Origin of the sequence: Pedobacter psychrodurus (assembly GCF_004331735.1) — a bacterium.
Lineage (GTDB): Bacteria > Bacteroidota > Bacteroidia > Sphingobacteriales > Sphingobacteriaceae > Pedobacter > Pedobacter psychrodurus.
The window spans coordinates 1-52,407 of the sequence record NZ_SJSO01000031.1; the positions used below are offsets into that span (position 1 = coordinate 1).

A 52,407-nucleotide genomic window follows, 5' to 3' on the forward strand; every position below is an offset into this window, starting at 1 on the left:
TGGTGGAGTTCAGAATAGCAACCATTTACTAGGACATTTTTTTAGAAAAATGAAAAGTAAAGGCGGCTATAAATATGCCATAGTAGCCACAGCACGAAAACTAGCATGCATCTATTATAAAATGGTTACTGAGAAGCAGTCATTCAATCCATTAAACAATGAAGAACATCTACAAAAGCAGAAAAAAGTACGGATTGCAGCACTGGAAAAAGCACTCAATGCATTAAAGTTACAGGTGGCTTGATCTTTTTGTTATATAGTAAAAGAAACAAAAAACACCGGCTGAAAATTTTTCTTTCGAAGTTAGGGGGATGGCTGGGGCAGTAAAGCCCGAAAAATTTGTTAGGCCGGATTTAAGTAGAACGGAGATACGGTGCTATGGCCTAGCTGAGCGAAGTACATATTTAATACAAGTCACTCATTAATAGATAATTAAAAATAACGTCAATGGTAGCGTAGTCGAAGGATCTTTAAGGATGTAAAATGTAAAATGGAAAAGGCTAGTCCCATGCCCTTAGTCTTAAGTCAATTAATCCTACGCGTTCGTCCTCCTGGACTTGTTTCAGGATCTATGAGAAGGAACTAATCTCTAAATCTTCTAGTTAACCAATTTATACCATTAACCATACTAATGAACTATTGAACAAATAACCCCTTCGAATGTCATTTTAACAATCTTTATCAAATAGAATAATAATTTAACAATGTCGTAACATTTGTTTGATATACAGAGTCTTACCTTTGTAATGTAAATCAGATGATATGTTAGAATCATTCTTTGCCGTATGCTTATTAATTGTTGTACTTTATTTCTTTAGCCCCTTTGAGGTAAAACTCGATGAGGAAGAGGAGTGGTAACACAACTAATTTATCTCTGAACTGCTTTATTCGAGCGGTAATAAAATCCTTCCCCCTAAAATTTCTCGTTTATGGATAAAAGAAATGTCGATGTAGTCGTTATATCCGATGTACATTTAGGCACCTATGGTTGCCATGCAAAAGAACTTCTAAAATACCTTAAGAGCATAAAACCCAAAACATTAATTCTAAACGGTGATATTATCGATATCTGGCAGTTTAGCAAAAGTTATTGGCCCGAATCGCATATGAAAGTAATTCGTAAACTGATGAAATTCGTATCTGAGGGTGTTCAGGTTCACTACCTAACCGGAAATCATGACGAGATGCTCCGCAAATTTGATGGTATGGAAATGGGGACTTTCCATCTCCAGAATAAGTTAATTTTAGAGCTGGATGGTAAAAAAGCATGGTTCTTTCATGGTGATATTTTTGATGTAACCATGCAGCATTCTAAATGGCTGGCTAAACTTGGCGCAGTTGGTTACGATACACTAATCCTCATTAATAGTTTTGTAAACTGGGTACTTACAGCATTTGGAAGGGAAAAGATGAGCTTTTCGAAAAAAATCAAAGCTAAATTTAAAGATGCTGTCAAGTTCATCAATAGTTTTGAGCAAACTGCAGCAGAACTGGCTATCGAAAAAGGTTATCAGTATGTAGTTTGTGGTCACATCCACCAGGCTGAGCAGCGCGAAATTGCCACCGAAGATGGTAAAGTGCTTTATTTGAACAGTGGAGATTGGGTAGAAAGTTTAACTGCTTTAGAATATGAAAATAAAAACTGGACGGTTTTTAAATATGAGCACCAACATTTTATGAAGGATGAATTGGACGAAGGAATCCTTTCTGATGCTGAGGATTTAAAAAGTAAACTAGACATAAATATTCTTTTACAGAATATAAAATATGAAATTGCCCAATAATTTTAGATATTCGGGCATAAATGAAGATACTTTACGCAATACAGGGAACAGGTAATGGTCATATCAGCAGGGCGAGGGAAATTATTCCTTTGCTTCAGCAGTATGGCGAATTGGATATTTTAGTAAGTGGAACACAGGCCGATGTAAAACTCAGTCAGCCCGTAAAATACCAATTGCATGGCTTCAGTTTTATCTTTGGGAAAAAAGGTGGTGTAGACCATTTTAAAACATGGCTAAACATGAATCTTTTCCGCTTTAGGAAAGACATGAAGCAACTACCGCTAAAAGAGTACAATTTAATTGTTAACGATTTTGAACCTGTAAGCGCCTGGGCCTGTAAGCTACAGGGCATAGAATGTGTGTCATTGAGCCATCAGGCGGCATTTAAATCTAAAAAAGTACCCCGTCCAAGAACTTTAGATTGGGGGAAGCTTATTTTGAGCCGCTATGCGCCAACCAAATACCACATTGGCTTTCATTTCGACCGCTACGACACTTTTATCCATACCCCGGTAATCAGGGCGGAGATTCGAAATCTGAAGAGTGAAAATTTAGGACATTATACCGTCTATCTTCCAGCCATTGACGATAAACGTTTAGTAAAGCTTTTTACACAGCTGCCTGAGGTTACATGGCAGGTTTTCTCTAAACACAGTAAAGTTGCCTACCAGGAAGGTAATGTTTTTGTGGAGCCTGTTAACAATGAAAAATTTAATAAAAGCCTGGCCACCTGCGAAGGTTTGTTTACTGGCGGTGGTTTCGAAGGCCCCGCAGAAGCACTTTATTTAAAGAAAAAGCTGTTGGTTGCGCCTATGCGTTTCCAGTTTGAACAGCAATGTAATGCCTACGCCTTAAAACAGTTTGGTTTGCCTGTAATTTGGGGAAGTACCAGAAACTGGTTGCCTATTATTAAAAACTGGGTAGAAAATCCTCAAAAGCACGAGTTCGATTTTCCGGATGAAACGGCCCAGATCATTGATGATATGGTGAAGAAGTATGCTAGAGTTTAGTCTTGAGTCTTAAGTAGATCGCCCTCGGATTGTCATCCTGAGAGGTTAGTTTTAAACTAAAAAACATTGGAGTTGCAATGACAGGTTTTAGCGGTTCGTCATTCCCAAATGATTGGGAATCGTAATGCCTTGATAGGGGTTTGTAGGTTGCATTAAGATTCCCGCCTGCGCGGGAAAGACGACGATTTTCAGAATCTGTCATTGGTAGGGATATTTATTTGTATAAAATCAATATAAATAACAGATGATTTTAAGGAGATAAACGGTCTCGAAGTATCGTCATTTCGACCGTAGTGGAGAAATCTTTTAAATTTCATTTCAATACTTGCTTCAAGGATCTCTCCATTCCGTTGCACTCCAGTCGAGATGACGCGGATTTTTGGAATCTGTCAATGCTAGTGTAGTCCAAGGATCTCTGCGATGAATTTAGTCATTACAGTTATTTGGTTCATTTGGAAATGAATGCCGGTAGCTTTTGGCTTATACAGCCCCGTTATTCGATATAGCCCGATGCTAGTTTAGTGCCGATTCTTCGGTAAAGGATTGGGTCTGCCGCTATTCCCGGGTTTATTTTAACGTATAGCAGCACTTTTGGGGATGGTTAGCTATGCATCGTCCGCTGCTACTTATCCGCTTTGGTCTTAGGCTTATTCTAATCCGTGGCACAGTACCACGTAATTTAAACCTGACAGGAGCGGGCACCGAACGCAGTGAGGTAAAGCGGATGGCAGGACTATCGGAACCGATACAAACAGGAACCTGCTTTTCTAAAAATAACAGAACTCCCTTTTCTGCTTTTTTCATTAGCCAAACGGTCTTCGACTCCGCTCAGACTGACAAATCTTTATGAGATAGATAACTAATACGTCCCTGCTTTAGTCTTTAAGCGCTTTGGTTTTTCTGCTTAGACTTAGTCGGTAGCATTGTACTGCGTAATCTAAACCTGACAGGAGCGGGCAGCGAACGTAGTGAGGTAAAGCGGATGGCAGGACTATCGGAACCGATACAAACAGTAACCTCCTTTTCTAAAAATAACAGAACTCCCCTCATCAGCTTTTCTACTTTTTTATTTACCAAATGGTCTTCGACTCCGCTCAGACTGACAAATCTTTATGAGATAGATAACTAATGCGTCCCTGCTTTAGTCTTTAAGCTTTGGTTTTTCTGGGTAGGCTTAGTTGGTAGCATTGTACTGCGTAATCTAAACCTGACAGTAGCGGGCACCGAACGCAGAGAGGTAAAGCGGATGGCAGGACTATCGGAACCGATACAAACAGGACCCTGCTTTTCTAAAAAAGAACAGAACTCCCCTCATCAGCTTTTCTACTTTTTATTTACCAAACGGTCTTCGACTACGTCCGATAGCTATCGGACCAGACTGACCAATATTTGGCAATATGAATTCTACCTTTAGTCTTTTCTCCTTTGGACTTTGGTCTTTCTCCTTTGGTCTTTAGTCTTTAAGCTTTGGTCTTTCTTCTGCTACTGTTAAATTATTTTCTTTACTTTGCCTACTCTTAAAAAAGGCATGATTAATCAGTTCAGAAAGCTAAATCCTATTAACCTCGTATTCTTGCTGGCGTACACTTTCTTTTTGCGTATTGCCATTTTTCATGAAACGCACGATAAGCTGAATTTCGATTTTTTGGAACCCTTTGCGCGATTGCTGATCAATATAGATTTAGATAATGCCTTTACTCCCTATACCAATATTTTTATCGCGGCACTTTTGGTTTATGTACAGGCTTTAACTTTCAATCGGGTTGTAAACAATCATAATTTATTGGCCAAACCCAGTTTCCTTCCAGGGCTGATGTTTATAACAGGAACAAGCTTGTTTATGCCTTTTATGATCCTAAGTCCGGCATTATTATGCAACTTCCTGCTGATTTGGATTATAGATAAGTTTTTAAAACTGGGTAAAAGTGCGAATTCCATTACCACTGTTTTCGATATTGGGATGATTATAGGAGTTGGAACATTAATCTATTTTCCATTTATGACCATGTTGCTCATGATCTTTTTAGCGCTGTTGCTTTTTAGGTCGTTTAACTGGCGCGAATGGGTGGCTGGCCTAATTGGCTTTATTACGGTTTTCTTTTTTCTGGCCGTATTTTATTATTGGAATGATAATTTAAGCTCATTTTATCAGATATGGAAACCATTGGGCAATAAGTTCCCTTCGGTTTTTAAAATCAACTATAACGATTATCTGGTGTTGATCCCGGTAACTGTAATTATCATACTGGCATCACTACAACTCCGCGAAAATTTCTTTAGGAGTTTTATCAGTACGAGGAAAAGTTTTCAGCTGTTGTTTTTCATGTTTATTGTTTCAGCAGCTAGTTTTTACCTTAAACCCGATTTCAGGACCTGGCATTTTTTGCTCTGCGTACCACCAGGATCGGTGCTGTTAGCGTACTATTTTAGCAATGCCAAAAAACGTTGGTTTTACGAAACATTGTTCGTTTTATTTGTGCTTTCGATACAGTATTTTCTGTTTGTTTAACCTTTTTTAACAAATAACTAGACCGAAACTTGACAAAGATTAATAGCTTTGTGCATGATTTTAGAATTAAAGCTTTTTTAGTTTTAATCAAGATGGATAAAAAATGGAGTCATTGGAATTTCTAAGAACATATTATTTGCAGTGGGAGATTTTAAATGCGTAGGCTAAGCATTGATATTGGAAATTCTGCTGTTAAGGTTGCTGTTTTTGCAAATCAGGAAATTGTTCATCATCAGCGTTTCAATAAACTTGGAATACTTGATTTGGCTCAATTAATTGAGAAGTTTTCACCCGCGAAATCCATCATCAGTAGCGTTAACCAGGAAGTTGGACCATTAGAAGTATTTTTAAAAAAGCATACCGAGTATATCCGTTTTTCAACCCTGTTGACGAATGGCGTACAGAATAGATATAAAACGCCAGTTACTTTAGGATTAGATAGATGGGCTGCTATTTTGGGTGCAAATGGCTTACATCCAACAAATGCAAGTTTAGTGGTAGATGCTGGAACCTGTATTACATATGATGTTTTAAGCGGATCGAAAGAATATTTTGGCGGAAGTATAAGCCCGGGTATTAACATGCGTTTTAAGGCTGTGCACGAATTTACTGGCCGTTTGCCCTTTGTAGAGTGGGATGCGAATGAAGATATAGTAGAGGGGACTGATACACAATCGGCAATCAAGAACGGCGTTTTACAAGGAATAATAAATGAAATTGAAGGCTTTATTGCCCTAAATAATAAAAAAGAAAGTGCTCTGAAGGTAATTATAACGGGGGGTGATGCTAATTTTTTGTATAAACAATTACAAAACAGCATCTTTGCGCCTCAAATTATAAAAGATCCTTACTTAGTATTAAAAGGATTAAATGAAGCTATTGCAGATTAAAATGTACAAAAGAATAAATTATATTGCAGCCATACTCGTTCTAGTTTGTGGTTTAAGTGCTCAGGCACAGGTTACCACTTCATCACCATATTCAAGATATGGACTTGGAAATATAAAGGGATCTTTGTTGCCCCAGTTGAGAGCGATGGGTGGAATTTCTACCGCAGTAGGTAAAGTAACAGGGTTCAATTATATTAATATGCAAAACCCTGCATCTTATGCTGGAATAACTTTAACCACCATTGATGTAGGAATGAGTGCTGGTTTAACCAGTCTTTCTCGAAACAATTTAAAGGAAACGAGTTTCAATTCTACTTTTAGTCATTTGGCATTCGCGGCTCCTGTTACCAGAAGATCGGCCTTGAGTTTTGGTATTTTACCTTATTCAGATTTAGGTTATTCTTACAGAAACACAGCTAAAGTTGATACAACCACTGTTGATCAACTTTATGAAGGCGAAGGTGGCCTATCAAAGGCTTATTTGGGTTACGGCTATCGTTTTGGCGATCATTTAAGAATTGGTGGTAACTTAGAATATATTTTTGGTAACCTCCAAACTACCCGGGCTACCGAATTTCAATCGGTAGGCGCCTATAACGCTAAACTTCAAAACAAAAACAGTGTTGGCGGTATAAATTACTCTTATGGCATCCAGTACGATTTTAATATTGGTAAAAAAACAATTATGACCCTGGGTTATTCTGGAAGTACATCTGGTAAAATAAATTCAACACAAACTTCTTTTGCTACTTTATACACAAGAGATCAGAGTGGTAACGAAAACCCTGCCGCCGATACATTAAATATCGTGAATAACGGAAAATCTAACCTTACTTTACCATTAACCCACAATTTTGGGATCTCTATCCAGCAAAATGATAAGTGGTTGATCGGTGCCGATTTTAGAATGGGTAAATGGTCTGCAACAAGTATCAATAATGTAAACCAAGGCCTGCAAGATAGCTGGGGAGCTTCTTTGGGTGGCCAGTGGACACCAGATGCATTTTCTTATAATAGTTATATGAAACGTGTAGATTATCGCATTGGTTTTAATTATGATAAAACTTATATCAAAATCGGTAATCAGGATATTAAACAAATGGGTGCATCATTAGGTTTTGGCTTCCCATTGCCTACTGGTAGCGGTGGTACAGCATTCTATAAAATCAACTTTACAACCGAGCTCGGACAAAGAGGAACGTTAAACAATAATCTTGTTCAGGAGAAGTATATTAATTTCCACTTAGGTTTTACCTTGAACGATACCTGGTTCCGTAAGTACCGTGTAGACTAATGAATTTGAAGACATTTTTATATGGTCTGTTTCTGGTGTTGCCTTTTTTTCTGGCTTCCTGTGGAGATGACGATCTAAAAAATGCCAATTCAGTTTCATCAAATAAAGTAATCTTAACCAGAGACCGGACCATCGGTGTCGATATTACTTATAGCGATTCGGCCAGAATTAAGGCAAAGGGCTATGCGCCAATAATGGATAAGGTTACGCCTAACAATGGAAGCGCCTACCAGGAAATGATTAAAGGTGTAAATATCGATTTCTATAATCCGAACGGGACCATTGACGGAAACCTGGTATGTGATTACGCGATCAGGAAAGATACCGAGCTTAAAACCGAATTCAGAAAAAACGTAGTTGTAAAAAATAGCAAGGGTGATACTTTTTCTTCGCAGGAATTAATTTGGGATGAGTCGAAGAAGATTTTTTATTCCAATCAACGGGTATATGTTAAAGGTGTAGATGGTAGTATTGGCGAAGGCATCAACTTTAAAGCCCCGCAGGATTTTAGTACATATGAAATGGACAGCGGAAACGGCGAACTGAATATGAAGGAAGGTGTAGCGCCGTAGCCGACGAAATGAGTGAATGATAGCGTTTTGAATGAGAGAATGTTTAAATGGGTTTATTCATCATTATTCATGGTATACTCATTCAATCATCCACTAACTCTCTAATTCAATCACTCAAAATTCTATCATTCTATCATTAAAATAGGACTTCTATTACCTTAAAAATTAAACACTTGATAAATAAAATTTTGTGTTTTCTTTTTTGAGGCAAATTTGTATCTTGCGCCCTCTTAAAAAAGAACTAAATAAATTTATAATTACAATATGGGATTAATGACATTTTTGCGTAACCGTGCAGGCTATATTCTGGTTTTTGCCATCGGTTTTGCAATTGTTGCATTTTTAGTAGGTGATGCAATTAACGTGGGTAAACCTTTTTGGGCAGCAGATCAAAAAGTTGTAGGGTCTATTGATGGTAACGATATCAGTATTGATGAATTCGGACCGAAGGTTGATCAAGGTGTAAACCAAATGAAACAACAATATGGCGGCAGCGCAAATGCACAAATGACTGCTATGGCTGTTGATCAGGCATGGAATGCAGAGTTGGCAAAAGTTTTGTTAACTAAAGAATATGATCGTTTAGGTTTAACCATTTCTGAAGATGAACTGGTAGATTTATTACAAGGTCAAAACCCTAGTCCACTAATTAAACAGTATTTCTCTAACCCGCAAACAGGACAGTTAGACCGTGCTACCTTGATGAACTTTCTAAAATCGAAAGAACCTCAGGCTTTGCAACAATCTAATATGTTACAGGAAGAGATTAAAAACCAGGCATTGCAAACAAAATACTCTAACTTAATCCGTAATTCGGTTTATGTAACTTCTTTAGAAGCTACAGATGAGTATACCAACCGCAATAAACTGGCTAACTTTAAATATGTAAGTTTAGATTATACTTCTATTCCTGATGCTTCTGTTAAATTAACAGACGGCGATTATTCGGAATATTATGATCAGAACAAAGCACGTTTCAACAATCTACAAGAAACACGTGCTTTCGAATACGTTACTTTCAGCATCAGCCCAACCAAAGCCGATTCATTGGCCATTAAAACTCAGGTTGATAAAATTGCTGCTGATTTCCAGGTAGCTAAAAACGACTCACTTTTCGCAGCAATCAATTCAGACGTAAAAGTTCCGTTTACGTATATCACAAAAGGTAAATTAGATCCAGCCATTGATTCAGCAGTATTTGCTTTACCAGCAGGCAGTTTTTATGGTCCTAAATTAAGTGGTAACTCTTACAAAATTGTAAAGGTAGTTTCTACCCGCATTTCTCCTGATTCGGTAAAAGCAAGCCACATCTTAATCGATCCGGCTAAAGTTGGTGGCGAAGATAAAGCACTCAAGTTAGCAGATTCATTAAAAGCATTAATTTTAAAAGGCGCAAACTTTGCTGAACTGGCTAAAAACTACAGTGTAGATGGTTCGAAAGATAAAGGCGGTGAAATGCCAGCTTTTGCCCGCGGTGCTATGGTACCTGAGTTTGAGAATGCTGCATTTGATGGTAAAACAGGAGATCTTAAAGTCGTAAAATCTCAGTTTGGCTACCATGTGCTTAAAATCGAAAAACAGATCGGTTCATCTAAAGTGGCTAAATTAGCTTACGTAGAAAAAGCATTAAACGCAAGTAGCAAAACCCAGGCAGCTGCTTACAAGGCAGCAAGCAATTTCTTAACTGAAGTAAAAGGTAACGACTTTAGCAAATTTGCTGCACAAAAAGGATTAAAAGTTGCTGTTGCTGATAAGGTGGCATCAACACAGGGATTTGCAGCTGGATTAGATAATCCACGTAAATTAATCCAAGATGCTTACGTAGCAGATAAAGGTGATGTATTACCTGAAATTTATACCATGAGCAATGCTTATGTTGTGGCCCGTTTAACTACAATCAGTCCAAAAGGTATTTTATCTTTAGCTGATGTGAAGAAAGAAATTGAGCCAATGGTAATTAATGCAGTTAAAGCAAAACAATTAAAAGAAAAATTAGCTAACGCAGGTAAAGGAAATATCGATCAGGTTGCAGCTAAAGTTGCACGTCCGGTTAACCCAGTGCAGAATGTTGTTTTTGCTAATCCGGTAATTCCAGGTGTAGCACAAGAAAATGCGCTAGTAGGAAGCGTTTTCGGTTCACAGCCAGGTAAAGTATCTGCTCCTGTTCAAGGTGAGCGTGGTGTTTATGTATTTTCAGTTGATGGATTTACAAGTCCTGCACCAATTGCCAATATGTTTAAACAAAAAGAAAGTATGATGTTAAGTTTAGGCCAGCGTTCATTAGGATCGGCTTTCCAGGCTTTACAGGAAAATGCGAAGATAAAAGACAATCGTGTGAAATTCTATTAAATAGAAATTCCGTAATTTTGTAACCGTTCCGATGATTAGTCGGAACGGTTTTTTTATTTAAGGCCATGGAAATTCAGGAAAACATCATTAATAAAGTAGCCAACAGCGGTTTAATAACCTTAAACCTGGAGGATTTTTATCATAAAGGCGAAAGAGTAGTTTATGACATTGTAGATAATCTATTTCATGGGTTGATGCTAAGAGAGAAGGATTTTAGAGAATTTATTAAAAATCACGATTGGGCGCAATATCAGGATAAGAATGTAGCCATTATTTGTTCGGCCGATGCAATTGTTCCTACCTGGGCTTATATGCTGTTGGCGAATAAACTAAAACCATATGCTAATGAAGTGGTATTTGGCGACTTAAACACCTTAGAGGCTGTTTTATTTACCAAGGCACTGGCTAAAATTAATCCACAAGATTATGCCAACGAGCGGGTGGTGGTAAAAGGATGTGGGGATATTGATGTTCCGGTTTCAGCCTATGTTGAGGTAACCAATCTGCTTACACCAGTAGTTAAAAGTATTATGTTTGGCGAACCTTGTTCTACCGTTCCTGTATATAAAAGAAAAGATTAAATTTTGGTTTGCTTTTTGTATATCTTCATAAATAATTGAAAAATCTATTTTTCTTTAAAGTATTTATTGGTGTCCTGGCCGGACGGGCCTATCTTCTTTTGACAACAAAAGAAGCAAAATTGCCGGCTTAAAATTTTCGTTTTAAAGTTTGTGCAATGGCTAGTTAGTACAAACCCGAAAATTTGTCAGGCCGATTTTAAGTGAAACGGTGATGCAATGCTTGAGCCTTTCATGGTGCAGGAATTAAACTATTAAAAAGAAAGATTTAGATTTCAGCTGTTAGCAAAATTGAAACACACATAAACAAATGAAGCATATACTTTTAACAATATTAGGCATCTTTGGATGTATTATGATAATGGCTCAGGAACTTCCCCTGAAGAAAGAAGCAGTATTTCAGGACGGTGAAGTTTTACAGTATAAATTAAGGTACGGGTTTATCACCGCGGCAGAGGCTACCATTAAAGTAAGCAATTCTGATTTAAAGTTTGATAACCGATCTACCTATAAACTTACGGTAGATGCGCAGACCTCGGGAACCTTTGATGTGTTTTATAAGATCAGAGATCATTACGATTCGTATATTGATAAAACCAGCCTCTTGCCCTACTTTTATCAGGAGAATATACGAGAGGCCAGTTACAAGCGCCAGGATAAGGCACGTTTTACCCAGAGTGCAAAAAAAGTAGTGTCGAACAGGGGAACTTTTACCACACCAACCGATCAGACTTTTGATCTGGTTTCGGCTTATTACTTTGCCCGAAGCCTGGATATCGGTAAAATCAAAGTTGGCGATAAGTTTAAACTGAACTATTTTTTAGGAGATGAGATCTCCGCGTTAGAGGTTGAATATGTTGGTAAGGAAACGATTAAAAGCAAGTTAGGTAACATACGCTGTTTAAAGTTTAGTCCATCCATTAAACCGGGCAGGATTTTTAAAAAAGATAGCAGGTTATACCTTTGGGTTACTGATGATGGAAACCGTGTGCCGGTAAAGGCCCAGGTAGAGATATTGGTTGGTGCGGTAACCATGGAATTAAAGTCGGCCAGTGGGCTGAAATATGCTTTAGCAAAAGAATAATGATGATAGAAGTTGAACAGGTGCTGGTGCACGAAGATGTGTTGAAAGAAAACTTTGTTTGCAATTTAAGCAAATGTAAGGGGATCTGCTGTGTGGAAGGCGATTCGGGCGCACCATTGGATAATGAAGAAAAAGCCATTTTAGAAGATATTTATCCAAAAATTAAACACCTGTTAAATGAAAAAGGCATTAAGGCTATAGAAGAACAGGGTGTGTATGTCGTTGATGAAGATGGCGATTTAACAACCCCCTGTGTAGATAAAAATAAAGAATGCGCTTATGTGCTGTTCGAAGGTGGTATTACCAAATGCGCGATTGAAAAGGCTTATGAGCAAGGTATTGTAGATTGGCAGAAACCGATTTCCTGTCACCTCTATCCTATCCGGATAACCAAATATCCAGAATTCGAGGTGCTAAATTACGACCGCTGGCACATCTGCCACGATGCCTGTACTTTTGGGCGTGAGCTTAAAGTACCCGTATACAGCTTTTTAAAAGGACCACTGATCCGTAAATACGGCGAAGAATGGTATAAGGAGTTAGAAAGTTCGGTAGCGGCGATGTAATTTTATTTCTTTCTTGAATTTTGTAGAAGTTGAGACCCGATTATTAACTCAAACTTTTTTACCACAGATAAACACAGATTTGATTGTTTTATCTGTTGCTCACTTATCTGTGTTGATTAATGTTAAGGTGATGGTAAATATTTGGTATGCCTTATCTATGCTTCATCTATACTTGAGCCAGGCATATCTATCGTAATCATTAGGTTATCTATTTATATTCGTGAAGGACACTAAAAAGGGCTAATTACTTCTAAATTATTTCGTTCAGTTTTCCGCTTATGTCAAATTTAAGTTGTTTTTTGCGGAAATCTAACTTACTTTAGCGGAATTGAAAATCATTTAATAACTGTGAAAAAAATCTTAATCACTGGTGGTGCGGGCTTTATTGGCTCTCATGTAGTTCGCCGTTTTGTAAATAACTATCCTCAATACGAGATTGTAAACTTAGATAAACTTACCTACGCAGGTAATCTGGCTAATTTAACCGATATTGAAAATAAGCCAAATTATAAATTTGTGAAGGAAGACATCACAGATGCTACTGCAATGTTTGATCTGTTTAAAACGGAAAATTTTGATGCGGTGATCCACCTTGCAGCAGAAAGCCATGTAGATCGTTCTATTTCTGATCCGACAGCTTTTGTAATTACCAATGTAATCGGCACTGTGAATTTATTAAATGCAGCCCGCGAATATTGGAAAGGTGATTACGACAAAAAACGTTTTTACCATGTAAGTACCGATGAGGTATATGGTGCTTTGGGCGAAGAGGGTATGTTTACTGAAACTACTGCTTACGACCCGCATAGTCCCTATTCGGCATCGAAAGCAAGCTCTGATCATTTTGTAAGGGCTTATCACGATACTTATGGTATGGACTGTGTAATTTCTAATTGCTCAAACAACTATGGTTCTCATCATTTTCCGGAGAAATTGATCCCATTAGCCATTAATAACATCAAAAATAACAAACCTGTGCCCGTTTATGGTAAAGGTGAAAATGTACGCGATTGGTTATGGGTAGAAGACCATGCACGGGCAATTGACGTGATTTTCCACAACTCGAAAACAGGAGATACTTACAACATTGGTGGTCATAACGAGTGGAAAAATATTGATCTGATCAATTTGCTTTGTACCATTATGGATCAAAAACTTGGTCGCGAAGCAGGAGAATCAGCTAAACTGATTACCTATGTAACCGACCGTGCCGGGCACGATTTGCGTTATGCGATTGATTCAAGCAAACTACAAAATCAATTGGATTGGGTACCAAGCTTACAATTTGAAGAAGGTTTGGCCAAAACAGTAGACTGGTATTTACAAAACGAAGACTGGTTAAACAATGTAACCTCTGGTAATTATCAATCTTATTACGAACAACAGTACAGCAATAAATAATGGAAATTGAACAAACAGGATTAAAAGACTGCTTGATTATTAAACCTAGGGTGTTTGAGGATCCCAGGGGTTATTTTTTTGAAAGTTTTAATCAAGATACCTTTGAAGAAAAAACGGGTTTGTCGGGCAGATTTGTTCAAGACAATCAGTCTTATTCTTCGTATGGAGTGATCAGAGGCTTACATGCTCAAACTGGTGAGTTTGCACAGGCTAAGTTAGTCCGCGTAACCAAAGGTGAGGTGTTGGATGTAGCGGTAGATGTACGTCCAAGTTCGCCTACTTACGGTAAACACATCGCGGTACGCTTAAGTGCCGAGAATAAACTGCAATTATACATCCCTAGAGGTTTTGTCCATGGCTTTTCTGTATTAAGTGAAACCGCAGAGTTTTTATATAAATGCGATAATTTTTTCAATAAAGCTTCAGAAACTGGCGTAATTTATAACGATGCGGACCTGAATATCGATTGGTTAATTCCAGAAGAAGATCAAGCTATTTCAGATAAAGACCTACTTTTAAAACCATTTTCAGTTTTACAGCACATATGAGCAAAATATTAGTAATTGGTGCCGGCGGACAGTTAGGCCAGTGCTTAAAAGTGGTTGCGGAGCGAAGAGAAATTACGGAAATTGTTTTTCCTGCAGAACAGGACGCCAATATTTTGGATGAGGCCGGCTTGAATGATCTTTTGGCTAGAGAACAACCTGCTTTTGTAATTAACTGTGCGGCTTATACAGCTGTTGATAAAGCAGAAGATGAAGTTGATCTGGCAAAAGCGATTAATGAAACAGGGGCAGCTTACCTGGCTTCGGCCTGTTTGGTAAATGGCGCAACCTTGGTTCATGTGTCTACCGATTTCGTTTTCGAAGGGAATGATGTAAAGTTGCTAAAAGAAGAAGATGAAGCTAAACCCATCAATGTTTATGGTGTAACAAAATTAGACGGAGAAAAAGCTGTTGCAACTACGTTGCCGGCTCATTTTATCATCCGTACCAGCTGGTTATATTCCGAATATGCCAACAACTTTGTGAAAACCATGCTCAAACTTGGAGCTGAGCGTGATGAATTGAATATCATTGCTGATCAGGTGGGTACCCCTACTTATGCGATTGATCTGGCAAATGCAATTTTTGATATCATAACTTCTTCCTCTACCGCTTATGGCGTATACCACTATAGCAATGAGGGCGTAACTTCATGGTTCGATTTTGCAAAGGCTATTTTTGATATTAGTGAAACTGTGGTTAAAGTAAACCCTATTCCGGGGTCTGCTTATCCAACCAAAGCTACCCGGCCGGCATTTTCGGTGATGGATAAATCTAAAATAAAAAATACATTCAATATTGAAATCCCTTACTGGAGAGATAGCCTGGTGGAATGTATAAAACAAATTAATAAATAGAAGTGATACAGATGTTGAGATAGCGTCATTCATCTCAAATCTAATGTCTCAAATCTTAACTCTAATACTAATATGAAAGGTATAATCTTAGCTGGTGGCAGCGGAACACGTTTGCATCCCTTAACGCTTGCCTGTAGTAAACAGATGATGCCGGTTTACGATAAACCGATGATCTATTATCCTTTGTCGACCTTGATGTTGGCTGGGATAAAAGAAATTCTGATTATCTCTACTCCGCATGATCTACCGAACTTTGAAAAATTATTGGGCGATGGCGCATCTTTAGGATGTAAATTTAGTTATGCCGTGCAGGCTGAACCAAATGGTTTGGCGCAGGCTTTTGTTATCGGCGAAGAATTTATCGGTCAAGATAAAGTAGCGCTTGTTCTGGGCGATAATATTTTCCACGGCGATGGCATGGCCAAATTACTACAGGCCAGTTCCGATCCTGACGGAGGTGTGGTATTTGCTTACCAAGTTGCTGATCCTGAACGTTATGGTGTGGTGGAGTTTGACGCTGATAAAAAAGCCATTTCTATTGAAGAAAAACCTGTTCAGCCCAAATCAGACTACGCAGTACCAGGTTTATATTTTTATGATAACGAAGTAGTAGAAATTGCCAAAAATATTAAACCCTCGCCACGTGGAGAATACGAAATTACTGATGTAAATCGCGTGTACTTAGAACGTGGTAAATTAAAAGTAGGTGTATTAAGCCGTGGAACGGCCTGGTTAGATACCGGAACATTTACCTCTTTAATGCAGGCCGGGCAATTTGTACAGATTATCGAAGAAAGACAAGGCTTAAAGATCGGTTGTATTGAAGAAATTGCTTACCGTATGGGCTTTATCGATGCAGAACAGCTTAGGGCTATCGCTACGCCATTGGTTAAAAGCGGCTATGGTAGTTATCTGTTGAAGCAGATTAAATAAGAAGTTTTAGTATAGTTTAATATACGCGTAATTCTAAATCACCAATTGATGCCATGTATCGATTGGCGATTTACTTTTTAGTGCGTTATCGGCCTTAGGGGTAATTTCTAAATCTCCTCGAAGTATCGTCATTTCGAGCGGAGTGCAACGTAGTCGAGAACCACATAGTGCCCAGCGAAGCTAAATCTTACTAACATAGATCTCTCCATTTCGCTGCGCTTCAGTCGAGATGACGACCGTTAATCGCTATCCCAGCAAAAGATCTTTACAGAAGTATCTGAAGTTTTTGCCATGTAAGAGATGTGGGTTCATTTAAGAATTACCCTCCATCCAACTCTGTGTGCTCTGTGCTTTTTTCTCTGTGCGCTTTGTGGTAAAAAGATACCCCATTGAATCCGGCACAATTAAGCTTTCCTGATTTATCTTATCTTTGCCCAATTACCAAAAGAAAAATGAATATAAAAAAGCAGCTAGCCATTATTGGATTAGGTTATGTAGGGTTGCCACTGGCTATCGAATTTGCTAAAAAATATAAGGTAATTGGTTTTGATACGAATGAGGGACGGGTAGCTGAGTTAAATCAGTTACAGGACCGGACAAATGAGGCCAATCTGGAGGATCTGAAAACTGTACTTTCTGTATCCGAAGGAGGCTTAACATTGAGTGCCAGCCTGGCCGACCTCGCCGCTTGCACAATCTATATCGTAACCGTACCTACTCCTATCGATCAGCTCAAGCGGCCAGATCTGCAACCTTTACTTGCAGCCAGTAAAATGTTGGGTATTGTACTTAAAGCAGGTGATATCGTCATTTATGAATCGACCGTTTATCCGGGCTGCACCGAAGAAGATTGCGTGCCGGTTTTAGAAAAAATTTCAGGATTAAAATATAATATCGATTTTTTCTGTGGCTATTCCCCAGAACGGATTAATCCTGGAGATAAAATTAATACCCTTACCAAAATTAAAAAGGTAACCTCAGGCTCCACGCCTGAAGTAGCCCTGGAGATAGACCAACTTTACGCTTCTATTATCACAGTCGGTACTCATCTTGCCCCCAGCATGAAAGTAGCAGAAGCCTCAAAAGCGATAGAAAATGCACAGCGGGATGTAAATATCTCTTTTGTAAACGAACTGGCCTTAATTTTCGATCGCATGGGCATTGATACAACAGATGTGTTGGCTGCTGCTGCAACCAAATGGAATTTTCTCAATTATAAACCGGGTTTAGTTGGGGGGCATTGCATTGGTGTAGATCCCTATTATTTAGCGCATAAATCAGAGTCTTTAGGCTATAAACCCGAAGTAATCCTATCTGGCCGGAGGGTGAACGATAATATGGGCATGTTTGTGGCCAATAAGGTTATTAAAATGTTGGTGGCCAGAGATAAAGTAATTAATGGCGCTAAAGCCCTAATATTAGGTTTCGCTTTCAAAGAAAATTGTCCTGATACCAGAAATACAAGGGTAATCGATATCTATAAAGAACTCAACGCTTTTAGCATGCAGGTTGATGTATATGATCCATGGGCTAATAGGGATGAAGTGAAAGCGGAGTATGGCATCGAAATGATTGATGATGATCAGTTTAAACATTACGATGCTGTTATCCTTGCTGTGGCGCACCAGCAGTTTTTAGACATTGATTATCGCAGTATTAAAGAAAATGGGACACTCATTTTTGATACCAAATCTTTTATCGACAGGAATTTGGTTGATGCCAGGTTATAAGCACTTCGCTTCTAACCTGCTCAGTTTGGCTGTTTCGCTTTACCCTTTCTTTACCACATCATTACAGTTATGAAGAGTATCATTAACAACGTGCGTCATTCTCGCTCAGGCGGGAACCACGAAGTGCTCAGCAAAGCTAATCTTAATAGCAATAATTCGTCATCCTATAGCTATCGGATTCGAGGCCGGAATTGAGCGAGCCAGCCTGTACCCATTTGTGGGTAAAGCAATCTTCTTAGAGGGGTTCATTGATGTTTTTACAACCAAGTCACCAAGGTGCGAAGATTGCGGGGCGTTAGCAGGTGTTTTTGGTGCCTTAATATTTATAAAGGGTTTTTGGAAAGCAGGTTTTGTGCGCATCGGTTCCAATAGACCCGCTTTCCTTTCTGCCCCGATAGAAAAAAACCGGGAGCATTCATCCAATCGGGTTTAGTTGACTTAAGGCCGTGCTTAATAGGTATAAAGCAACGGCGTACAATGGCTTTGTGTTCTTGTTGCCTTGGCGGTTAATTGCTGTTTTATGTTTTTTAATACGGTGGGCATCATCCAGGCAGAGGCCTTAACCACGATTGCTCAGCAAAGCTAATCTTAATGACAATAAATTAATACGCTCGATAACTGTGAGTGTAAGGTCAGGCTTGAGCGGGCCAGCCTGTACCGATTTGTCGGTAAAGTAATCTGATAAACGGAGCCAACCTGTTGTCTTGGTTTTTGCCGCCACACCCGGGCTGCTCCGACATAGCTATAGACCAAATAAACCCTAAGTTATCTTTTTCTTCACCTTTTATTTAGCTATTCTTAACCTGCTAATCGAAAGTAATGCAAACTTCATGAATAGCCCACCTGCAACGAAGCCTCGGTCCTACCGAAGGGGGGTCGAAGCAGCAGGCAGTTTAGTACACAGCAGGGTGCAGCCAGGCCTGGCCGGAAGCTGGAGTAAACGTGGGGTAAATGTGGCGTAAAGGTGGGGTTTGGGATATTTTTTGGAATTTTTAATCAGATCGATTAAATTGAGTGATCGTCCTTTTGTTTAACCTAATATACTAAAATTATGGCTCTCCGGAATGGAATAATAAAAATTAACGGGCAACTGGGCGATCTTGTTTTTTACAAATGCGGAAGTAAGGATGTTGTAAGACAAAAGCTACTTACAAACAGCAAAACCAGTAAGAAAAGCAGTCCCGATTTTGGTACAGCCGGTAAAAATGCAACTTATATCAGAAAAGCATTTTGCCTCGCTCGTTAAACTTTATGCTTAGATCGATCTCCTGAACCGCTTGAACAAGCGTGTTATCGAAATCTTTAAAATCGTCCCACCCGAACATGCAGGCAATAAAAAATTGATTGAATTGCCAAAAAGTATCCTCAAATCAAATTTTTGTATGCTAATTAATCGAACTCAGGTTAAAAGGTAAAGAAGGTACATTACCGTTGCAAGTAAAAGGCATGAAATGGGATGAGCGCACGCCTCAATAGTACGAACCTAAGCAGCCATTTGATCATGTTTGATAGGGACAATAAGATTTAAATACCATTTTAAAATCGCTTATCAATCAAATAAATTATTCTGTATGTTTGTAGCTTATAAAAATTATCAGTGAATATGAAGGTTGCTTTAATTACAGGTGTTACAGGACAAGATGGTGCTTATTTAGCAGAATTTTTGCTGAAAAAGGGTTATTTTGTGCATGGATTAAAGAGACGTTCGTCATCATTTAATACCGATCGTATCGATCACCTTTATCAGGATCAACATGAGCAGAATGTTCATTTCAAATTGCATTACGGCGATTTAACTGATTCGACCAATTTAATCCGTATTATTCAGGAAACACAGCCTGATGAAATTTATAACCTTGCGGCCATGAGCCATGTACATGTGAGTTTCGAAATGCCAGAGTATACCGCTAATGCCGATGGCATTGGTACCTTAAGACTTTTAGAAGCGGTACGTATTTTGGGGTTAACCGAGAAAACCAGAGTCTACCAAGCCAGTACTTCAGAACTATATGGTTTAGTTCAGGCTGTTCCACAAAGCGAAACTACCCCTTTTTATCCACGCTCTCCTTATGCCGTAGCGAAGATGTATGCCTATTGGATTACGGTTAATTACAGAGAGGCCTACAATATGTTTGCATGTAATGGCATTTTATTTAATCACGAAAGTCCATTACGGGGTGAAACGTTTGTTACACGTAAAATTACAAGGGCTGCCGCTAAAATTGCTTTAGGTTTGCAAAAATGCCTATATCTGGGAAACCTTTCTGCTCAAAGAGATTGGGGTCATGCTAAAGATTATATTGAAGCCATGTGGTTAATTTTACAACAGGATAAACCTGAAGATTTCGTGATTGCAACCGGTATTACTACTACTGTTCGCGATTTTGTTCGCATGAGTTTTGCCGAATTGGGGATTGATATCGAATTTTCAGGAAAAGATGAAAACGAAAAAGGGGTAATTATAGGGTTAGATGTGGAGGTGCTTAGCCGTTTAGGCTTAGATCCTGAAAAACTGTTTTTAGGCAGCACAGTAGTAAAGGTAGATCCTAAATATTTCAGGCCAACTGAAGTGGATTTATTGTTGGGTGATCCGACTAAATCTAAAACGCAATTGGGCTGGGCACCTAAATATGATCTTGCCGCCTTGGTTAAAGATATGGTTATTTCTGATCTTCATTTAATGAAAAAGGATGAGTATTTAAAAGAGGGCGGCTTTAAAACTTTGAATTATTTTGAATAGCAGGGAGTATACACCCTATCTGCCTATCAGCACCTTTCCCCTGAAAGGGAAAGGCTAAAAAACAATATTGCAAAACTTAATTAAAAAAAGTCATTTGTTGATTTTATGAAATAAATTATCCTTTAGACTGACAAAATTTAAATTGAATTTGTAGCATATCTCATTTCTGGTATTGACTAATATTATGAATTTATTAAGAAAAGCCTATAAATGCACCGAATTAACTATTGTTTAGGTTATTTGCTTTGGTGAGATTAATTTTTTGTTAAAAATTTCAAAAAGATCTACTTATTGTCTGATTTCCTCTACTTTTGGGTCTGTAATTACTATCTTTATTTTTAAATCGAGCGCCTAAATGCATATTGCATAATAAATTTTAGTTTTGACAGTTCTATCAGGTATAGAAATGTTCATCTATTAGAAATTAGTATAGTAATGTTCGAGATGCATTTCGAACTATTTTGTAATGTTTTATAAGACCATTTGCCAACTCTTTTCGTAATATATGTTAAGCTTTTTCAGTAAAAAAAATAAGGTAACTGATATTTCCTGGTTAGGGGTGGATATGCACTCGCATATTTTGCCAGGTATTGATGATGGATCACCAGATGTAGCAACCTCTGTTCGGTTTGTAAAATCACTTACTGAACTGGGCTTTGAACAATTGATTGCCACACCACATATTTTCAAAGAACTGTATCCTAATACACTAGAAAGTATAGCCAAGGCGAAAGTGGATTTACAAACAGCACTTAATCAAGCCAATATATCAACCAAATTAAGCGCGGGTGCCGAATATATGATTGATCAGGATTTTAGTTTAGATGGACACTTGTGCACGCTGGATCAAAAACATTTATTGATCGAAATGTCTTATCTTTCTGAAAGTCCAGGTATTAGCCAAACTATATTTGATGTTGAAATTAAAGGATATAAGCCTGTTTTAGCACATCCTGAACGTTATACTTTTTATTTTAAAGATAAAAGCCGATTAAAGCGTTTTAAAGAAAAAGGATGTTTGTTGCAACTCAATTTATTGTCCGTTGTAGGGTACTATGGCAAAGAGGTAAAGCAACTGGCTGAGTTGCTTTTAAAAGAAAAAATGTATGACCTCGCCGGTACCGACTTGCATCATGATAAACATCTGAATACCTTAACAGAAGCAATACGATCTGGAAGGCTTCACGATTTAATCGGTGACTACGGCTTTAAAAACCAGGAAATTTTTGGCTCAATTTTAGTTTAATGATTAATTCTATTTAATCCCATTATTAAAACTGGCATCATTTTTATCATTAACGCTCACAACTAAATTTAATCATGATTTATCTGGAATTATGCTTTTTAGATATTACAATTAAATGATTAAGTTTGCAAACTGTTCATCATTTACAATATTGTTAGAACAGATTTATACCTATGAATAAAAAATTTAATGTGAATAAGGGATCGAAACTGGCAGCTCTGTTTTTTGCGATCACCCTTTCCTGTTCTTGTGTCAGTAATAAGAAGATTGCTTACTTCCAAGATATTCAATCTGTTAAACAAGCTAAATTAGATAGTGCGATTGCGTTTATGGAGCCAGTAATACAGCCAGATGATATATTGAGTATCAATATCTTTACCCTCAATCCTCAAAGTGGTGCGATAATCAATCAAGCTGCTTCAACACCAACGTTAGGTGGAAACACCAATAATAGTGTCTCAACACAAAGCACTGGATTCCTGGTTGATAAAAATGGAGAAATTGAACTTTCACTGATTGGAAAACTAAAAGTCGCAGGATTGACCACCTATCAAGCTAGAGAACTTATACGTGAAAAGGCAACAGATATTTATAAGCAACCTAATGTGCAATTGCGTTTTGCCAATTTTAAAGTGAGTGTATTGGGTGAAGTAAATGCGCCATCTGCTTACACCTTACCAAACGAAAAGGTTACTATTCTAGATGCTTTGAGCTTGGCCGGAGATTTAACAATTTATGGGAGAAGAGAAAATGTATTGATAGTTCGGGATAATAATGGTAAAAAAGAATTTGCAAGATTGGATTTAAATTCAAGTAACATCTTTAGCAGTCCATTCTATTATTTAAAGCAAAACGATGTGATATATGTGGAACCCAATAAACGTAAAGTTTCTGCCTCAAATTCCGCGCAGATTCAGACTATTGGTGTAATTGCATCTGTGATTTCAGTAATTGTTTTGGCCATTTCTAATTTTAAATAGTAGCAGTCTACATGAATAAACAGACAGAAATGAATAAGATACATGACCGCGAAGAGATTGAAATTAATTTTAAGGATATATTTAGCAAGCTTTTAGATAAATGGACCTGGTTTTTAACTAGTGTTTTCATTTGTTTAGTGGTCGCTTTTATATATGGAAGATATACCGCACCAATTTATCAGATAAAAGCCAAATTGATCGTAAATGATGATCAGAAAGGTGGGGGTATGGGAAAACAATCTGGTGCTTTAATGGATCTGGGGGGGTTAATGGGCACTAAAAATTCCGTTGACAACGAGGTGGAAATCTTAAAAACAAGGTTTTTGATGGAGCAGGTGGTGAGGGAAATGCAATTAAACATAGTCTACTCTAAAAAGACAGATTTAGTAAGTCGAGAATTATATCTTGCACCATTTAAAGTTAATATCATTAAGGGTGTGGATACTATTAAAACTACTAAATTAGATGTTGTTAAGGTATCGGCTAATAAAGTTTTAGTAAGTACTAAAAACTTTAAAAAGGAAGTTGCTTGGAACGAATCATTTAGTATTGATGGGATTGGGACACTAAAGCTAGAACCAAATCCGATTAAGTTAATGAATGAAAGTGAATATTACGTTACTATTAGTTCGATTGATACTAGGGTTGCCTCATTGATGACCCAGTTATCGGTAGGAGCTAGTAATAAACAAGTTAGTATTATCAATCTAACATTGTCATATCCCTTACCGAATAAAGGAGAAGACATATTGAATACCCTGATTAAAAAGTATACGCAATCTAATTTAAATGATAAAAACGCCGTTGCAGACAGTACCTACCGTTTTATAAAGGAAAGGCTGAATGTTATTGCTTCGGAACTTGGGGATGTCGAGAATAAAGTTGAGTCGTTCAAACAACAGAATCAATTGGCAGACATGAGCGAGCAAGGGAAGTTATTGGTCAAAAATTCCGGCGAATTTTCTTCAGAATTAGCAAAGGCTGAAACTCAAGTTACGGTGATTAATGAACTTGAAAAATATCTGAAAGACAATGAAAACAATAAGAGAGTATTTCCCTCCTCTTTGATTCCTCAGGATATAGTATTTTCAAACATTATGGAGCACTATAACTCTTTGCTTATTGAGCGAGAAAAACAGTTATTAGGTGTCACAGAGCAAAGCCCATTTATACAGAATATAGATCAACAGATAGCAGAGTTACGTAGTAACATGATCTCGAATATTCAAAGTACTAAAAAATCGGCTTTACAAACTAGAGACAAACTTCGTAGTCAATTGAATCTTGCTGAAGGGCAAATCTCTGGTGTTCCGCAAATAGAAAAAAACTATTTGAAGCTGGCTCGAAATCAGCAAATAAAACAAGAACTCTATATATTTCTGATGCAGAAAGCAGAGGAAACAAATATATCTAAAACCGCTAATATTTCGATAGCGAAAACCATTGATCCTCCAAAGTCTGATGTAAATCCAATCAGCCCTAAAAAAAGCGTTATTTATTTAGTTGGTTTAATAGTTGGGCTTATTTTTCCTATAGCACTCGTTTTTGGGCAAGAACTGCTGAATACCAGTATTAAAACTAAAGAAGAAATTATCTCTCTTACTAGTGTCCCTGTGATTGGCGAAATTAGTCATAATACCAGTGAGGATAATTTAATTGTAGCCAATCAAAGCCGTTCCGCAATCTCAGAGCAATTTAGGTCACTTAGAACTAATCTTTCATTTTATTTGAAAACGGAAACTGAAAAGGTTATTCTATTGACTTCTAGTATGAGTGGTGAGGGTAAATCTTTTACAGCAATAAACTTAGGAAATATTTTAGCCTTGGCTGGTAAAAGAGTTTTATTGATGGAATTGGACTTACGTAAGCCAGGCCTTTCAGCTAAACTAGGTGTAAATAACAGTATCGGTTTTAGCAATTTTACCATTAGCCCCACCATTAAAAGAGCCGATATCATAAAACCTTTATCAATTAACAAAAACATGTTTATTATATCGTCAGGACCTTTGCCCCCAAATCCTGCAGAAACGTTAATGAATGAGCATGTTCCAAATCTGATAGAGGAATTAAAAAAAGAATTTGATTATATCATTATGGATGCCCCCCCTGTTGGAATTATTGCCGATGCGCAATTACTATCCAGGTATGCAGATGTTACTTTATATTTAGTAAGGCAAAAAATTACACAAAAAGACCAAATTAAAATTGTTGAAGATTTGTATGTGACTAACAAAATGAAGAATTTAGGAATTGTGGTTAACGATATTGTTAGTAAGTACTATGGTTATGGTTATGGCTATGGTACTTATGGTCAAAGTGTTGATGAAAAATGGTTTAGGAAAATATTTAAAAGGTAGATGGCGCTATTCAAAATCAGCCAAAATATTAGATGGATAAAACAACACTATTGCAAAATGAAATTACAAGTAAAAAATATTAATCACTTTAATAAATATCAGCTTAGATTAATTACCAACGGTAATATTTCTTTAAACAAAATAATCTGATGGGCAGTTTGGGAAAAGTAAGACAAATAAACTTACCAAAAATTTTAGATGAAAGGGGAAATCTATCATTTTTAGAACAAGATAAACACGTCCCCTTCAAAATAGAAAGGACTTACTGGATATATGATGTGCCTGGTGGTGAAGTAAGAGGTGGGCATAGCTATTATAAAAATGAAGAAATTATAATAGCACTAAGCGGTAGCTTTGACGTTGTTTTAAATGATGGTATAAATGAAAAAATTTTTTCGCTAAATAGATCTTATTATGGACTCTATGTTCCAAATGGGATATGGAGGCATATGGAGAATTTTTCTACAAATGCTTTGGGTTTTATAGTTGCGTCAAGAAAGTATTCTGCTAGTGATTATGAACGTCATTTCGAGGAGTTTTGCGCAATAAATAAAATATAAATTGATGACTACAACATATGATTGTTCTATTTTTGAACTTCCTCAGATCAAAAGTCGGGCTGGAAATATAACTCCTGTTCATAACAACTTAGAAATTCCTTTCGACATAAAGCGTATTTTTTATTTATACGATATACCTGGTGGAGAGTCTAGAGGTGCCCATGCTCACAAAGAATGCCATCAATTCTTAATTGCCGCCAGTGGAAGTTTTGAAGTTTTATTAGATGATGGAAGGACTAAACGACTGATTCAGTTAAATAGGCCATACATAGGGTTACATATTCCACCCGGTATATGGGCTTCTGAAATCAATTTTTCATCTGGTTCTATCTGTTTGGTACATGCTTCACATACTTATGATGAGGGGGATTACATCAGAGATTACGAATCTTATTTAGCATATATTAATGGAAAGTAAAATACACCCCTTATCAGATGTTCTCTCAAATAAAATTGGTGAAAATACATATGTTTGGCAGTTTACCGTGATCTTAGCTGGGGCAGTAATTGGTAATAATTGTAATATTAATTGTAACTGTTTTATTGAGAACGATGTGGTCATCGGTAATAATGTGACGATTAAATCAGGTGTTCAGGTTTGGGACGGTGTCGAGATCAGCGATAATGTCTTTGTTGGACCAAATGTTACTTTTACTAATGACTTAGTTCCTAGGTCTAAGGTGTATCCTGCTAGTTTTAAGAAAACATCGTTAATGAAATTTTGTTCAATTGGAGCCAATTCTACGCTGGTCGCAGGTATACAAGTGGGGGAATTTGCATTTGTCGGTGCAGGAAGTGTCCTTACGAAATCAATTGCGCCATATACGGTTTGGTATGGCAATCCTGCTGCTCACCGGGGATATATCACAGAGGATTCGCATATGCTTGATTTAAAATTAGCTGATAAAATTACAGGTGAACAATATATACTGGATGGATTTAAACCAATAAAAAAATGATTAAATTTTTAGATTTATATAAAATCAACCAAAATCATAAGAAAGAATTACTTCAGGCATTCGAACGCGTTTTGGACTCTGGATGGTATATTATGGGTAATGAACTAAAGCAGTTCGAAAGTAATTTTGCTGTTTATTGTGGTGTAAAGCATGCTATTGGAGTGGCGAATGGCTTAGATGCTTTAATATTAATAATTCGTGCCTATAAGGAGCTCGGTCTTTTTAAAGATGGCGACGAAATAATTGTACCAGCCAATACCTATATTGCCAGTATACTGGCAATATCAGCAAACAATTTAGTTCCAATTCTTGTGGAGCCAGATTTGTCATCGTATAATATTGATTCAAAACTTATTGAAGAAAAAATAACCGATAAAACTGTAGCGATTTTGCCTGTTCATCTTTATGGACAACTTTGTGATATGAATGCTATTCTAGAGATAGCTAAAAAATATAATTTAAAAGTTATAGAAGATTGTGCACAATCGCATGGTGCTACCAACGAGGATGGTACTCGTGCGGGTAATTTTGGTGATGCAGCTGGATTCAGTTTTTATCCAGGTAAAAACCTTGGAGCGTTAGGTGATGCTGGCGCTATCACCACTAATGATGATAAGCTCGCGAATACACTTAGAGCTTTACTTAATTATGGTTCTCATGAAAAGTACAAGAATAAGTATAAAGGCATTAATAGCAGACTAGATGAGCTACAGGCAGCCTTATTATCAGTCAAGCTTGAAAAGCTAGATCAAGAAACAGAAGCTAGACGGGAAGTTGCTGAAAGATATCTTGCAGAAATTAATAATGATAAGTTAATTCTGCCTAAAATTAACTTTAGAAAATCTCATGTATGGCACCTTTTTGTTTTACGTACTGTTGAAAGAGACCGATTGTACCAATATCTTTTAAGTAATAATATTCAGACTGTTATTCACTACCCAATACCCCCCAATAAGCAAGAAGCATATATCGAATGGAGTGATTTAAGCTATCCAATATCAGAACAAATTCATTCTGAAGTTATATCTTTGCCCATTAGTCCTGTAATTTCTGCAAGCGACGTAAGTGAAGTTATTAGAGTATTGAATGAATTTAAATAATATTTTTTTAAGACTGCGTAGGCTTAATGCAGGTAAACTGTTGACAATATTATATCGTGAATCACAAATTTTGAAATATCGTTTTCTTTCAAATTGTCGCAATGTAGTCGGCAAACCTGAAACTAATGGTGGGGTATTAATAAATGGTGAAGGTAAAGTTACCTTCGAAGGGATTGTTAACCTTGGGGTGTTGCAATCTCCGTATTTTTTTAATACCTATATTTATCTAGAGTCAAGAACAAAGGGTTCTTCTATTTACATTAGTGATGGCGTTTGGATAAATAATAACGTTTGCATAGTGAGTGAGGGCCCCGGCATTTTCATTGGAAAAAACGTTTTGATAGGCCAAAATTGTTCAATTTATGATTCTGATTTTCATAATCTTAACGCTGCCCTCAGAAAAACTGGAAATCCAAGTATGGGCCGTGTTTCGATTCAAGAAAATGTTTTTATAGGTGCTGGTGTTACAATTTTAAAAAATGTAAGTATTGGTGCAAATTCTGTAATAGCAGCAGGATCCATTGTGACTAAAAACATCCCCTCAAATGTTATCGCTGGTGGAAATCCATGTGTAATTTTAAGGAATTTAGAATAATTATCCTTTAATAATCAAATGACTTTCATTAATATGATAAACTAACCCAATTGAAAATACTTAAGACAACCTTTTATTCTGCCCTAATAACGTTTATAAGAATTGCCTCTGGTTTTGTTGCTAGTAAAGTTATAGCCATCATTACCGGCCCAACAGGTGTGGCTTTGGTTGGCACTTTTAGTAACTTCATAACTATCGCGCTAACATTTGCTAACGGGGCAATAAATACAGGGGTAATAAAATACACAGCTGATTATGAAAATGACATTGATAAACAGAAAAGACTGTTTGGAACTGCACTTAAAATAACAGTTTATTGTTCCTTTATATGTGGCGTAATTTTGGTCATTTTCTCTGGCTTCTGGGCGAATTCAATTTCATCCTCCTCACTGTATAAATGGCCCATAATATCGCTGGGATTAAGTATAGTTTTCTATGCCTTAAATACTTTGCTCATTTCGATTTTAAATGGTAGGAAGGATATTAAGACTTACACTAATGTAAATACGATAGGTAGTATAATAAGCCTTGTTTTTACCATCGTTATGGTTTATTTTTTCAAAATTGTAGGAGCTCTTTATGCTTTGGCTCTGTCTCAATCTATAGTCTTTATTATAACATTTTTTTATACTATAAATAGTAATTGGTTTTCTTTTTCTCTATTTAGTCAAAAATTTAGTAGGGATGAAGCCATTAAATTAAGCAGATTTAGTTTGATGGCCATAGTTTCTGCTTTACTGATTCCGCTTTCTCAGATTATTTTAAGAAACCATGTTGCTAGTAAGTTTAGTCTAGTTGATGCAGGCTACTGGCAAGGAATGATGAGAATATCTGATGCATATCTAATGATCGTTACCACATCACTCAGTACTTATTTTCTACCAAAACTTTCTTCTATCAAAACCAATAAAGAGTTAAGGTCTGAGATTATCAAAGGTTACAAGCTAATTCTGCCTGTTGTTTTTTTGATGACTCTTCTTATATATTTTTTGAGATTTTTAATTATACGGATACTATTTACTCCTGATTTCATCGTGATGGAAAAATTATTCTACTGGCAATTGATTGGAGATTTTTTTAAAATTGCATCTTATATCCTAGGATATTTAATGTTAGCTAAGGCAATGACTAGGTTATATATCGCTACTGAAGTAATTTTTACATTTTCTTATGTTGTTCTGGGATATTTTTTAACAGATAAATATGGTCTTGAAGGAATAGTTATCGCGTTTGGAATCAATTATATAATTTGTTTTTTATTTATTGCATATAGCTTTAGGCAGCTATTATTTGGAATTGGAACATTAAAAGAATTTAGTGATGGAACAAATTAAAGTTTCGGTAATAATATGCACATATAATCAAGAGGCAACTATCTCGAGAGCGCTGGACAGTGTTTTAGGTCAGAAAGGCGATTTTACGTATGAAATTATTATTGGTGAAGATGGTTCGCCATTGGACAATACCAGAAAAGTATGTGAGGATTATCAGCAGAAATTTCCCGAAATCATTCATTTGTTGCCAAAGGCTCCAAATAAAGGATTTATTACTAATTTTAGAGATTGCTTAGCTTCGACTAAGGGAAAGTACATTGCAATTTGCTCAGGTGACGACTTTTGGCACAATACAAATAAATTGCAAGAGCAAATAGAATTTTTAGATAATAATTCAAATTTTGGACTTGTCTATACGGATTTCAAGATCTTAAATGTTGACCGCAAAACAACTGAATCAGATTTTTATAAAACTAAGGGTATTACTCCGCCAATAGGTAAAATATATTATCATCTAATTCACAAAAACCCGATCGCTGCCTGTACCGTCCTTTTTCGAAAGTCACTTGTAGATAATTATTTAAACTTTCAAAGTTATATAGATTTAGAATTTGGGATGGAAGATTATCCAATGTGGTTGGAATTTTCTCAACACACAGAATTTATGTACATACCCACCAGTACCTTAACATATAGTATTGCAGATGGGTCGCTTAGCAATAATTTAAGTGACCTTTCAAAAATTGAGAAGTTTGAGCAGAAAATTTTTAAAATCAAACAACATTTTTTATCAAAATACCCTCTAAAAGGTATTTTAGTCCAAAACTTGCTTGATATTCATTATTCAGAATTAGTTGCAAAAGCTGTTATTGGTGGGCATTATAAACAGGCTAGATTATATGCTAAGAAACTGAACAAATTAAAGCCTGTTAATGTAGTCAAAATTTTAGTTTGTTATACCCCATTGATATACCTTTATAAAAAAAGACTTTTAGGCGAATGAATTCTTTAGTATCGATCATAGTACCTTGTTATAATCAAGCTAATTTTTTGGCTGAAACGCTCGATTGCGTTTTGGCACAAGAATTTAAGGACTGGGAGTGTATTATCGTAAATGACGGATCGCCGGATAATACTGAGGGGGTGGCAAATAGTTATTGTAATGAAGATTCACGCTTCAAGTATTTTTATAAAACCAACGGAGGCCTCAGTTCAGCAAGAAATTTTGGTATAGGTAAGAGTGCTGGTAAATATATACTTCCATTGGATTCTGATGATAAAATTGCTAGTGACTATATTAAATTAGCAGTAGAAATTTTGGAAAAAAATGAAAGGATAAAAGTCGTGTACGGTAGGGCTGAACTATTTGGGAAAAAGTCTGGAGAATGGATAATTGATGATTATTCATTTAATAAATTATTAGCCACTAATCTTATATATTGCTCTGCATTATATAGAAGGAGCGATTATGATCGGACAACGGGTTATAATGAGAATATGAAATTTGGCTTTGAAGATTGGGATTTTTGGCTTTCGATGTTAGAAAGCGGAGGTGATGTTTATCGTATTGATAAAGTCATGTTCTATTACAGAATTCGACATGGATCAATGCTTAGATCTTTAGATAGAGAAAAGCAAAATTATCTGAGAAATCAACTATACGAGAATCATAGAAAAGCATATTCAGAGTATTTGCTTGATCCGTTAAATACATTTGAATATACTACAATATATAGCTCTGTAGAATATAGAGTAGGTAAAATGTTATTGACTCCGATTAGGAGGATATTCAAGTTTTTTAGAAAATAAGTTACAAAATGATAAGTCACGACCTTGCTGGAAAACATGTATTGTTATTGATGCCAAATTTCTTCAATTACTCTAAAATTTTGATAGATGAACTTGAAGGTAGGGGAGCAATTGTTGATTTTATTGAAAATAAGCAACTACCATTTGATTTTGTTTCTCCTAGATGCAAGTTTAGATTTTTAAGAAAGTTAGTGTTTACTATCTTTGATCTGAAATGGAATTATATTAAGAAGCAACTCTATCCAAAAAAAAGATACGATTATTTTCTTTGTATAAATGGTTTTCTCTTTGACAAAAGAATCATTTCAAAATTAAAAGAAAGCAATTCAAGCATAAAAACAATTCTCTATTTATGGGATTCCACAGATATGTTTGAATGGAAAGGTATAGAAAATTTCTTTGACAAAAGTTTTTCATTCGATCCTAGGGATTCGAAAAAACTAAAAATTCAATATATAGCTAATTTTTATCCTAAAAATGTTGTTAAAGATGAATTCAGAAACAATGACATTTTTTTTGTTGGTACACAACATTCAGATCGATATGAAGTATTAAAGAAAGTGGTAGAAAACAATAACGTATCGATAAATAATATTAAATTGCTCATTAAGTATAAAAATGGAATCCATAACAAATTCCTTTATCACTTTTTGCGAAAATTTAATAATCCATTTTCATTAAATTATGCAAAAAATTATGAATTAATTGAAAAACTAAGAAGAGATCCATTTTTAATGTATAGTCCGATAAGCTCTGACACTATACTAAATTTGATGAATGAATCACGTTTTGTGCTGGATATACAAGCCCCCAATCAGGTCGGTATTCCGCATCAAATGATGCGTGCACTATCAATGGGTAAACAAATCATTACTACAAATTCCTGGATTAAAAACTATGAGTTCTACAATACTAAACAGATATTAATTATTGATAGGAATAATCCAGTTTTATCTAAAGAATTCTTAGAATCAGATTTTCAGATTGATGAAATTCATGATGTGATTAAAAAGAGTAAAATCGATAATTGGATTGATATAATATTTAGCTAAATGAAACTAGGATCCCTAATTAACCCGTTTTTGTTGTTCCCATTTGCCTTTCTTTTTTTGATTGGAATGTACAGTCTAGGCTGGTCTGATTTATTTCCTCGATTAGAATTTAATACATATTTTTTTATTTTTTTGACCTCTATCGTATTTTTTGTAATCGGGTTTTTTATAAAAAAAACATCGGTAATTAGGTATGCTGATTTACCTCAAAATCTTATAGAAAAGCACAATCCATTGATTGTGATACTATTTATGATTATTCTTTTTGTTGCTGATGTTTTGTATTCAGGAACAATCCCTTTTTTAGCCGGTAATATCGAAGATTATGAGAACTTTGGAATGCCAATGGTAGATCCGATAATTCTCTCAATGATCGTTTTTTATTCTATTTATTGGTTCCATACTTACTTAACCACAAAAGAAAAAAAGTATCTAGTATTTATATTTTTTAATATTCTGATGTGTGTGTTAATGGCAAGGCGCTCTGTTTTAGTATATGTATTTATCTCTTTTTTGCTAATATATGTTCAAAAGCAAGACAGGATAAAAAAAAGGTCAATTTTATTGATTTTGCTGGTCGTATGCTCCTTTTCTTGGCTTTTTGGCTACTTAGGTAATATGAAAACGGGATTAGATAGTGATCATACCACCACACACATGGGCGCAACTCAAAATTTTTATAATTCAGGCGTTTCTAACGAGCATTATATAACGTATCTATATGTTTGTTCTCCAATTGCGAATTTTCAACTTACAATAAATAAAAAAGATTACAATCATTCATTAGGGGCCTTAGTATTGGGCCAGTTTACTCCAGATTTTGTAGCAAATAAAATAAATAGTTTATTTGGCTTTGATTTCCAGGTTGGAGAAATGCAATTGGTAATGAGTGTTTTAAATGTAGGAACTTTTTTCGCGGGTACTTACATTGCATTCGGATGGCTTGGGATCATATTGGGGGTTATCTATATGATTCTGTTTGCGTTTTGTATTTATCTTATCTATCCTAAAAAGAGTCCATATCAGGTGACAATTAATGCCTTTTTATGCTCAATATTTTTGACTGCACTGTTTTCAAATACATTTAGACTCGGGCCTGTTTGGTTTGTATTTTTCACACCCCTAGTTTTAAATTTTATACATCGCATTCGAATTTCTTAAAGTTTATGAAAATAGCATACATACTGCCTTCCCTAATAAATAAGGGGCCAATTATTGTGGCTCATACAATAGTTAAAAATATAATCGACAAAGTTGAGGATATCCACGTTTACTATTTTGATGATGATTTAGTACTTAAATTTCCTTGTCCAACTTTTAAATTGGATATGAATACAGCAATTGATTTTGACGACTACGATATCATTCATACACACGGTTTACGTCCTGACAGATACGTCAACAGATGGCGAAAGGGTATAAAAACGGCTAAAACTGTATCAACGATACACGCGGACATTGCACAAGATTTCAGATTTGGCTATAATAAACTTGTTTCGATTATTTTTACACCACTGTGGTTGAGTTTAATGAATAAGCATGATGCCGTTGTAGTTATTTCAGATAAATTAAGGTCATTATATGATGTTAAATTTAAGAACCTTCACAGGATCTATAATGGCGTTGATATCGAATTAAATGAATCGCAGGTAGACCTTAAATATGTTAATGAAATTAAAAAATTTAAGAAACGGGATTTAAAGATTGTAGGTTCCTATGCTGCATTAAATAAAAGAAAAGGTATAGACCAAATAGTTAATCTTTTATCAGTTAGAAAAGATTTGGCTATGGTTTTTATTGGTGAAGGTAAAGAAGTTGAGGTTTTAAAAAATCTTTCTAAAACCATTGGTGTATTTGATCGAGTTTTATTTTTGCCATATTTAACTAAGCCATATAATTATATTCATCTTTTTGATGTTTATGTTATGCCTTCACGTAGTGAAGGATTTGGTTTAGCTTTAGTTGAAGCAGCACTTACGAAAACACCAATCGTTTGTTCTAATATAGATGTATTTAAAGAAATTTTTAATGATTCGCAAGTTACATTTTTTGACTTAGAAGATACAGACTCATTGGGTTTAGCCATTTCAGAGGCGATTCTTTCTAAGGATACTAAAAGAATAAAAGCCTACGAGAGAGTTGTAGAATCGTTTAGTGGAAAAACAATGGGGGAGAATTATTTTGATTTTTATATCAAATTAGTAAAAGGCATAAATTTCGGAGATAAATGAATTTAAAAATGACAGCTAGCATTGTTTTGTATAAAAATGATGTGGAGGTACTACGTGAGGCAATAGACTCTTTTCTAAATACAAAGTTAGAGGTCAAACTATACTTGGTTGATAACTCTCCTACTGATGAATTAAGAGTATTGATTGCCGATTCGAGAATAGAGTACATTCACAATCCTACAAACCCCGGTTTTGGAGCTGCACATAATATTGCTATTGAAAAAGCAATATTACAAGATTCTAAATATCATTTGGTTCTAAATCCAGATGTATACTATAGAAAAGGAATTTTAGAAGAGTTAATTTCCTACATGGAGGCTAACCCTAACACGGGGAATGTAATGCCAAAAGTTTTGTATCCCAATGATGAGATCCAATTTTTATGCAAATTACTACCTACGCCATATGATTGGATTGGAAGACGCTTCAACCCATTTAAAGGGATGGTTGAGCGGCGGAATAATTTGTTTGAGTTAAAATTTACCAATTATGATCAAGTTATTGAAGCTCCATATTTATCTGGTTGCTTTATGTTTTTAAGGGTTGCTGCCTTGAAAACAGTTGGATTCTTTGATGATGGAATTTTTATGTATGGTGAAGAAGCTGATTTATGCAGAAGATTAATTGATGGTGGATTTAAAACAATTTTTTATCCAAGAGTTCAAATTTATCATCACTTCGAAAAAGGATCTCATAAATCGTGGCGTTTAACCAAAATTGGTATACAATCAGCCATTTATTATTTTAATAAATGGGGTTGGTTCTTTGACAAGAGACGGAAAGCAATTAATAGTGATACGTTGCGAAAGATAGGATACAAGTAATGGATATACTGCTAACTGGTGCTTCTGGCTTTTTAGGAAGACATATATATAACGAGCTAAAAACTCAAGGAGACATAACAACCCTCTCGAGAAGTGGTTCAGATATCAGTGTAAATCTAGATAAGGATATACCAAAATTAGATCACTTTGATATAGTTGTGCACGCAGCTGGTAAAGCCCACTCTGTACCAAAAACTGAATTAGAAATTAAATCTTTTTATGATGTAAATCTAATAGGTACGAAGAATCTATTATTAGCCTTAGAACAATCATTTGAATTACCTAAATTTTTTGTTTTTATAAGTTCTGTAGCTGTTTATGGTCGAGAGTCTGGAAATAATATTAATGAAAATACAGTCTTATTGGCGAAAGACCCATATGGCTTAAGCAAGATCGCAGCGGAGGAATTGGTAATAAAATGGTGTGCGCTTAATAATGTAGTTTGTACAGTTTTACGTTTACCCCTATTGGTCGGTAAAAACCCACCTGGAAATTTAGGTGCAATGATAAAAGGTATAAAAAAAGGTTATTATTTCAACATAGCTGGAGGTAAAGCTAGGAAAAGCATGGTACTTGTCTCTGATGTCGCAAAACTAATTCCTAAGGTTGCTGAAATTGGTGGGATCTATAATCTTACTGATGGACATCATCCGTCGTTTGCTGATCTGTCTACATCAATAGCCCGACAAGTGAACAAGCCTAAGCCTATCAATATTCCATTATGGTTTGCCAAGATAATGGCGATGACAGGTGATTTATTAGGGACAAGGGCCCCGATTAACACGAGTAAATTAAATAAAATCACTTCAGATTTGACATTCGACGATTCGCATGCCAAAGAGAAATTAGATTGGAGTCCAACATCTGTACTGACAAAAAAAATTGTTAATTCAAGATATAGTTCATAAATCTTTATCTTCGTCAATTATAAAGATTTATGACAGCTATATTTGCCCTAATTACCTTAATCGGCCTTTTCATTATTGAATTAATTTATTTCAAAATAGCCGATCATTATAATATCATTGATCAGCCCAACCATCGAAGTTCGCACTCTTCAGTTACCATCCGTGGAGGTGGGATTATTTTTGGAGTTGCTGGGCTCATTTCTTTTTTTCTGTTTGGCTTTCATTACCTGTTTTTTAGTATTGGACTTTTTTTGATCGCTTTGATTAGTTTTTTAGATGATATGCACACTTTAAACAATAAGGTGCGATTGTTGGTGCATGGTTTGTCGGTGTTGTTGTTATTTGTCCAATTAGATGTGGTTTATTTTCCCTGGTATTTTACAGCGATTGCGGCAGTAGTTGTAATTGGTACCATAAACGCCTATAATTTTATGGACGGCATTAATGGTATAACAGGTGGGTACAGTTTGTTACTTTTAGGAACACTATATTATATTAATGAGGAGATGGTTGATTTTACATCGCCTGAGTTACTGATTACGGTGATGATCTCTCTACTCGTTTTTAATTTGTTCAACTTTAGAAAAAAGGCCAAATGTTTTGCGGGCGATGTAGGCAGTGTAAGTATTGCTTTTATCATTGTATTCCTTTTAGGCCAACTTATTTTTAAAACCCAGAATCCAGTATATATTTTATTTTTACTCATGTATGGGTTGGATACTGTGACCACTATTTTCTTCAGGCTAATAAGAAAAGAGAACATTTTCAAAGCACATCGTTCGCATTTTTACCAATTTTTAGCCAACGAAAAAAAATGGCCACAATTAGTTGTAGTTGCACTTTATCTTGTGGTACAGCTTTTAATCAATCTTGTAACTCTTTTTATTATTCAAGCCAATTTGTTATCGGCATTATTATTGATGTTAATATGTTCAGTTGTTTTTATCATCCTACGATTTCGGGTTGAAGGTAGAGAACATTTGTTTAACTTAAAGTTAAGTAATGATTGATTGGGTAATTTATGGTGGCGGAGGCCACGCGAGAGTAATTGGAGATGCAATTAAATTAGGTGGTGATCGATTAATCACGTATTTTGATGATAATAAAGATTTACACTCCATCAATAATATTCCTGTCTTTCCATATCATGAAAGCACTGAAGATCAAGCCAAGATTATTATTGGCATTGGCAACAATGAGGTGCGAAGAAATATTTCGAAATATATTGTACACGATTTCGGTACTGTTATTCACCCAAAAGCTACAGTAGCTGATGACGTGATTATTGGCGAAGGTAGTGTTATTTTAGCAGGTGCTGTAATCCAATCTGGAGCCGTAATAGGTAAACATGTGGTGATTAATGGAAATGTAACGATCGATCATGATGTTGTTATTGGAGATTTTTGTAGTATATATCCAAATTCATATATCGGTGGTGGCGCTAAAATTGGTGCAGGTGTAAGTGTGGAGGCATGTTACGCAGTTGCAAGACTTGCAGCAATTCCCAGCGCTTTTGAAACTGATGATGTTGAAGAATTAGATTTGTATTAAACTTGTTATAATATGTATCTTTACTAAAATTTAGCCTATCGTATTTTGTTTACACAAATTAATATTGTTCCCCGTTGGGTCATATTCATATTGGATCTGATCATTTGTACATCTTCTTTAATATTTGCTTATTCGCTTAAGCATAACCTGGATTTAACGGCAATTGAGTTACCCGAATTGGCGAGGAATCTGCTGATCATCGGTACAATTAACATCGCCGTTTTTTTTCATATTAAAACGTATACCGGTATTATTCGCTATACCAGCGCTCAGGATTCATTCCGTATTTTGATATCTGTTGTTATTGGTAATGGAACATTTTTTGTACTGAATCTAATTGCAATAACCTTTTTTCAATATCCGTTAATTTCTTTCGCGATATTAATTACCAATGGTTTAACCAGCTTTTTGTTGTTAATGACTTATCGCGTTTTGATCAAGTATTTTTTTTTATATGTTAAAAATCTTAACCTTGATAAAAAGAAAGTGATCATTTATGGCGCAGGCGAGGCAGGTTTGGCCACCAAAAGAACCTTTGACCATGATGGGAGTGTAAATAAAAATATTGTTGCTTTTGTTGATGATGATCAGCGTAAAGTAGGTAAAACGATAGATGGTGTAAAAATTTTAGACGCCGCAAATCTAGCTTATCTGATCGGTGAGCACGAACTGGACGAAATTATTTTCGCCTCTTATACCATACCAGATGAGAAAAAAGACGAAATAGTTGATCTGTGTTTAGAGAACGACATTAAAGTTTTAAATATCCCCCCTCTTGATGTTTGGACTAATGGGCAGCTAAAGCCAGCTCAAATTCAAAAACTAAATATTGAGGATTTATTAAATAGAAAGTCCATCAAAATTGATATCGAGGGAATTGGTACCATGCTGGATAAAAAGCGGATCCTGATTACCGGAGCAGCTGGATCTATTGGGAGTGAAATTGTTCGCCAGCTTTCTAAATTTAATGTAGGCCTGATTATTCTTTGTGATCAATCAGAAACTGCCCTGCATGAACTCTACCTGGAATTAGAAGAAACTAATAAAAATAAAAACTTCCATGCCTTTATTGGTGATGTTCGTGATGAGCAGCGCATGGATAAATTGTTTGAAACTTACAAACCACATTACGTTTATCATGCAGCAGCATACAAGCATGTGCCTCTAATGGAGGATAATCCAGCAGAAGCCATAAAAGCAAATGTTCTGGGTACCAAAACTATTGCAGATAAATCGGTTAAATATGGCGTCCAGAAGTTCGTCATGATTTCTACTGATAAGGCTGTGAATCCTACCAACATCATGGGCGCATCAAAAAGGATTGCGGAGATCTACGTTCAATCGCTCAATAACTCATTAAGTACCGATGGCTTTATTTTTAGTAATGGTTTGCAATATATTAACGACCTGAATGTTAAGCCGATCACTAAATTCATTACTACGCGATTTGGGAATGTTTTGGGGTCTAATGGCTCAGTAATTCCGAGGTTTAGGCAGCAGATCGAGAAAGGTGGTCCAGTTACGGTAACCCACCCAGAAATTACCCGTTATTTTATGACTATACCGGAAGCTTGTCGCTTGGTATTGGAAGCAGGATGCATGGGTAAAGGCGGCGAGATCTTTGTGTTCGACATGGGTAAGTCTGTTAAGATTGTAGAACTGGCCAAAAAGATGATCAGGCTTGCGGGTTTGGAGCCCAACGTGGATGTTAAAATAGAATATTCAGGTTTACGTCCAGGAGAAAAATTGTACGAAGAATTGCTTAATGATAATGAAAATACCATGCCTACCCACCACGAGAAAATTATGATCGGTAAGGTGAGGGAGTATGTATTTGCAGATGTTGAAAAACAGATTTATGAATTAATTGCATCAGCAAAATCGGATAGTAACAGGCAGGTGGTGATTAACATGAAGAAACTCGTTCCAGAATTTAAGAGTAAAAATTCAATATTTGAAGAACTAGATAAGCTAATAAACGAATAGAAAATGATGAGAAAAATCTTTTTAATGGCCTTAATGGCCATTTTTGCTTTAACCGCTGATGCACAAAATCCTACCCCTAATCGTAATATTCCTTATGATTATCAGTTTTATCAAAAATTAAATCCTTCGGTTTACGATCCGCAATCGAAATTTCATTCTGCCATTAAGGGCTTTTACGCTGATGATAGTGCTTTGCAAATGCATTTTGATTCTTTGATGAATGCAGGAACCGATAGTTTAAATAAAAGAAGCTGGGTTCACCGAAAACTGTTTCAGGAACACCTTTTGGAATTTAAAAATGAAGATTATCATATTTATGCCGATTTTCTGCCCGATTTTCAAATCGGCAGAGACTTTGCTGCAGATAGGTCAACTTGGCTAAATACAAGAGGCTTCCAAGTAGGTGGTAATGTTGGGAAACAATTTTCTTTCTATTTAAACGGTTTCGAAAATCAAGGTAAATTTGTTAATTATGTAAACAACTCTATCGTTGCCAACCAGGTAGTACCAGGACAAGGATATGGTAAATTGGGGGCCGATAAACAGGATTGGTCTTATGTAACAGCACTATTGTCGTATACACCCAATAAATATTTAAACTTCGCCTTAGGCTATGATAAGAACTTCATAGGAGATGGTTATCGTTCTATGCTATTGTCAGATGTGTCTTCTAATTATTCTTTCTTTAGGGTAAGGGCAACCGTAGGCAGTGTGCAGTACCAAACCATATTTGCTTATATGCTCGATCCAGGAGCACCGAAATTAGCTAGTGATAGAAGATTAGGCGATCGTGGGAAATGGATGGCCGCGCATTATGTGGATTGGAATGCTACCAAACGTTTTTCAGTTGGTTTCTTTCAGGCAGTTACCTGGGCCGATGCAGAACCAGAAGGCAAACGTGGATTTGACTTTAATTATATCCACCCTTTTATGTTTTTACGTCCTGTTGAGAATACCAATACGACCTCACCAGATAAAATGCGTTTAGGCATTAACCTAAAATATGAACTGTTAGAAAAAACAGCATTATATGGGCAATTCATGTTCGATGAATTTACCGCTAAAGAATTTTTTAAAGGAAATGGTTATTGGGCTAATAAATTCGCTGTCCAATTTGGTGTACGGGGATCTGATCTTTTTAAAGTACAGGGCTTAAACTACCTCGCAGAGTTTAATACTGCACGCCCCTATACTTATGCGCACTTTGATCGGATTTCAAACTATGCAAATTACAACCAATCTTTAGCACATCCACGTGGAGCAAATTTCAGGGAATTTTTAGGCATCCTAAATTATAGTTATAAAAGATTCGATCTGCAAGGGCAAGCATTATACTCCAGATATGGTTTGGATCCGGCCGATATGAATTATGGTGGTGATATTTTTAAAAGTTATGATACCAGGGCTGTTCAATATGGAAGCCATATCGGGCAAGGTATAGGTACAGACCTATATTATGTGAAAGGGCAAGTTGCTTATTTACTAAATCCTAAATACAATTTGAGGTTAGAAGTTGCAGGTACTTATAGAAGAGAAAGTAATGAACTGGGCTTGAATAAAACAGGATTAATCACTATAGGATTAAGAAGTTCGTTTAGAAATATCTATCACGATTTTTAAAATTTCTCTGCTATTTAGTCAGGTTAATATTATCCTGACTTTTTACTTAATTTATCTCTATTTAGGGATTGATTAAATAGAAATCCAAAAAAATTAAGAACGGTTTTGGTCAACAAAATTGATTTTTTAAGCGTTTTCATTACTATTTTATTAGGGTTTGCTGGTATTAGCACAAATATAATACCAGTAAACATAGTAACTTAGATATTGTTTGCAGAACGAAGTAGATTTTTGAAACAATAAAATCGATTCAGAGTATTCTTTTGTAGTTATCGTATTTGTCAATACTTATTATTAAGTATTGGTGTGAAATTTAACGAAAAAATTTAATCTTTTCTTAATATTTTGATCATAATAGCCGAGGCTTAAGGCTGGATCCTGTACGAAAAATTTGTCATTGATTAGATTTAACCAGCCATGGTATTTGTAGTTCGTTTAGTGGCAACTTTTCTAACCGCTTCCATAATTGCATTTTTATCATAACCACACTCTGCCCAAAGTTCGGCCTGTTCGCCATGTTCGATAAACTGATCTGGAATACCTAAACGGATTACATTGGCATGATAACCATGATCGGCCATAAACTCCAATACTGCAGAACCTACCCCCCCTGGCAACGAACCATCCTCCACGGTGATTACATTTTTGTATTTAGCAAAAACTTCATGTAATAAAGCTTCATCCAAAGGTTTTACAAAACGTAAATCATAGTGTGCCGGATAAAAACCTTCGCTGTTCAGTTCGGCACGGGCTTCAACGGCAAAGTTACCTACATGACCAATGGTTAATAAAGCTACATCTTCTCCATCGCAGATTTTCCGTCCTTTGCCAATTTCTAATGCTTTGAATGGTCGTTTCCAATCGGGCATAACACCATTGCCACGTGGGTAACGGATTACAAATGGGCCCATATTTTCTTGTTGAGCGGTAAACATGAGGTTACGAAGTTCTTCTTCGTTCATTGGAGAAGATACTACTAAATTCGGGATACAGCGCATGTAGGCAATATCATATGCGCCATGGTGTGTTGCACCATCGGCACCCGCTAAGCCCGCTCTATCCAGACAGAACACTACATTTAGCTTTTGAATGGCTACGTCATGGATGACCTGATCGTAGGCCCTTTGCATAAAACTTGAATAGATGTTACAGAAGGGGACTAACCCTTGTGCCGCTAAACCAGCCGAGAAAGTTACAGCATGTTGTTCTGCAATCCCCACATCGAATGCACGCTTTGGCATCGCTTTCATCATAATGTTTAACGATGAGCCCGATGGCATTGCTGGGGTAATACCTACAATTTTATCATTTGCTTCTGCCAGTTCTACCATGGTATGTCCGAAAACATCCTGGTATTTTGGTGGTTGCGGTTTATCGGGAATGCTTTTTTTGATTTCTCCTGTAATCTTATCAAAAAGACCTGGTGCATGCCATTTGGTCTGATCTTTCTCTGCCAGTGCAAAACCTTTTCCTTTTACCGTAATACAATGTAAAAGCTTAGGGCCAGGAATAGCCGATAAATCTTTAATGATTTGGGCCAAACGTTTTACATCATGTCCATCAACAGGACCGAAATACCGAAAGTTTAAAGCTTCGAATAAATTACTTTGTTTCAGTAGGGTTCCTTTAATGCTTTTCTCTATTTTCTTAACGTATTTGTGTGCGTTAGGGCCTAGTTTAGATAGCCCGGTAAGTACATGAGAAATATCATCACGGAAACGGTTGTATGATTTTGAAATGGTGATGCTGGTTAAATATTCCTTAAGCGCACCTACATTCGGATCGATAGACATGCAATTATCATTTAAGATGACCAGTACATTACTATTTTCGATCCCGGCATGGTTTAATCCTTCAAAGGCTAAACCTGCAGTCATGGCACCATCACCAATAACGGCAACATGCTGTCTGCCAGTTTCTCCTTTTAATTGCGAAGCTACAGCCATACCCAAAGCAGCCGAAATAGAAGTAGAAGAGTGGCCTACACCAAAGGTATCATACTCGCTTTCAGAAATTTTTGGGAAACCGCTAATGCCACCATACACCCGGTTGGTATGGAATAAATCCCTGCGTCCGGTTAAAATTTTGTGTCCATATGCCTGATGGCCTACATCCCAAACTAATTTATCGTAAGGGGTGTTTAGGGCATAGTGTAAGGCAACTGTTAATTCAACAACGCCTAAACTGGCACCAAAATGGCCACCGTTTACACTAACAACATCAATAATGTACTGTCGTAATTCCTGGCTTATTTGTTCTAAGTCAGAGTCGCTATATTGCTTTAAATCAGCAGGATAGTTGATTTTAGATAATAGGGGGCCAGCTTTTACTTGCATTCGAAATTTATGGTAAAAAACAAGATACAAAGTAAGGTAAATTTGTTTTAATATAGAAGAGAAAAATACTGGTTTATTATTGAGCGTTAAGCGATTGGCGTTGAGGGCTTAGCGGATGCAGGTTAAGGGTTAGGGTTTAGTGGTTAGGATTGTTCAAGGCTAAAAATTTTCATTATGTTTGTCTCTTCACATGCAGGCAGAGAATTTTGAAATAAAACTTCCGGTATTCGAGGGGCCCTTCGATTTGTTGCTGTTCTTTATCGAACGGGATGAGCTTAATATCCAGGATGTGGAGATTGCTAAAATTACAAATGATTTTTTGGCATACATTCATCAACTTCTCGCCTTAAACGTAGAAGTTGCCAGCGAATTTATCTTGGTGGCGGCAACTTTGATGCGCATTAAATCTAAAATGCTTTTGCCAAGGATTGAGGTTGATGAAGCTGGAAACGAAATTAATTCGGAACAGGACCTGATTGCCAGGCTGATTGCCTACAAACAGTTTAAATCTGCCGCAGAAGAAATGAAAGTTTTTGAAGAGGAACGATTGAAGCAAGATCATAGAGGTAATATTGCATACGATCTAACCCTGGCAGCGGCATCTTCTACGCATCAGGACGAACTTTTATCGCTTGATCTGTATAAACTTTTAACCGTTTACCACCGCACGATGCAGAAGTATGAACTGCGTAGTGAGGAGGTTAAACATACTGTTGTTCAATATCCATATACCATTGAACAACAAAAGCACTTTATTGCCAATCTGCTTGATATTAACAAACAGATCGATTTTGCTTTAGTGCTTAAAAATTCAGAGAATAAAGTGCATTTCGTTTATAATTTCCTGGCTATTTTAGAAATGTTGCAGCAACAAATCGTAGAGATAACCGTTGGGAGCGGCTTTAACAACTTTAATGTGAAAGCATTAACCTAATACAGGCAAAATTAAATTTGAATTTCTTACTTTTGCAAAAAAAATACAAACCTCATATAATGATGACACGCGACAACCAAATTTTTGAACTTATTGATAAGGAGTTAAACCGCCAAGAGCATGGTTTAGAGCTTATTGCATCAGAAAATTTTGTAAGCAAACAGGTAATGGAAGCTGCCGGATCGGTACTGACCAATAAATATGCTGAAGGCTTACCAGGAAAACGTTACTATGGCGGTTGCCAGGTAGTGGATGTAATAGAGCAAATTGCTATCGATAGGGCAAAAGAGTTGTTCGGTGCAGCATGGGTAAACGTTCAACCACACTCTGGTGCACAAGCTAACGCAGCAGTAATGCTTGCTGTTTTGCAGCCAGGCGACAAAATATTAGGATTTGATCTTTCTCATGGTGGTCACTTAACACACGGTTCGCCTGTTAACTTTTCGGGTAAATTATACCAACCATTCTTTTACGGTGTTGAAAGAGAAACGGGACTTATCGACTATAAAAAATTAGAAGAAGTTGCTTTAGCCGAAAAACCTAAATTGATTATCTGTGGTGCATCTGCTTATTCACGTGAATGGGATTACGCATTTATCCGCGCTGTAGCTGATAAAATTGGTGCTTTGGTTTTAGCTGATATTTCTCACCCGGCAGGTTTAATCGCAAAAGGATTATTGGCCAACCCACTTCCACATTGCCATATTGTAACCACTACAACCCACAAAACTTTACGTGGCCCACGTGGCGGTATGATTATGATGGGGCAGGATTTCGAAAATCCATGGGGATTAAAAACACCTAAAGGCGAAACCCGTTTGATGAGTAATTTACTTGATATGGCGGTTTTCCCAGGTACACAAGGTGGTCCGTTAGAGCATATTATTGCTGCTAAAGCCATTGCTTTCGGCGAAGCTTTAAGCGAGGAGTACGGAATATACATTAAACAAGTAGCTGCTAACGCACAGGCAATGGCCAAAGCATTTGTAGCTAAAGGATATGGCATTATTTCGGGAGGTACAGATAACCACTTAATGCTGATCGATCTGCGAAATAAAAATATTACTGGTAAAGTAGCTGAAAATGCTTTGGAGAAAGCAGAAATTACAGTGAACAAGAATATGGTTCCTTTCGATGATAAATCGCCATTTGTAACTTCGGGTATCCGTGTAGGTACTGCTGCAATTACTACTCGCGGTTTAAAAGAAACTGAAATGGAAAAGATTGTTGATTTAATTGATCAGGTTTTAACCAATCCGGAAGATGAAGCTAACCTGAATAGTGTAAAAGCCGAGGTGATTAAATTGGTAAGCGCTTTCCCACTTTATAAATAAGATTATACACCAACCCTGTTGGGGTTACCATAACGCAAGCAGTTACATGAATTTGTAGCTGCTTTTTTTGTGAAGTAAGTTTATCGGCTTTCTTTCTTTAAAACAAACGTTTGTTTTATATATTTGGGACCAAATTAATGTGATATAAAATTATGTGTGGAATAGTAGGCTATATTGGCTACAGAGAAGCCTGGCCAATTGTACTAAAGGGTCTTAAAAGATTAGAATACCGTGGTTATGATAGTGCTGGTATTGCACTGATGAATAATAGTGGTCAGCATATTTACAAAAAAGCTGGTAAAGTAGCTGTTTTAGAAGAGTTTGCTGAGGCCCATGATAAATCAGGAACTAGTGGCATGGGGCATACCCGTTGGGCTACACATGGTGTACCTTCTGATCGGAACTCTCACCCACACACATCTAATAACGAAAAACTTTCTATCATCCACAATGGGATTATAGAAAATTATGCCACCTTAAAGGAAGAGTTGACTAACCGTGGGCATGAGTTTAAAAGTGACACGGATACGGAAGTGTTGATCCATCTGATCGAAGAAATCCAGGAAATTGAGCAAATTGATCTTTTAGAAGCTGTTCGTTTGGCTTTGCATGAAGTGAATGGTGCCTATGCCATCGTAATCATGGATAAAGAACACCCAGATCGTTTAATTGCCGCAAGGAAAGGTAGCCCCATGGTAATTGGCGTGGGAAATGGAGAATATTTCATCGCTTCTGATGCTACCCCGATCATTGAATATACCAAAAATGTAATTTATCTAAAGGATGGTGAAATTGCCTTGATGACCAGGGAAGACCTGCTGATTAAACAATTAGATAATGTGATCCAAACCCCACTGATTCAAGAACTGGAGTTAAAGCTCGAAATGTTGGAGAAAGGCGGCTTTGATCACTTTATGCTTAAGGAGATTTATGAGCAGCCACGTTCGATTAAAGATTGTATGCGGGGGCGTATTTATCCTGAAGAAGGGAAAGTTCAGCTTGGCGGGATTAAAGAATTTGCAGAGAAATTAAAAAATATAGACCGGATCATTATTGTGGCCTGCGGAACATCGTGGCATGCAGGCTTGGTTGGCGAATACCTGATTGAAGAATATGCCCGTATTCCTGTTGAGGTGGAGTATGCTTCAGAGTTCAGGTACAGAAATCCGATCATTACTGAAAAAGATGTGGTCATTGCTATTTCGCAATCTGGAGAAACCGCCGATACTATGGCGGCTATAGAGATGGCTAAAGAACGTGGGGCAACTATTTTCGGAATCTGTAACGTTGCCGGGGCATCCATCCCACGTTTAACTCATGCTGGTGTTTATACCCACGCCGGGCCTGAAATTGGAGTAGCGTCTACAAAAGCATTTACGGCACAGGTAACAGTTTTAACGCTGATGGCCTTTTATATGGCGCAGCAAAAAGGAACCATTACCACTTCAAAATTAATTGAGCTTTTAACCGAACTGGATCATATCCCTGAAAAAATTCAGGTTGCTTTAGAATCGAACGATCTGATTAAAGAAGTTGCAGAAAAGATCAAAGATTCTACCAACTGTTTGTTCTTGGGTAGAGGTAGTGGTTTTCCTGTGGCTTTGGAAGGTGCCTTAAAGCTTAAGGAAATTTCTTATATTCATGCAGAGGGTTATCCTGCAGCAGAAATGAAACATGGGCCTATCGCTTTAATCGACGAAGAAATGCCGGTAGTTTTTATTGCTACGCAAAATTCATCATACGAGAAAGTGATCAGTAATATACAGGAGGTAAAAGCCAGAAAAGGAAAAGTAATCGCCATTGTAACCCAGGGCGACACCGAGGTAAAGAAAATGGCCGATTACTGTATCGAAATCCCTGATGCCAATGAAGCCTTTTTGCCCCTTATAGCAACCATTCCGCTTCAGTTACTATCGTATCATATTGCAGTAATGCGTGGATGTAATGTAGATCAACCTAGAAACTTAGCTAAATCGGTAACAGTCGAATAATTTTACAACAAAACAAATAAATAAAGCAGTTGCATTAATTTGTAGCTGCTTTTTTGTTTGTGCTAATGAGGTAAGATCATGAGATAATTAAATGTTTGATATTGCTTCATAACCTGAGTTCGATTAATATTAGCAGTAAGTATCTGCTTTTCATCGCTTCTAGTCTAGGCGTCGCGTCATGCTGAATTTATTTCAGCATCTTATTTGCAGGAAAGACCCTGAAATGAATTCAGGGTGACGATCCGTTCATGCAAAATGTGCATACAGAACAAATAAAAGAACATTATTAATCGAACTCAGGTTCATACTTAGGAAAGCAAAAGCAGTAATACTAATGACGGTTTCTTCCCGCTATCCGTTATAGTCCTGATTTTCAATCAGGCCTGCCACTTCTATCGGGTTTAGGTGGCCAGTATAGGGTAACAATTATTGGTTGGGAGAATAAATTGTCTAAAAAGTAAAGGGCCGATATTCTTTTTGAAGAAATATCGACCCTTACCATCTAAATTAACGCTCTCGAATATATAAACGGAAATTCTTGTCGTTTTGTTTTGAGAAAATAAAAAAAATAAATTATTTCTCGTAACTACCTAAGGTTGAGGGATAAATTCTTGCATTTCCTTTAGCATCTTGATTAAGGTAATTAAAGAAATACGGATCAGTACTTAAATCAGCCCCCTTTTTTCTGGCGATGCTATTGATGGATAGGGCAAAATCCTCTAGTTCTTGATTAACAAATAGGGGATCAGTATTTAAAATATTGCCATTGTTGCCGTAAGTGTTATTGGTAGATCGTATTAAATTGTTCCATAAATTTAGCTGCAATGTGGCTGAGGTTTTCTTTTGAATATCTAATTCATTCGTTAAACTCCCCCAGATAATATTGTTTGTGATATCTAACTGCAGCTTATTGTATGCATTGGCTGATAAATAATCTGAAAAGCTAAGGGATGCCGTTTTACGTGGGAAATTGAGGTTGTAGCCCGCAAAAGTATTCTGTTTCAGGTTGTAATTCCCACCTCCTACCGCATAAATCAAGTAATTTCCACAGTTATATAGCAGATTATTAAACGCAAGCAGTTCCGAATGGTAGCCAATATAAGCTGCTACCTGCATGTTTTTAATAATGCTATTGCTTAAAATTAATTTGGGATTGTTGTTAATGGATAAAGAATCGGAGGTAATACCAACAGATGCATTTTTGATGATCGCATTTTTAATCAGTCCATATCCGCTTCGTTTTAAGAAAATTCCTTTCCATTGTCCAGGCTCATCACTATATATTTTTTCCAGCCTATCGCTACAAAATAATACGGGTTCAGTAAGGCTGCCATTAACCACCAGGTTTCCTTCTATGTTTAAATTGGCATCCTTGTGAAAATAAATTTTAGTTCCAGGTTGGATTGTGAGTAAAGCTCCGCTCTTAACAGTTAACGATCCGTTGATAATATAGGGTAAAGATTTTGTCCAAAGGGTATTGGCGTTAATCGTTGAGGTATTAATAAATACAGCATTCTGCCCGTAAGCTAAAAGCTGAATCACATGTTTATTCCCATTTGTATTTAATATAATAGAATCTTGAACCAAAAAGGGCAGGTTGGTTGAATTTGGGTTGATCGAAACTTTAACAAAAAGGTTTATAGAATCCTGGCCGTTTATGATGAGATCATTTTTGATCTGCGTTTGCTCCCCGTTAATATTAATGCTAAAAGCCGAAGTATTACCGCCTGATAATCTGATTTCGGATACCTTAACTGCATCATTGTTTTTGTTGGCAATCTTTATTCTTTTAGTGGTTGAGCCTACCGAAGTAAAAATGGTATCAAATAATACCTCTTTATTAGCAATGTTCAGTTTAGCATTTGGGTCTGTGGTGATGCGTTCCCCCTTCCGGCAAGCTGAAGCAACGAAGAAGATCAAAAATACTAAACCAATATTTAAACGCATAAATCAAACTTAGAAAAATGTTTGGCTACTTACAATAGCGCTTAAACCGTGTAACCGTAATTATTCTGCAAAGGCAAGCGCCGCAATGCTCACTTTTGCCGCCCCAAGAGCTAAGAGTGTATTGGCGCATGCTTCAAGTGTTGCCCCAGTAGTGATTACATCGTCAACCAGTAAAATATGTTTACCAATGATATCTTCAGGAGAATTTACCTGAAAAACATCTTTCATATTTTCATAGCGGTTGTATCTGCTTTTTTTAGTTTGACTTTCCGTAGCGGTAGTCCGGATAAGGTGATCTTCGCTAATATGAATTCCCATTTGTGTTGCAATCCCTTCTGCAATAAAGGTACTTTGGTTATATCCCCTAATCTTATATTTTTTACGATGCAAAGGAACGGGGATAACGATATTGATGTCTTGGTAAAGAATTCCGGTTTTTAGCCGTTCGCCCAGCATATTGCCTAACAGTACCCCAACATCGGTTCTGCCGTTATATTTTAAGTTGTGGATTAAGTTTTGAACCTTCGCTCCTTTTCTAAAATATAACATAGCCATTGCAGCATTAAGCGGCAAGCGGCCCCATAATTGCTTGGCAACCCTATTATCTGCATATTGGTGATAGTCTGTAAAAGGAAGATCGTATAAGCATTTTAAACAAATCAACTGTTCGTGGCGAAACAAAGAATTGCCACAAGCATTGCATAAATTTGGGAATAGCAGTCCAAATAAATCAGAAGTCCATTGTTTAACCAGAAGCATCTAACTAATTTATAAAATATTTGTGAGGATATATTATGGTTTTTATAAAGGCTGCGGTAAAGTTATATAGTCTTTTTTAGCAATGCAGTTTGGGTGCTACTATCTAAGTTAGTTCCCGCTTTTCATTTCTCCCGACTTTATGTCGGGATCCATTCCAATCGAGTTTATTTTGCATTGGCTTCCGAAGTTTTAAATGGCATGTGGGCGAAGGAAGAACTCTACAAGTCTAATGCTTTCATGTGGACACTAAGCATTTTGCTGGGCTCACTTTGATAAAATACAGGTTTTCCGGAAGGACGTTGTCAATCCCAAGGGCCGGGGGAAATCAAAAAAACAGATGCAGACAGTATAAACGGTACTAACAAACCTTAAACGCAGTGGTTTTGTGTTCATAAGTATTAATTTAAAGCTTTAAAGAGAATTGAACACAAAACGAAGTACCGCTGTTTTTTTGATGGGTGTGGGACTGTGTAAAAGGCCCCTAGCTGGATTGACAAAGCGCTTTGGGTACTTTGGCGCTCCAAAATGCGCCAGCATTCTTGAGCACAAATAAAAACAACATGATCTGCGAAAAACTACCATGCCCCGCGGCAGAGAGCGGAAGAAAAACTTTATAGATGTTGTGTCCAGATCTGGTGGTGTAGCTGCCCCTAAACAGGTGTTCCCCTAAAAAGTTTTGCTGTCCTTAAAATTTTTTCTGTCTGAAAACCATTGGGTTAACAGAATCCTTGCTTTAATCCATAAAAAATCTTTGCAAGTGTGTTAAAAATTTCTACTTTTGCATCCCGCTTCGGAGGAAGGGTTTAAGTTGAAAGGATGGCGTAGAGAGGAGGAGAGCAGGATTTATTTTAAAATAAATATTGCGGGATTGGAAAAGATTGCTACCTTTGCAGCCCGGTTCGGAAGAACGGGGAGCTGAATAAAATCAGCTTATTGAAATAAGGGTAAGAGTGAAAAAATGGGGCTGAGAAAATAAAATTTATTTTATTTGGAAGTTTAAAAAAGATCCTTACCTTTGCACTCCCAACCGAAAGGAAGTGGGAAAATCGGAACGGCGGATGTCGGAAAGATAACGAAAAAAGATTGAAACAAACGAAAACATGTTTAAGACGAATAAGACTTAAACGAACTGAAGTTTGAAGATATATAAAAAGACCAACCGCGAGGTTAACGGTCGATAAGTTCTTAAAAGAGATGTCAATGTAGCGTAGC

43 protein-coding genes and 1 pseudogene are annotated in these 52,407 nt (G+C 36.6%); 41 read left to right on the forward strand and 3 right to left on the reverse strand.

Annotated features, from left to right (window positions below; genetic code table 11):
• From EZ456_RS23170 to EZ456_RS23355, 38 genes and pseudogenes are all read left to right on the forward strand, one after another.
• Positions 1–244, forward strand: a pseudogene (locus tag EZ456_RS23170) (hypothetical protein); the annotation flags it as partial.
• A 685-nt stretch (positions 245–929) separates the two neighbouring features.
• Positions 930–1,784, forward strand: a complete 855-nt coding sequence (locus EZ456_RS23175; RefSeq protein ID WP_131534295.1) for a UDP-2,3-diacylglucosamine diphosphatase — start codon at positions 930–932, stop codon at positions 1,782–1,784.
• Between the two features lie 20 nt (positions 1,785–1,804).
• Positions 1,805–2,794: a glycosyltransferase family protein gene (locus EZ456_RS23180; RefSeq protein WP_131534298.1), complete on the forward strand. Its 990-nt coding sequence runs from the start codon at positions 1,805–1,807 to the stop codon at positions 2,792–2,794.
• 1,528 nt (positions 2,795–4,322) lie between these two features.
• On the forward strand, positions 4,323–5,303 hold the full coding sequence (locus EZ456_RS23185; protein WP_131534300.1) for a DUF6427 family protein: 981 nt from the start codon (positions 4,323–4,325) through the stop codon (positions 5,301–5,303).
• Positions 5,304–5,458: 155 nt separating this feature from the next.
• Complete coding sequence (locus EZ456_RS23190; protein ID WP_131534302.1) at positions 5,459–6,193, forward strand: type III pantothenate kinase; 735 nt, start codon at positions 5,459–5,461, stop codon at positions 6,191–6,193.
• Between the two features lies 1 nt (position 6,194).
• Positions 6,195–7,487, forward strand: a complete 1,293-nt coding sequence (locus tag EZ456_RS23195) for an OmpP1/FadL family transporter (protein WP_225876605.1) — start codon at positions 6,195–6,197, stop codon at positions 7,485–7,487.
• The gene (locus EZ456_RS23200) at positions 7,487–8,059 is read left to right on the forward strand and encodes a hypothetical protein (RefSeq protein WP_131534306.1); all 573 of its coding nucleotides are present in this window, start codon (positions 7,487–7,489) and stop codon (positions 8,057–8,059) included. The genes EZ456_RS23195 and EZ456_RS23200 overlap by 1 nt, the downstream gene beginning before the upstream one ends.
• A gap of 264 nt (positions 8,060–8,323) precedes the next feature.
• On the forward strand, positions 8,324–10,408 hold the full coding sequence (locus tag EZ456_RS23205) for a peptidylprolyl isomerase (protein ID WP_131534308.1): 2,085 nt from the start codon (positions 8,324–8,326) through the stop codon (positions 10,406–10,408).
• Positions 10,409–10,473: 65 nt separating this feature from the next.
• Complete coding sequence (locus tag EZ456_RS23210) at positions 10,474–10,989, forward strand: DUF2480 family protein (protein ID WP_029278574.1); 516 nt, start codon at positions 10,474–10,476, stop codon at positions 10,987–10,989.
• A gap of 307 nt (positions 10,990–11,296) precedes the next feature.
• The gene (locus tag EZ456_RS23215) at positions 11,297–12,070 is read left to right on the forward strand and encodes a DUF3108 domain-containing protein (RefSeq protein WP_131534310.1); all 774 of its coding nucleotides are present in this window, start codon (positions 11,297–11,299) and stop codon (positions 12,068–12,070) included.
• Positions 12,071–12,072: 2 nt separating this feature from the next.
• Positions 12,073–12,636, forward strand: coding sequence for a DUF3109 family protein (locus tag EZ456_RS23220; protein WP_131534371.1), 564 nt, complete (start codon positions 12,073–12,075; stop codon positions 12,634–12,636).
• Between the two features lie 348 nt (positions 12,637–12,984).
• Entirely contained in the window at positions 12,985–14,037 is a 1,053-nt protein-coding gene (gene rfbB, locus EZ456_RS23225; protein WP_131534312.1) for a dTDP-glucose 4,6-dehydratase, read from the forward strand.
• Positions 14,037–14,585: a dTDP-4-dehydrorhamnose 3,5-epimerase gene (gene rfbC / locus EZ456_RS23230; protein ID WP_131534314.1), complete on the forward strand. Its 549-nt coding sequence runs from the start codon at positions 14,037–14,039 to the stop codon at positions 14,583–14,585. The genes rfbB and rfbC overlap by 1 nt, the downstream gene beginning before the upstream one ends.
• Positions 14,582–15,439 carry a dTDP-4-dehydrorhamnose reductase gene (gene rfbD, locus EZ456_RS23235; RefSeq protein ID WP_131534316.1) on the forward strand — a complete coding sequence of 286 codons (858 nt, stop codon included), beginning with the start codon at positions 14,582–14,584 and terminating at the stop codon, positions 15,437–15,439. The genes rfbC and rfbD overlap by 4 nt, the downstream gene beginning before the upstream one ends.
• A gap of 72 nt (positions 15,440–15,511) precedes the next feature.
• Positions 15,512–16,372, forward strand: coding sequence for a glucose-1-phosphate thymidylyltransferase RfbA (rfbA, locus tag EZ456_RS23240; RefSeq protein ID WP_131534318.1), 861 nt, complete (start codon positions 15,512–15,514; stop codon positions 16,370–16,372).
• Positions 16,373–16,824: 452 nt separating this feature from the next.
• Complete coding sequence (locus EZ456_RS23245) at positions 16,825–18,102, forward strand: nucleotide sugar dehydrogenase (protein ID WP_131534320.1); 1,278 nt, start codon at positions 16,825–16,827, stop codon at positions 18,100–18,102.
• Between the two features lie 1,051 nt (positions 18,103–19,153).
• Positions 19,154–19,348 carry a hypothetical protein gene (locus tag EZ456_RS23250; protein WP_131534322.1) on the forward strand — a complete coding sequence of 65 codons (195 nt, stop codon included), beginning with the start codon at positions 19,154–19,156 and terminating at the stop codon, positions 19,346–19,348.
• A 357-nt stretch (positions 19,349–19,705) separates the two neighbouring features.
• Positions 19,706–20,842, forward strand: coding sequence for a GDP-mannose 4,6-dehydratase (gene gmd / locus EZ456_RS23255; RefSeq protein WP_131534324.1), 1,137 nt, complete (start codon positions 19,706–19,708; stop codon positions 20,840–20,842).
• Between the two features lie 505 nt (positions 20,843–21,347).
• On the forward strand, positions 21,348–22,088 hold the full coding sequence (locus tag EZ456_RS23260; RefSeq protein WP_131534326.1) for a tyrosine-protein phosphatase: 741 nt from the start codon (positions 21,348–21,350) through the stop codon (positions 22,086–22,088).
• A 173-nt stretch (positions 22,089–22,261) separates the two neighbouring features.
• Positions 22,262–23,068, forward strand: coding sequence for a polysaccharide biosynthesis/export family protein (locus tag EZ456_RS23265; RefSeq protein WP_131534328.1), 807 nt, complete (start codon positions 22,262–22,264; stop codon positions 23,066–23,068).
• A gap of 11 nt (positions 23,069–23,079) precedes the next feature.
• Complete coding sequence (locus tag EZ456_RS23270) at positions 23,080–25,425, forward strand: GumC family protein (protein ID WP_225876606.1); 2,346 nt, start codon at positions 23,080–23,082, stop codon at positions 25,423–25,425.
• 149 nt (positions 25,426–25,574) lie between these two features.
• On the forward strand, positions 25,575–25,985 hold the full coding sequence (locus EZ456_RS23275) for a sugar 3,4-ketoisomerase (RefSeq protein ID WP_131534330.1): 411 nt from the start codon (positions 25,575–25,577) through the stop codon (positions 25,983–25,985).
• A gap of 4 nt (positions 25,986–25,989) precedes the next feature.
• Positions 25,990–26,403 carry a sugar 3,4-ketoisomerase gene (locus EZ456_RS23280; RefSeq protein WP_131534332.1) on the forward strand — a complete coding sequence of 138 codons (414 nt, stop codon included), beginning with the start codon at positions 25,990–25,992 and terminating at the stop codon, positions 26,401–26,403.
• Complete coding sequence (locus EZ456_RS23285; protein ID WP_131534335.1) at positions 26,393–26,944, forward strand: N-acetyltransferase; 552 nt, start codon at positions 26,393–26,395, stop codon at positions 26,942–26,944. The genes EZ456_RS23280 and EZ456_RS23285 overlap by 11 nt, the downstream gene beginning before the upstream one ends.
• Complete coding sequence (locus EZ456_RS23290; RefSeq protein ID WP_131534337.1) at positions 26,941–28,044, forward strand: DegT/DnrJ/EryC1/StrS family aminotransferase; 1,104 nt, start codon at positions 26,941–26,943, stop codon at positions 28,042–28,044. The genes EZ456_RS23285 and EZ456_RS23290 overlap by 4 nt, the downstream gene beginning before the upstream one ends.
• Positions 28,031–28,639 (forward strand): acyltransferase, encoded by a 609-nt coding sequence (locus tag EZ456_RS23295; protein ID WP_131534339.1) that lies wholly within the window; start codon positions 28,031–28,033, stop codon positions 28,637–28,639. Before EZ456_RS23290 ends, EZ456_RS23295 begins: the two co-directional genes overlap by 14 nt.
• A 50-nt stretch (positions 28,640–28,689) precedes the next feature.
• Positions 28,690–29,973 (forward strand): O-antigen translocase, encoded by a 1,284-nt coding sequence (locus tag EZ456_RS23300; RefSeq protein ID WP_131534341.1) that lies wholly within the window; start codon positions 28,690–28,692, stop codon positions 29,971–29,973.
• Complete coding sequence (locus EZ456_RS23305) at positions 29,960–30,916, forward strand: glycosyltransferase (protein ID WP_131534343.1); 957 nt, start codon at positions 29,960–29,962, stop codon at positions 30,914–30,916. The genes EZ456_RS23300 and EZ456_RS23305 overlap by 14 nt, the downstream gene beginning before the upstream one ends.
• Complete coding sequence (locus EZ456_RS23310) at positions 30,913–31,722, forward strand: glycosyltransferase family 2 protein (protein ID WP_131534345.1); 810 nt, start codon at positions 30,913–30,915, stop codon at positions 31,720–31,722. The genes EZ456_RS23305 and EZ456_RS23310 overlap by 4 nt, the downstream gene beginning before the upstream one ends.
• Positions 31,723–31,730: 8 nt before the next feature.
• Positions 31,731–32,774 carry a hypothetical protein gene (locus EZ456_RS23315; protein ID WP_131534347.1) on the forward strand — a complete coding sequence of 348 codons (1,044 nt, stop codon included), beginning with the start codon at positions 31,731–31,733 and terminating at the stop codon, positions 32,772–32,774.
• Positions 32,775–33,935, forward strand: a complete 1,161-nt coding sequence (locus EZ456_RS23320; protein WP_131534349.1) for an O-antigen polymerase — start codon at positions 32,775–32,777, stop codon at positions 33,933–33,935.
• 5 nt (positions 33,936–33,940) lie between these two features.
• The gene (locus tag EZ456_RS23325; protein ID WP_131534351.1) at positions 33,941–35,005 is read left to right on the forward strand and encodes a glycosyltransferase family 4 protein; all 1,065 of its coding nucleotides are present in this window, start codon (positions 33,941–33,943) and stop codon (positions 35,003–35,005) included.
• A gap of 8 nt (positions 35,006–35,013) precedes the next feature.
• A complete protein-coding gene (locus EZ456_RS23330) occupies positions 35,014–35,829 on the forward strand; it encodes a glycosyltransferase family 2 protein (protein ID WP_225876608.1) in 816 nt (271 codons plus the stop codon).
• Positions 35,829–36,737: an NAD-dependent epimerase/dehydratase family protein gene (locus tag EZ456_RS23335; RefSeq protein ID WP_131534355.1), complete on the forward strand. Its 909-nt coding sequence runs from the start codon at positions 35,829–35,831 to the stop codon at positions 36,735–36,737. Before EZ456_RS23330 ends, EZ456_RS23335 begins: the two co-directional genes overlap by 1 nt.
• Positions 36,738–36,766: 29 nt before the next feature.
• Complete coding sequence (locus EZ456_RS23340; protein WP_205945159.1) at positions 36,767–37,747, forward strand: MraY family glycosyltransferase; 981 nt, start codon at positions 36,767–36,769, stop codon at positions 37,745–37,747.
• Positions 37,740–38,288, forward strand: a complete 549-nt coding sequence (locus tag EZ456_RS23345; RefSeq protein WP_131534357.1) for a PglD-related sugar-binding protein — start codon at positions 37,740–37,742, stop codon at positions 38,286–38,288. The genes EZ456_RS23340 and EZ456_RS23345 overlap by 8 nt, the downstream gene beginning before the upstream one ends.
• A gap of 45 nt (positions 38,289–38,333) precedes the next feature.
• Positions 38,334–40,274, forward strand: a complete 1,941-nt coding sequence (locus tag EZ456_RS23350; protein WP_131534359.1) for a polysaccharide biosynthesis protein — start codon at positions 38,334–38,336, stop codon at positions 40,272–40,274.
• Positions 40,275–40,277: 3 nt separating this feature from the next.
• The gene (locus EZ456_RS23355) at positions 40,278–41,894 is read left to right on the forward strand and encodes a gliding motility protein RemB (RefSeq protein ID WP_225876609.1); all 1,617 of its coding nucleotides are present in this window, start codon (positions 40,278–40,280) and stop codon (positions 41,892–41,894) included.
• Between the two features lie 407 nt (positions 41,895–42,301).
• On the opposite strand, the gene dxs is transcribed toward EZ456_RS23355, so the two are convergent.
• The gene (gene dxs / locus EZ456_RS23360) at positions 42,302–44,230 is read right to left on the reverse strand and encodes a 1-deoxy-D-xylulose-5-phosphate synthase (RefSeq protein ID WP_131534361.1); all 1,929 of its coding nucleotides are present in this window, start codon (positions 44,228–44,230) and stop codon (positions 42,302–42,304) included.
• Between the two features lie 190 nt (positions 44,231–44,420).
• On the opposite strand from dxs, the gene EZ456_RS23365 reads away from it, so the two are divergent.
• From EZ456_RS23365 to glmS, 3 genes are all read left to right on the forward strand, one after another.
• Positions 44,421–45,164, forward strand: a complete 744-nt coding sequence (locus EZ456_RS23365; protein ID WP_131534363.1) for a segregation and condensation protein A — start codon at positions 44,421–44,423, stop codon at positions 45,162–45,164.
• 62 nt (positions 45,165–45,226) lie between these two features.
• The gene (gene glyA, locus EZ456_RS23370; protein ID WP_131534379.1) at positions 45,227–46,498 is read left to right on the forward strand and encodes a serine hydroxymethyltransferase; all 1,272 of its coding nucleotides are present in this window, start codon (positions 45,227–45,229) and stop codon (positions 46,496–46,498) included.
• Between the two features lie 152 nt (positions 46,499–46,650).
• A complete protein-coding gene (gene glmS / locus EZ456_RS23375; RefSeq protein WP_131534365.1) occupies positions 46,651–48,489 on the forward strand; it encodes a glutamine--fructose-6-phosphate transaminase (isomerizing) in 1,839 nt (612 codons plus the stop codon).
• A 573-nt stretch (positions 48,490–49,062) separates the two neighbouring features.
• Here glmS and EZ456_RS23380 read toward each other — a convergent pair.
• Together EZ456_RS23380 and EZ456_RS23385 are read right to left on the reverse strand one after the other, a co-directional pair.
• Positions 49,063–50,436: a hypothetical protein gene (locus tag EZ456_RS23380; RefSeq protein WP_131534367.1), complete on the reverse strand. Its 1,374-nt coding sequence runs from the start codon at positions 50,434–50,436 to the stop codon at positions 49,063–49,065.
• Between the two features lie 60 nt (positions 50,437–50,496).
• On the reverse strand, positions 50,497–51,195 hold the full coding sequence (locus EZ456_RS23385) for a ComF family protein (RefSeq protein WP_131534369.1): 699 nt from the start codon (positions 51,193–51,195) through the stop codon (positions 50,497–50,499).
• Positions 51,196–52,407: the final 1,212 nt, after the last annotated feature.

Bases quoted from the DNA above. Each gene is read 5' to 3' on its own strand.
- glyA (WP_131534379.1), top strand. From the start codon at position 45,227: ATGACACGCGACAACCAAATTTTTGAACTTATTGATAAGGAGTTAAAC.
- EZ456_RS23315 (WP_131534347.1), top strand. From the start codon at position 31,731: ATGATAAGTCACGACCTTGCTGGAAAACATGTATTGTTATTGATGCCA.
- EZ456_RS23335 (WP_131534355.1), top strand. From the start codon at position 35,829: ATGGATATACTGCTAACTGGTGCTTCTGGCTTTTTAGGAAGACATATA.
- EZ456_RS23310 (WP_131534345.1), top strand. From the start codon at position 30,913: ATGAATTCTTTAGTATCGATCATAGTACCTTGTTATAATCAAGCTAAT.
- EZ456_RS23220 (WP_131534371.1), top strand. From the start codon at position 12,073: ATGATAGAAGTTGAACAGGTGCTGGTGCACGAAGATGTGTTGAAAGAA.
- EZ456_RS23190 (WP_131534302.1), top strand. From the start codon at position 5,459: ATGCGTAGGCTAAGCATTGATATTGGAAATTCTGCTGTTAAGGTTGCT.
- EZ456_RS23290 (WP_131534337.1), top strand. From the start codon at position 26,941: ATGATTAAATTTTTAGATTTATATAAAATCAACCAAAATCATAAGAAA.
- EZ456_RS23295 (WP_131534339.1), top strand. From the start codon at position 28,031: ATGAATTTAAATAATATTTTTTTAAGACTGCGTAGGCTTAATGCAGGT.
- glmS (WP_131534365.1), top strand. From the start codon at position 46,651: ATGTGTGGAATAGTAGGCTATATTGGCTACAGAGAAGCCTGGCCAATT.
- EZ456_RS23320 (WP_131534349.1), top strand. From the start codon at position 32,775: ATGAAACTAGGATCCCTAATTAACCCGTTTTTGTTGTTCCCATTTGCC.
- EZ456_RS23305 (WP_131534343.1), top strand. From the start codon at position 29,960: ATGGAACAAATTAAAGTTTCGGTAATAATATGCACATATAATCAAGAG.
- EZ456_RS23175 (WP_131534295.1), top strand. From the start codon at position 930: ATGGATAAAAGAAATGTCGATGTAGTCGTTATATCCGATGTACATTTA.
- EZ456_RS23380 (WP_131534367.1), bottom strand. From the start codon at position 50,436: ATGCGTTTAAATATTGGTTTAGTATTTTTGATCTTCTTCGTTGCTTCA.
- EZ456_RS23285 (WP_131534335.1), top strand. From the start codon at position 26,393: ATGGAAAGTAAAATACACCCCTTATCAGATGTTCTCTCAAATAAAATT.
- EZ456_RS23325 (WP_131534351.1), top strand. From the start codon at position 33,941: ATGAAAATAGCATACATACTGCCTTCCCTAATAAATAAGGGGCCAATT.
- EZ456_RS23330 (WP_225876608.1), top strand. From the start codon at position 35,014: ATGACAGCTAGCATTGTTTTGTATAAAAATGATGTGGAGGTACTACGT.
- EZ456_RS23180 (WP_131534298.1), top strand. From the start codon at position 1,805: ATGAAGATACTTTACGCAATACAGGGAACAGGTAATGGTCATATCAGC.
- EZ456_RS23275 (WP_131534330.1), top strand. From the start codon at position 25,575: ATGGGCAGTTTGGGAAAAGTAAGACAAATAAACTTACCAAAAATTTTA.
- EZ456_RS23340 (WP_205945159.1), top strand. From the start codon at position 36,767: ATGACAGCTATATTTGCCCTAATTACCTTAATCGGCCTTTTCATTATT.
- EZ456_RS23385 (WP_131534369.1), bottom strand. From the start codon at position 51,195: ATGCTTCTGGTTAAACAATGGACTTCTGATTTATTTGGACTGCTATTC.
- EZ456_RS23210 (WP_029278574.1), top strand. From the start codon at position 10,474: ATGGAAATTCAGGAAAACATCATTAATAAAGTAGCCAACAGCGGTTTA.
- EZ456_RS23260 (WP_131534326.1), top strand. From the start codon at position 21,348: ATGTTAAGCTTTTTCAGTAAAAAAAATAAGGTAACTGATATTTCCTGG.
- EZ456_RS23355 (WP_225876609.1), top strand. From the start codon at position 40,278: ATGATGAGAAAAATCTTTTTAATGGCCTTAATGGCCATTTTTGCTTTA.
- rfbC (WP_131534314.1), top strand. From the start codon at position 14,037: ATGGAAATTGAACAAACAGGATTAAAAGACTGCTTGATTATTAAACCT.
- EZ456_RS23250 (WP_131534322.1), top strand. From the start codon at position 19,154: ATGGCTCTCCGGAATGGAATAATAAAAATTAACGGGCAACTGGGCGAT.
- EZ456_RS23280 (WP_131534332.1), top strand. From the start codon at position 25,990: ATGACTACAACATATGATTGTTCTATTTTTGAACTTCCTCAGATCAAA.
- EZ456_RS23265 (WP_131534328.1), top strand. From the start codon at position 22,262: ATGAATAAAAAATTTAATGTGAATAAGGGATCGAAACTGGCAGCTCTG.
- EZ456_RS23200 (WP_131534306.1), top strand. From the start codon at position 7,487: ATGAATTTGAAGACATTTTTATATGGTCTGTTTCTGGTGTTGCCTTTT.
- EZ456_RS23365 (WP_131534363.1), top strand. From the start codon at position 44,421: ATGCAGGCAGAGAATTTTGAAATAAAACTTCCGGTATTCGAGGGGCCC.
- EZ456_RS23245 (WP_131534320.1), top strand. From the start codon at position 16,825: ATGAATATAAAAAAGCAGCTAGCCATTATTGGATTAGGTTATGTAGGG.
- gmd (WP_131534324.1), top strand. From the start codon at position 19,706: ATGAAGGTTGCTTTAATTACAGGTGTTACAGGACAAGATGGTGCTTAT.
- EZ456_RS23205 (WP_131534308.1), top strand. From the start codon at position 8,324: ATGGGATTAATGACATTTTTGCGTAACCGTGCAGGCTATATTCTGGTT.
- EZ456_RS23185 (WP_131534300.1), top strand. From the start codon at position 4,323: ATGATTAATCAGTTCAGAAAGCTAAATCCTATTAACCTCGTATTCTTG.
- EZ456_RS23345 (WP_131534357.1), top strand. From the start codon at position 37,740: ATGATTGATTGGGTAATTTATGGTGGCGGAGGCCACGCGAGAGTAATT.
- rfbA (WP_131534318.1), top strand. From the start codon at position 15,512: ATGAAAGGTATAATCTTAGCTGGTGGCAGCGGAACACGTTTGCATCCC.
- EZ456_RS23195 (WP_225876605.1), top strand. From the start codon at position 6,195: ATGTACAAAAGAATAAATTATATTGCAGCCATACTCGTTCTAGTTTGT.
- EZ456_RS23270 (WP_225876606.1), top strand. From the start codon at position 23,080: ATGAATAAACAGACAGAAATGAATAAGATACATGACCGCGAAGAGATT.
- dxs (WP_131534361.1), bottom strand. From the start codon at position 44,230: ATGCAAGTAAAAGCTGGCCCCCTATTATCTAAAATCAACTATCCTGCT.
- rfbD (WP_131534316.1), top strand. From the start codon at position 14,582: ATGAGCAAAATATTAGTAATTGGTGCCGGCGGACAGTTAGGCCAGTGC.
- EZ456_RS23215 (WP_131534310.1), top strand. From the start codon at position 11,297: ATGAAGCATATACTTTTAACAATATTAGGCATCTTTGGATGTATTATG.